This is a genomic window from Shewanella glacialipiscicola, from assembly GCF_023283485.1.
Lineage (GTDB): Bacteria > Pseudomonadota > Gammaproteobacteria > Enterobacterales > Shewanellaceae > Shewanella > Shewanella glacialipiscicola.
In genome coordinates this window covers 173014-230684 of sequence record NZ_JAKILU010000003.1, presented here as the reverse complement: position 1 = coordinate 230684, position 57671 = coordinate 173014, and the positions used below count along the sequence as shown (strand labels likewise).

42 protein-coding genes, 3 tRNA genes and 2 pseudogenes (2 of these 47 only partly in view) are annotated in these 57671 nt (G+C 43.9%); 26 read left to right on the top strand and 21 right to left on the bottom strand.

Features of this window, described 5'->3' with window-relative positions; translation table 11 throughout:
- Positions 1 to 167 carry the 5' end (the start) of a phage shock protein PspA gene (pspA, locus tag L2717_RS04030; protein WP_220772595.1) on the bottom strand. The gene continues 517 nt to the left of window position 1, outside the view, so the window shows 167 of its 684 coding nt (coding positions 1–167); the start codon lies at positions 165 to 167; its stop codon lies off the left edge, out of view.
- 178 nt (positions 168 to 345) lie between these two features.
- Between pspA and pspF the strand changes: the two genes are divergently transcribed.
- The 8 genes from pspF to L2717_RS03990 all read left to right on the top strand — a co-directional run bounded on the left by pspF (position 346) and on the right by L2717_RS03990 (position 8593).
- Complete coding sequence (pspF, locus tag L2717_RS04025) at positions 346 to 1437, top strand: phage shock protein operon transcriptional activator (RefSeq protein WP_220772596.1); 1092 nt, start codon at positions 346 to 348, stop codon at positions 1435 to 1437.
- Positions 1438 to 1506: 69 nt separating this feature from the next.
- Positions 1507 to 3132 (top strand): ABC transporter substrate-binding protein, encoded by a 1626-nt coding sequence (locus L2717_RS04020; protein WP_220772597.1) that lies wholly within the window; start codon positions 1507 to 1509, stop codon positions 3130 to 3132.
- Positions 3132 to 4163, top strand: a complete 1032-nt coding sequence (locus L2717_RS04015; RefSeq protein WP_220772598.1) for an ABC transporter permease — start codon at positions 3132 to 3134, stop codon at positions 4161 to 4163. Before L2717_RS04020 ends, L2717_RS04015 begins: the two co-directional genes overlap by 1 nt.
- Positions 4150 to 5040 (top strand): ABC transporter permease subunit, encoded by an 891-nt coding sequence (locus L2717_RS04010; protein ID WP_220772599.1) that lies wholly within the window; start codon positions 4150 to 4152, stop codon positions 5038 to 5040. Before L2717_RS04015 ends, L2717_RS04010 begins: the two co-directional genes overlap by 14 nt.
- 3 nt (positions 5041 to 5043) lie before the next feature.
- Positions 5044 to 6051: a peptide ABC transporter ATP-binding protein gene (locus tag L2717_RS04005; RefSeq protein WP_220772600.1), complete on the top strand. Its 1008-nt coding sequence runs from the start codon at positions 5044 to 5046 to the stop codon at positions 6049 to 6051.
- Positions 6032 to 6817, top strand: a complete 786-nt coding sequence (locus tag L2717_RS04000; RefSeq protein ID WP_220772601.1) for a peptide ABC transporter ATP-binding protein — start codon at positions 6032 to 6034, stop codon at positions 6815 to 6817. Before L2717_RS04005 ends, L2717_RS04000 begins: the two co-directional genes overlap by 20 nt.
- Before the next feature lie 104 nt (positions 6818 to 6921).
- The gene (gene fabV, locus L2717_RS03995; RefSeq protein WP_076498197.1) at positions 6922 to 8124 is read left to right on the top strand and encodes an enoyl-ACP reductase FabV; all 1203 of its coding nucleotides are present in this window, start codon (positions 6922 to 6924) and stop codon (positions 8122 to 8124) included.
- 256 nt (positions 8125 to 8380) lie between these two features.
- Positions 8381 to 8593, top strand: coding sequence for a TOBE domain-containing protein (locus tag L2717_RS03990; protein WP_006085368.1), 213 nt, complete (start codon positions 8381 to 8383; stop codon positions 8591 to 8593).
- 175 nt (positions 8594 to 8768) lie between these two features.
- Here the strand turns inward: L2717_RS03990 and L2717_RS03985 are convergent, their stop codons facing one another.
- The 9 genes from L2717_RS03985 to L2717_RS03945 form a co-directional block, all read right to left on the bottom strand.
- Positions 8769 to 10634, bottom strand: a complete 1866-nt coding sequence (locus tag L2717_RS03985; RefSeq protein ID WP_220772602.1) for a SurA N-terminal domain-containing protein — start codon at positions 10632 to 10634, stop codon at positions 8769 to 8771.
- A gap of 225 nt (positions 10635 to 10859) precedes the next feature.
- Positions 10860 to 11132, bottom strand: coding sequence for a nucleoid-associated protein HU-beta (gene hupB, locus L2717_RS03980; protein WP_006081127.1), 273 nt, complete (start codon positions 11130 to 11132; stop codon positions 10860 to 10862).
- A gap of 260 nt (positions 11133 to 11392) precedes the next feature.
- Complete coding sequence (gene lon / locus L2717_RS03975; protein ID WP_220772603.1) at positions 11393 to 13750, bottom strand: endopeptidase La; 2358 nt, start codon at positions 13748 to 13750, stop codon at positions 11393 to 11395.
- A gap of 132 nt (positions 13751 to 13882) precedes the next feature.
- Positions 13883 to 15163 (bottom strand): ATP-dependent protease ATP-binding subunit ClpX, encoded by a 1281-nt coding sequence (gene clpX, locus L2717_RS03970; RefSeq protein ID WP_220772604.1) that lies wholly within the window; start codon positions 15161 to 15163, stop codon positions 13883 to 13885.
- An 85-nt stretch (positions 15164 to 15248) separates the two neighbouring features.
- The gene (gene clpP, locus L2717_RS03965; RefSeq protein ID WP_006081124.1) at positions 15249 to 15857 is read right to left on the bottom strand and encodes an ATP-dependent Clp endopeptidase proteolytic subunit ClpP; all 609 of its coding nucleotides are present in this window, start codon (positions 15855 to 15857) and stop codon (positions 15249 to 15251) included.
- Between the two features lie 89 nt (positions 15858 to 15946).
- Positions 15947 to 17251 (bottom strand): trigger factor, encoded by a 1305-nt coding sequence (gene tig / locus L2717_RS03960; protein WP_220772605.1) that lies wholly within the window; start codon positions 17249 to 17251, stop codon positions 15947 to 15949.
- 264 nt (positions 17252 to 17515) lie between these two features.
- Positions 17516 to 17591 (bottom strand) — tRNA-His (locus tag L2717_RS03955).
- A 9-nt stretch (positions 17592 to 17600) separates the two neighbouring features.
- A tRNA-Arg gene (locus L2717_RS03950) sits at positions 17601 to 17677 on the bottom strand.
- 118 nt (positions 17678 to 17795) lie between these two features.
- A tRNA-Pro gene (locus L2717_RS03945) sits at positions 17796 to 17872 on the bottom strand.
- Between the two features lie 267 nt (positions 17873 to 18139).
- On the opposite strand from L2717_RS03945, the gene folD reads away from it, so the two are divergent.
- A complete protein-coding gene (gene folD / locus L2717_RS03940) occupies positions 18140 to 18994 on the top strand; it encodes a bifunctional methylenetetrahydrofolate dehydrogenase/methenyltetrahydrofolate cyclohydrolase FolD (protein ID WP_220772606.1) in 855 nt (284 codons plus the stop codon).
- Positions 18995 to 19086: 92 nt separating this feature from the next.
- On the opposite strand, the gene cysS is transcribed toward folD, so the two are convergent.
- Entirely contained in the window at positions 19087 to 20466 is a 1380-nt protein-coding gene (cysS, locus tag L2717_RS03935) for a cysteine--tRNA ligase (RefSeq protein WP_220772607.1), read from the bottom strand.
- Between the two features lie 140 nt (positions 20467 to 20606).
- On the opposite strand from cysS, the gene L2717_RS03930 reads away from it, so the two are divergent.
- Positions 20607 to 21101: a peptidylprolyl isomerase gene (locus L2717_RS03930; RefSeq protein WP_220772608.1), complete on the top strand. Its 495-nt coding sequence runs from the start codon at positions 20607 to 20609 to the stop codon at positions 21099 to 21101.
- Positions 21102 to 21110: 9 nt separating this feature from the next.
- Positions 21111 to 21833: a UDP-2,3-diacylglucosamine diphosphatase gene (locus L2717_RS03925; protein WP_220772609.1), complete on the top strand. Its 723-nt coding sequence runs from the start codon at positions 21111 to 21113 to the stop codon at positions 21831 to 21833.
- Positions 21834 to 21960: 127 nt separating this feature from the next.
- On the opposite strand, the gene miaE is transcribed toward L2717_RS03925, so the two are convergent.
- Complete coding sequence (gene miaE, locus L2717_RS03920) at positions 21961 to 22731, bottom strand: tRNA isopentenyl-2-thiomethyl-A-37 hydroxylase MiaE (protein ID WP_220772610.1); 771 nt, start codon at positions 22729 to 22731, stop codon at positions 21961 to 21963.
- A 282-nt stretch (positions 22732 to 23013) separates the two neighbouring features.
- On the opposite strand from miaE, the gene L2717_RS03915 reads away from it, so the two are divergent.
- Complete coding sequence (locus tag L2717_RS03915; RefSeq protein WP_105252940.1) at positions 23014 to 23610, top strand: Yip1 family protein; 597 nt, start codon at positions 23014 to 23016, stop codon at positions 23608 to 23610.
- Positions 23611 to 23784: 174 nt separating this feature from the next.
- Here L2717_RS03915 and glnS read toward each other — a convergent pair whose 3' ends face one another.
- The 3 genes from glnS to L2717_RS03900 all read right to left on the bottom strand — a co-directional run bounded on the left by glnS (position 23785) and on the right by L2717_RS03900 (position 28193).
- Positions 23785 to 25455 (bottom strand): glutamine--tRNA ligase, encoded by a 1671-nt coding sequence (gene glnS / locus L2717_RS03910; protein WP_220772611.1) that lies wholly within the window; start codon positions 25453 to 25455, stop codon positions 23785 to 23787.
- Between the two features lie 211 nt (positions 25456 to 25666).
- Positions 25667 to 27961, bottom strand: a complete 2295-nt coding sequence (gene feoB / locus L2717_RS03905) for a Fe(2+) transporter permease subunit FeoB (protein WP_220772612.1) — start codon at positions 27959 to 27961, stop codon at positions 25667 to 25669.
- Positions 27954 to 28193 (bottom strand): FeoA family protein, encoded by a 240-nt coding sequence (locus tag L2717_RS03900; RefSeq protein WP_076498175.1) that lies wholly within the window; start codon positions 28191 to 28193, stop codon positions 27954 to 27956. The genes feoB and L2717_RS03900 overlap by 8 nt, the downstream gene beginning before the upstream one ends.
- A gap of 746 nt (positions 28194 to 28939) precedes the next feature.
- On the opposite strand from L2717_RS03900, the gene L2717_RS03895 reads away from it, so the two are divergent.
- The 12 genes and pseudogenes from L2717_RS03895 (at position 28940) to L2717_RS03840 (ending at position 46262) form a co-directional block, all read left to right on the top strand.
- Positions 28940 to 31132 (top strand): OmcA/MtrC family decaheme c-type cytochrome, encoded by a 2193-nt coding sequence (locus L2717_RS03895; protein WP_220772613.1) that lies wholly within the window; start codon positions 28940 to 28942, stop codon positions 31130 to 31132.
- 352 nt (positions 31133 to 31484) lie between these two features.
- Entirely contained in the window at positions 31485 to 33455 is a 1971-nt protein-coding gene (locus L2717_RS03890; protein WP_220772614.1) for an OmcA/MtrC family decaheme c-type cytochrome, read from the top strand.
- A 68-nt stretch (positions 33456 to 33523) separates the two neighbouring features.
- A complete protein-coding gene (gene mtrA, locus L2717_RS03885) occupies positions 33524 to 34525 on the top strand; it encodes a decaheme c-type cytochrome MtrA (RefSeq protein WP_220772615.1) in 1002 nt (333 codons plus the stop codon).
- A 12-nt stretch (positions 34526 to 34537) separates the two neighbouring features.
- A complete protein-coding gene (locus L2717_RS03880) occupies positions 34538 to 36625 on the top strand; it encodes an MtrB/PioB family decaheme-associated outer membrane protein (protein ID WP_220772616.1) in 2088 nt (695 codons plus the stop codon).
- Positions 36626 to 36850: 225 nt separating this feature from the next.
- Complete coding sequence (locus tag L2717_RS03875) at positions 36851 to 37456, top strand: hypothetical protein (RefSeq protein WP_220772617.1); 606 nt, start codon at positions 36851 to 36853, stop codon at positions 37454 to 37456.
- Positions 37457 to 37510: 54 nt separating this feature from the next.
- On the top strand, positions 37511 to 38164 hold the full coding sequence (locus tag L2717_RS03870; protein ID WP_220772620.1) for a uracil-DNA glycosylase family protein: 654 nt from the start codon (positions 37511 to 37513) through the stop codon (positions 38162 to 38164).
- 19 nt (positions 38165 to 38183) lie between these two features.
- A complete protein-coding gene (locus L2717_RS03865; protein WP_220772618.1) occupies positions 38184 to 39425 on the top strand; it encodes a sugar diacid recognition domain-containing protein in 1242 nt (413 codons plus the stop codon).
- Positions 39426 to 39589: 164 nt separating this feature from the next.
- Positions 39590 to 40582, top strand: coding sequence for a catalase family peroxidase (locus L2717_RS03860; protein ID WP_220772619.1), 993 nt, complete (start codon positions 39590 to 39592; stop codon positions 40580 to 40582).
- 306 nt (positions 40583 to 40888) lie between these two features.
- A complete protein-coding gene (locus L2717_RS03855) occupies positions 40889 to 42247 on the top strand; it encodes a GntP family permease (RefSeq protein WP_220774872.1) in 1359 nt (452 codons plus the stop codon).
- A gap of 252 nt (positions 42248 to 42499) precedes the next feature.
- A complete protein-coding gene (locus L2717_RS03850; protein ID WP_220774873.1) occupies positions 42500 to 43693 on the top strand; it encodes a glycerate kinase in 1194 nt (397 codons plus the stop codon).
- A 287-nt stretch (positions 43694 to 43980) separates the two neighbouring features.
- Positions 43981 to 45633, top strand: coding sequence for a pyridoxal-dependent aspartate 1-decarboxylase PanP (gene panP / locus L2717_RS03845; protein ID WP_220774874.1), 1653 nt, complete (start codon positions 43981 to 43983; stop codon positions 45631 to 45633).
- A 155-nt stretch (positions 45634 to 45788) separates the two neighbouring features.
- Positions 45789 to 46262, top strand: a pseudogene (locus tag L2717_RS03840) (hypothetical protein).
- 395 nt (positions 46263 to 46657) lie between these two features.
- Here L2717_RS03840 and L2717_RS03835 read toward each other — a convergent pair.
- Both L2717_RS03835 and L2717_RS03830 read right to left on the bottom strand, forming a co-directional pair.
- Positions 46658 to 48379, bottom strand: a complete 1722-nt coding sequence (locus L2717_RS03835; protein WP_220775012.1) for a phospho-sugar mutase — start codon at positions 48377 to 48379, stop codon at positions 46658 to 46660.
- A gap of 239 nt (positions 48380 to 48618) precedes the next feature.
- Entirely contained in the window at positions 48619 to 49605 is a 987-nt protein-coding gene (locus tag L2717_RS03830; RefSeq protein WP_220775011.1) for a TerC family protein, read from the bottom strand.
- A 608-nt stretch (positions 49606 to 50213) separates the two neighbouring features.
- On the opposite strand from L2717_RS03830, the gene L2717_RS03825 reads away from it, so the two are divergent.
- Complete coding sequence (locus tag L2717_RS03825; RefSeq protein ID WP_428847840.1) at positions 50214 to 51833, top strand: peptide MFS transporter; 1620 nt, start codon at positions 50214 to 50216, stop codon at positions 51831 to 51833.
- A gap of 31 nt (positions 51834 to 51864) precedes the next feature.
- Here L2717_RS03825 and L2717_RS03820 read toward each other — a convergent pair.
- A pseudogene (locus tag L2717_RS03820) lies at positions 51865 to 52083 on the bottom strand (DUF3624 domain-containing protein); the annotation flags it as partial.
- Positions 52084 to 52461: 378 nt separating this feature from the next.
- Between L2717_RS03820 and L2717_RS03815 the strand changes: the two are divergent.
- Positions 52462 to 54210: a GSCFA domain-containing protein gene (locus tag L2717_RS03815; RefSeq protein ID WP_248937985.1), complete on the top strand. Its 1749-nt coding sequence runs from the start codon at positions 52462 to 52464 to the stop codon at positions 54208 to 54210.
- Positions 54211 to 54251: 41 nt separating this feature from the next.
- Here L2717_RS03815 and oleD read toward each other — a convergent pair whose 3' ends face one another.
- The 3 genes from oleD to L2717_RS03800 all read right to left on the bottom strand — a co-directional run.
- Positions 54252 to 55367, bottom strand: a complete 1116-nt coding sequence (oleD, locus tag L2717_RS03810; protein WP_220774487.1) for a 2-alkyl-3-oxoalkanoate reductase — start codon at positions 55365 to 55367, stop codon at positions 54252 to 54254.
- 153 nt (positions 55368 to 55520) lie between these two features.
- Positions 55521 to 57326 carry an olefin beta-lactone synthetase gene (gene oleC / locus L2717_RS03805; RefSeq protein ID WP_373316159.1) on the bottom strand — a complete coding sequence of 602 codons (1806 nt, stop codon included), beginning with the start codon at positions 57324 to 57326 and terminating at the stop codon, positions 55521 to 55523.
- Positions 57326 to 57671, bottom strand: partial view of an alpha/beta fold hydrolase gene (locus L2717_RS03800; protein ID WP_246611788.1) — the 3' portion only. It continues 602 nt past the right edge of the window; only the last 346 of its 948 coding nucleotides appear in the window; its start codon lies off the right edge, out of view — the gene reads right to left on this strand; its stop codon occupies positions 57326 to 57328. The genes oleC and L2717_RS03800 overlap by 1 nt, the downstream gene beginning before the upstream one ends.

The window sequence follows — 57671 nt, the reverse complement described above, 5'->3', positions numbered from 1 at the left end:
TCTTTCTTCTCTGCTAACACTTTAGCTGAGGTGGAACGCACTTCAACGAGTGTATCTTCCATTTCTTGGATAATCAGTCGAACCATTTTTTCTGGGTCTTCAGCTTTATCCAGCAATGCGCTGATATTAGAGTTAATGATATCGGCGAAACGAGAGAAAATTCCCATAATCCTATCCTCAAATTGATGTTGGTCTCGTATAAGGTAATACACTAACCGTGCCAACTCTTAATTTTATAATAAATACAATTACCTAAACAAAATATTAACTTTTTACTTCCTTTTACGTTCCAAGCCACCTATTATCATTTTCACCAAATTTTAGCGCGAAAGACTAAAAAATATCGTGGATAATAAATTTCAGCAAGACAACCTCATCGGTCAATCTAACGCCCTACTCGAAGTATTAGAACATGTGTCGCAACTTGCACCGCTGTCTAAACCCGTGCTGATTATTGGTGAACGTGGCACAGGTAAAGAGCTTATTGCTGAGCGCTTACATTATTTGTCCAAGCGCTGGGATCAAAGTTTTATCAAGCTAAACTGTTCATCGTTAAGTGAAAACTTACTCGAAAGTGAGTTATTTGGCCACGAATCAGGCGCTTTTACCGGCGCAAAAGGTAAACACGAAGGCCGTTTCGAGCGTGCCGATGGCGGTACGTTATTCCTTGACGAACTCGCCAACACCTCAGGACTTATTCAAGAAAAATTACTGCGCGTGATTGAATATGGTGAATTTGAACGAGTAGGCGGCAGTAAAACCGTGCAGGCTGATGTTCGTTTAATCTGCGCCGCCAACGAAGATTTACCATCACTTGCTGAGGCAGGCGAATTTCGTGCCGACTTGTTAGATAGACTCGCGTTTGATGTCATCACGTTGCCGCCACTGCGTTGTCGTCCCGAAGATATTATGACGCTGGCGGAATACTTCGCTATAGGAATGGCACGGCAATTGAAACTACAACTTTTCAGCGGTTTTAGCCCCAATGCCATCGAGCAGCTAATGACCTACGATTGGCCGGGTAATATCCGCGAGCTTAAAAACGTCGTTGAGCGCAGCGTGTATCGTAATGGCGGTGAAAATTGTCCTATTGAGCATATCACCCTCGATCCCTTTGCTTCGCCTTATCGCCCTAAAATGCGAATGAAAACACGCGAACGTCAAATAGCCTCAGTTACACCCACCACTGTGATAAGTACGCCACAAGCTACACCAATAGCTGAGGTTGAAGTCCAAACCCTCTCAGGTTCGCCAGCCAATAGCTTTAATTTTCCATTGGACTTTAAAGAACAAACCGAGAAATATGAGATGGACCTGATTCAGCAGGCACTATCAAACAGCCAATACAACCAAAAGAAGACCGCTGACATGCTCGGATTAAGTTATCACCAACTACGTGGCATCCTCAAAAAGTACAATTTACTGGATAAAGCATAAGCAGATTGCCCACGGGGGAGATGCACTGCTAAAATGGGCATTCATAGTCGATAAAATAATGATTTATAAATGAGTATGCAAATTAGACGCTGGTGCCTAACAACTGCAGTAATCTGCATGAGTGGGTTGTTGGTCGCATGTAGTCCTCAACAACTCCCTTCTGGTTTGGTGTATTGCTCCGAAGGGAATCCTGAGTCATTTAATCCACAATTGGTGACCTCTGGCACCACAATTGATGCGACTTCACATCAGATTTACAGTCGACTCATCGATTATGATACCCAGTCAGGTACACTCGTCCCTAGTTTGGCAACGAGTTGGACCATGTCAGATGATGGTTTAAGCTATCGATTCACTCTCAGAGAAAATGTACAGTTCCAGCATTCAAGCCGTTTTACCCCAAGTCGAACTTTTAATGCCGACGATGTGTTGTTCTCCTTTAATCGCATTATCGATACTCAGCATCCTTATCATTTTGTCTCTCGCACTGGCTATCCCTTCTTTCAAAGTATTGGCTTTGCAAAGCAAGTTAAAGGGATTGAGAAAGTTAATGGATATGAAGTGGTTTTTTATTTAAACCGTAAAGATGCGTCGTTTCTATCCAATCTAGCAACCGACTTCGCCATTATTTTGTCAGATGAATATGCACAGCAACAGTTAGCGTTAGGCCAGCCAGAAAACGTGGATCACTTTGCTATTGGCACGGGTCCCTTCACCTTAGTTCAGTATGCCAAAAATGAATATATCCGCTATCGACGCAACCCTGACTTTTGGGGAGAGCCTGCGAATGTTGATATGTTAGTCTTTGATATCACGCCAAAAAGCACCACTCGACTCGCGAAACTGATTACCGGTGACTGCAGTGTATCAGCTCTACCTAAAGCCAGTGAGCTAGCCGTTATCAAACAACATGAAGAATTAAATATTGAATCTCAACCCGGGCTTAATGTGGCATTTTGGGCTTTTAATACACAGAAACCACCCTTAGATGATGTCCGTGTGCGTCGCGCCCTAGCCTACGCTGTTGATAAACAAGATATTCTACGGGCGGTTTATCAAAATACGGCCATTGAAGCGACAGGCGTCCTGCCACCCGCTTCTTGGGCCTATGAAAACAATAAAAGAGTTGATGACTATAATCCGCAAAAAGCACGTGATTTATTGCAAGAGGCGGGTATAAAAAACCTCACTATCGATATTTGGGCTATGCCTGTTGCCCGCGCTTATAATCCTAACACCATGAAAACAGCTGAGTTAATCCAATCAGATCTCGCCAATATTGGCGTAAAAGTGAATATTATCAGTTACGATTGGAGCGTGTTTACTCAAAGGCTTAGTCGTGATGAATATGATTCCGTACTCATTGGCTGGAATGCTGATAACAGCGATCCGGATAACTTTTTTACGCCATTACTGAGCTGTTCAGCAATGCAATCGAACAATAATCGATCACGTTGGTGTAACCCTGAGTTTGATGCTCTACTAAACAGCGCGAGGGAAATTGCGGACCAAGCCGAACGTAAAGTGATTTACCAACAGGCAGAGGCCTTTTTAGCCGACCAAGTCCCTCTGCTTAGTTTTGCCCATGCTAAACGCGTTGTTTTAAAACGACATGATATTAGCAATATGCAGTTAACTCCCTTTGGCGGGATCTCCTTTGCGCATACCAGCCAAGTCCAACCGGAGGCGAATTAATGTTTACCTATCTATTACGCCGCCTTAATTTGTTCCTTGCGACCTCATTAGTGATGATAGGGGTATTATTTTATGCCACAGGTTTATTTCCAGTTGAACGTACCTATGCATTAACGGGGATCCATGCGCCAACAACAAGCCAGTTGGTTCAAATCGAACAAGACTATAAGTTAAATCAAAACTCAGGCTGGCAATTTATCGCCTACCTGCAACAGCGGCTTAGCGGTAATTTAGGTATTTCAGTAACGTCACACCAACACGTCGCTGAAGAGCTACGTTCTGTTTTACCGGCCTCTTTTGAGTTAGCCACAATGGCGGCCATTATCGCCATTTGTCTCGGAGTCCCTTTAGGCGTGCTGGCCTCCCAAAGTCAGCATAAACTCACCCAAAATACTATTATGGCCATCACCTTAACCGGCTACTCAGTCCCGGTATTTTGGTTAGGATTGTATCTCTCTCTATGGTTTGGGGTCGATTTGGGTTGGTTACCCATTTCAGGTCAAATCAACCTATTATATGAAATCAAACCTATCACTGGTTTTATGTTGGTTGATACTTTGCTGTCGAAATCTGAATATGGTATGTCAGCGTTTAAAGATGCCCTACTGCATATTATTTTACCCGCGATGACCTTAGCAGTATTACCCTTTACCGTTGTCGTTCGTAGCACCCGCTCAGCCATGATGAATGTGATGGATCAAACCTATATCCGCGCAGCAGAAGCTCGCGGCATGCACACTAGCACCATCATACTGCGCCACGCCTTGCCTAATGCACTCATCCCTGTGCTTAAGCATTTAGGCCTAATGCTTGGCTCATTTGCTAGCTATGCTATTGTCGTTGAAGTGATTTTCTCTTGGCCGGGGGTAGGTTCTTGGCTGGTCTCAGGCATTTATCAACGGGATTATACTGTGATCCAGGGTGGTATTCTGGCTGTTGCCCTACTGATCATCTTCCTAAGTATCTTGATTGAAGTACTGCACACAGTCTTTAATCCATTGAGTAGAAAAGACCTTTATGCAACACGTTAAAATCTTTCAAGAAGATCGAATCGCTTCTCCAGCAAAACGGGTTTGGATGACGTTTTCGGCTAATCCTTTTGCCTTAGCCGGTCTGTGGACGATTTCGTTATTACTTTTACTCACCCTATTTGGCCCAATGATCGCACCCTTTGCGCCGGAAACACAAGATCCTAGAGCCCTACTATTACCTCCCTCTTGGGATCCTTCTGGTACAGTGACGCATTTTTTAGGCACTGACGATCTTGGGCGCGATATTTTTAGTCGATTATTATACGGTGCCCATCTTACCTTTGGTATGGCGTTACTGATTGTGATGACGGCACTGACAATGGGATTTATTATCGGGTCGCTGTCGGGCATGATGCGAGGGTTAAAATCCAGTATTCTTGCCCATTTACTCGATGCGCTTCTATCAATCCCATCGTTATTAATGGCCATTTTAGTCGTCGCCGTGATGGGACCAGGGTTAGAAAATGTTTTTTGGGCTGTTGGTATCGCGTTAACCCCGCAATTTGTTCGCTCAATTCATCATTCAGTGCATGAGGAGTTACAAAAAGAATACGTCACTGCCGCGCGTTTAGATGGCGCGAACTCACTGCAAATTTTTTGGTATGTGATCATGCCAAACGTTTGGGAAGTGGTCATTATTCAGACTACGCTGGCTATTTCTGCGGCAATTTTAGATATTGCGGCCCTCGGTTTTTTAAACTTAGGCGCACAAGCACCAAGTCCTGAATGGGGCGCTATGGTGGCACAAGGCATGGATAATCTATTAACCGCACCATGGGCTGTGACCATTCCGGGTTTAGCGATTCTCTTCAGTGTGCTGGCCATTAACTTGGTTGGTGATGGCTTACGGTCGGCGCTTGCGCCCATCAGAAACTAACTTATGCCTTTACTCGACATACGCAATCTAACGATTGAACTCGATACTCCCCACGGTAGAGTGCGGGCACTTGAAAATGTCAGCTTAACCCTTAATGCCGGTGAAATTCATGGTCTAGTCGGTGAGTCTGGTTCAGGCCGTAGTTTATTAGCAAGGGCGATCTTAGGAATACCGGGACCTAGCTGGACGATTACTGCTGACCGTATGATGTGGGATGGTAGTAACCTGATGGCCATGAGCTCAAAAGAGCGTCGTAACCTGATGGGCTCAGATATTGCGATGATTTTTCAAGACCCCTCGGGTAGTTTAGATCCCACTCAAACCATTGGCCGCCAATTAATGCCGGCGATGCCTAAAAATCCAAATACTTATTTTTGGAAACGGCGCAGACATGCGCGACTTACGGCACAAAAATGGTTACATAAAGTCGGGATTAAAAATCCTCGGCAAGTCATGTCAAGCTATGCATGGCAGCTATCTGAAGGTGAGTGCCAAAAGGTGATGATCGCTATGGCGGTGGCTAACCAACCTCGCCTTTTAATTGCCGACGAACCGACAAGCTCAATGGAGCTCAGTACTCAAGCACAAATTTTCAGGCTATTATCGCAATTAAATCAATTACAAAACGTATCGATTTTATTGATAAGCCACGAGCTGGAAACCTTAGCCCAATGGTGCGATCACTTATCGGTACTCTATTGTGGTCAAGTGATGGAATCAGGACCGACGGACGATGTCATCAAGCAGCCCTATCATCCTTACACCAAAGCACTGCTGGATAATATGCCCGGCTATTCAGGTGTCATTGGACACAAAGCCATCATGGCTACATTACCAGGCTCAGCCCCTGCATTGCAGCATTTACCTATTGGTTGCCGTTTAGGACCGCGTTGTCCTGAAGCACAAAAAAAATGCGTTCATCAGCCAAAGTTGAGTCATATAAAAGACCGCTATTTTGCCTGTCATTTCCCTTATCACGGCGACACTCCAAATGACGACCCCACTGCTTAAAGTTAACGACCTTTATAAAAGGTACGATATTGGTTATAAAGGCTTTTCGCGTCAGTATAAGAATGCGCTAGCCCCGATTTCCTTTGAGTTAAACCGCGGTGAAACCTTAGCTATCGTCGGTGAAACGGGTTCGGGCAAAAGTACACTCGCACGGATTTTAGTTGGCGCAGAGTCTCGCAGCGGCGGTGAAATATTATTTGAGGGGGAAGCATTAGACAGTCGTAATCTTAAGCAAAGATGTCGCTTAATCAGGATGATTTTCCAAGATCCGAATACCTCGCTTAATCCGCGGCTAACAATAGGGCAACTACTCGATGAACCCTTAAAATTCAATACTCAATTATCATCACACTCGCGTCAAACGCAAGTGGTGGATGCGTTGAGAAAAGTAGGCTTATTACCCGAGCATGCAGACTTTTATCCGCATATGATTTCTGAAGGTCAAAAACAACGGGTTGCAGTTGCACGAGCCTTAATGTTAAATCCTAAAATCATTATTGCCGATGAAGCATTAACCGCTTTGGATCTTTCGGTACGCTCGCAAATTTTAAATTTACTACTGAAATTGCAAAAAGAACTCGGTTTATCCTATATATTCGTATCCCATAATCTCAATATTATTCGCCATGTCAGCGATAAAATAATGGTGCTTCACAAAGGCATTATGGTTGAGAAAGCATCGACAGAACAGATGTTTAGCTCACCTCAGCATGAATACACCCAGAGGTTGATTCAAGAGCAAAGTGTGTTTGTCCACAAACGTTAAACTGCTCCAACCACTTAAGTAATCGGATGAATTGGCTAAAAATAGGTGCCATTTACCCGCTTAAATATTTATCCTATTGGCTATTTTGATAGAAGAGCTTAAACATGATTATCAAACCAAAAATTCGTGGATTCATTTGTACCACTACACATCCAGTTGGTTGTGAAGCAAACGTGAAAGAACAAATCACATTTACCAAAGCAAAAGGTAAAATAGCTAATGGCCCTAAAAAGGTATTAGTAGTAGGTTCATCAAGCGGTTATGGCTTGTCTTCTCGTATTGCAGCAGCATTTGGTAGCGATGCTGCCACCATTGGGGTGTTCTTTGAAAAACCGGGGACTGAAACTAAACCGGGTACTGCAGGTTGGTACAACACTGCAGCCTTTGATAAGTTTGCTAAGGCAGAGGGTTTATATTCTAAAAGTGTTAACGGTGATGCATTTAGTCACGAAGCAAAACAAAAAGTTATCGAGCTAATTAAGCAAGATCTTGGTGAAATCGATATGGTCGTTTACTCACTGGCTTCGCCTGTGCGTAAACTACCGGATTCTGGTGAGTTAATTCGTTCAGCCTTAAAACCAATTGGCGAAACTTACACCGCGACTGCCGTTGATACCAATAAAGACTGCATTATTGAAGCCACAGTAGAACCTGCAACTGAACAAGAGATTGCAGATACGGTTACCGTAATGGGCGGCGAAGATTGGGAACTGTGGATCAAAGCTTTATCTGACGCTGGCGTTTTAGCCGATAACTGTAAGACAGTTGCCTATAGCTACATTGGTACTGAGCTCACTTGGCCTATCTACTGGCACGGCGCACTTGGCAAGGCCAAGATGGATCTCGATCGTGCGGCAAAAGCCTTAAATGAGCAACTGTCTCGCACCGGTGGCAGTGCCAATGTTGCAGTGCTTAAAAGCGTAGTAACTCAAGCAAGCTCGGCAATCCCAGTAATGCCATTGTATATTGCTATGGTGTTCAAAAAGATGCGCCAAGAGGGCCTGCATGAGGGTTGTATGGAGCAAATCTATCGTCTATTTACTGAGCGTCTATTCCGCGCTGACGGCGCTAAACCCGAGACGGACAGCGACAACCGCTTGCGCCTCGATGACTGGGAACTGCGGGAAGATATTCAGCAGCACTGCCGTAATTTATGGCCACAAGTCACGACTGAAAACCTATCAGAACTAACTGATTACCGTGAATATAAAGCCGAATTCATTAAGTTATTTGGCTTTGGTATCGAAGGCATTGATTACGATGCTGATGTTAACCCCTATGTTGAGTTTGACGTTATTGAGCTTTAATCAACGCTAATAATTAGTTAGCGCTCACAAAAGCATTAAACGCCACTTTTTAGTGGCGTTTATATTTATAACGCTCTGATTAAAATGGTTATACTAGCTTTGTTAATTTATAAAAAATATTTATCATGTCCAGCACTTTTCAGTCGGTAAGCTCACACATGCTGTATTAGATAAACTGAGCTGTCATCCGTCAGAGAGACGCTGAACTGATTGAATATTAAAACTCTTAGTTTGAAATACTCTATAAGGAAATATAATGAAAATTAGCGCAAGAAACACACTCAGCGGCACAATAAAATCAATCGAAATGGGCGCCGTTAATAATGAAGTCACAATTGAGCTCGCGCCTGGCGTAGTATTAACGTCAGTAGTCACTAAAGCTTCCTGTGAGCGTCTTGGCCTTAAAGTGGGTGATTCTGCCTATGCACTCATCAAAGCCAGTAGCGTGATGATAGGCGTTGACGACTAACCCCCGAATCATTAGTACTGAGTAATGGGTTATTATTGTATTGATAGATAGATAAAACCGTCCTCTTTTTAAAAAAAAGAACTAAAAACAAAAAAGGCCAAGTAAAATTACTTGGCCTTTTTAATTAACATTTATCAGTAGCATGGCAGGTTTACCCCGCCACCTTATACTTGGACTACTCAGCTACAGGGTAAAGCACCTTAGCGTTAGCCTTTAACGAATCAATCAGCCCACGGTAGTCAGCTTCACTGTATTGTGCGTTCAAGCGTTGTTTAAGCGCATTAACGAGCTCATCGCTTACGCCTTCTGCTGCGTTAACTTTATCGAGTGCAACGACGGCATAACCATTGGCTAAAGCAACAATGTCTACAACCGCAGTTGAGCTAGGTGTTGGCATTTGGAACGCCTTACCTACAATTGCAGCGTCTACGTCCTGCGCATCACGAGCGAGCTTAACTTTAGACACGAATGCCAAATCAGTTGCTCCGGCCTTCACTTGTGCCATCAACTCTTGTGCTTTAGCACGCGCAGCATCATTGGCTCGTTCTTGCTTTAAACGTTCCACAATGCTGTCTTTTACTTCAGCTAACGCCATTGTGCCCGAATCACGATGCTCTTTTATACGAATAACCACAACATGGTTAGGCTCAAGCTCAATCACTTCACTGTTTAATCCTTTCAGCATAACCGTGTCAGAGAAAGCGGCTTTGACTAAGTCAGGCTTGTTGAGCGCAGCAGGAACGTTATCGCGAGAAAACAGAGTTGTAGTCTTAACATCGACACCCACAGCTTTTGCCGTTTCAGATAGCGTATCTGGTACTTCATAGCTGGTATCGGCTAATTTACTTTGTAAGCTATAAAACTGATCAACAGCGTGCTTATCTTGCAACTGAGCGACTATTTTAGCTTTAACATCATCAAATGGTACTGTTGCACCGGCTTGCACATCTAATAACTTAATAATGTGGAAACCAAAGTCAGTTTTAACGACTGCTGAATGTTGACCTTTATTTAATGCAAACAATGCAGCATCAAAAGACGGGTCCATTACGCCAGGTTCAAACCAATCCAGCTTGCCGCCCTGCTCAGCACTCAAGGTATCATCTGAATGTGTTTTTGCTAATGCAGCAAAATCGGCGCCATTATCTAATTGCTTAACGATATCTTCTGCTTTGGTTTTTGCCGCAGCTTCATCAGTGCCTGGCATGACCAAAATATGTGCCGCTAAACGTTTTTCATTAGACACGTATTGCACTTTATGTTCTTCGTAATAAGCTCGCGCTTCATCATCTGAAACTGGGCTATTTTTAGCGAAATCGGCAGCATTTAACTCAACATATTCTAAGCTCACCATTTCAGGGCTAATAAACTGCCCTTGGTTAGCGTCGTAATAATTTTTGACTTGTTCATCGCTGACAACTGCGGTCGCGAAAAAAGGCGCGGAGTCGACAAGCAAATAACGCACATCACGTGTTTGGCCTTGAAGTTCTGCCAATTGCTTAGCTTCACCAGGCAAAACAAACTCAGTGCCAATAAGCGCTGCAGTTAACTGACGACGGGTCATATCGACACGCATCATATCTCTGAAAGCTTGAGGCTGATAACCTAACTGGCGCAAAATAGCTTGATAACGATCATTATCAAATCTGCCATCCGTTTGGAATGCCGGTTCAGTTTTAACTGCATTAATAATCTGTTCGTCAGAAACGCGCAGACCCATAGTTTTAGCCGCTTGGTCAATTAATTTATCAGCAACTAAGCGCTCTAATACGCTTTGTTTAATACTTTCTAGGTATCTTTCGTCTGCCGATAATGCGGCAAACATTTCACCGAGTTGTTGCTCCATACGAGAGCGCTCGCTCTGGTAGGCTTGTTCTAATTCTGCTTTAGTGATCATGTCACCATTAACTTCTGCTGCGGGTTCATCAGTGGTTGAGCCTAAGTAGCTACTGACACCTGCGAATGCAAAAGATAAAATCACAAGTACGAGAATGCTTTTAGCAATCACGCCTTGCGAACCGTCGCGGATCTTTTCTAACATCAGATTTCTCGCTTGTTGCGATTAACAAAATAAAAAGGCGCATCAGTTCGAGATGCGCCTTTCTGTAATTTATGGGGATGATTCAGACGCTACCACAGGTAATCTCTAAAACCCCGAGTAATGGTAGAAACTAAGCTTCATATTCCATTACTTTCAATTCGTAAAAAGCACTGATAAACAGTGCTTGTAATTACGAACGCCTTACAAAGGCTACGATATTAATGATTAGTTAACAGCGTCTTTCAGTGCTTTACCGGCTTTGAATGCTGGAATTTTAGCTGCTGCGATTTTGATCTCTTCACCCGTTTGAGGGTTGCGACCAGTACGCTCAGCGCGTTCACGCACTTCAAAAGTACCAAAACCAACAAGAGAAATTTTATCGCCTTCTTTCAGACCTTCAGTCACAGCAGCGATAAAAGAATCCAGTGCGCGGCCAGCAGCGGCTTTAGAAATGTCAGCACCAGATGCGATTTTCTCGATTAGTTCAGATTTGTTCATGTCATCCCCTTGAATGTAATTTTTTTTTGCGCCGCAACCAAATCCATGTCTAGAGCGGTCTGCGGAGGCTTTTATAACAAGCTTGAATTCAAAGTTCAAGCTGAGTTCGAAAACCAAAGAATTAAAACTGGATACAGCTCAAAGCCAGTTGCGCCAAGGGCTTGGAGCAGCTGGCTCTCCACAGACCTAGGCTACCACAGGTCTGCGCTTTGTTAAGCCCTTTTTTCATTTTTTTTAGCGTGATAACGCAATTTCTTGCGTTATGCCAAGTTTTTAACCACTTCGAAGCCTTCAACGGGTCTTTCTAATGCCAGTTTCAGTACTTCATCGACCCAACGCACGGGACGAATTTCTAAATCAGCGATCACATTGGCTGGAATTTCTTCCAAATCACGCTCATTTTCCTTTGGAATCAATACTAACTTTATACCGCCACGGTGAGCGGCCAGCAGCTTCTCTTTTAAACCACCAATAGGTAACACTTCACCACGTAGGGTTATTTCACCTGTCATGGCTACATCGGCACGTACTGGGTTACCCGTTAAGCTTGATACTAAAGCGGTACACATGGCCGCACCGGCCGATGGGCCATCTTTTGGCGTGGCACCTTCTGGTACGTGCACGTGGATATCACGCTTCTCGTAGAAGTCAGCATTAATACCTAATTGTTCCGCACGGGCACGAACGACTGTCATTGCCGCTTGAATTGACTCTTGCATCACATCACCAAGAGAACCGGTATAAGTTAACTTACCTTTGCCTGGTACTGATGTTGCTTCAATCGTCAGCAAATCACCGCCGACTTGAGTCCAGGCTAAACCGGTCACTTGACCGATTTGGTTTTTCGACTCAGCTTTACCGTAATCAAAACGCTGCACGCCAAGGAACGATTTAAGATTATCTTGATTAACCGTCACAGACTTAACTGACTTATCAAGTAAAATCATCTTCACGACTTTACGGCAAATTTTAGACAACTCACGTTCAAGTGAACGTACGCCAGCTTCACGGGTGTAATAACGGATGATGCCGACTATCGCACTATCATCCACATAAATTTCACTCGCTTTTAAGCCATTACGCTCAATTTGCTTATTCAACAAATGTTGTTTGGCGATATTCAGCTTTTCATCTTCGGTGTAACCCGATAAACGGATCACTTCCATACGGTCAAGTAGCGGCCCTGGAATATCCATCGAGTTCGACGTTGCCACGAACATTACATCAGATAAGTCATAATCAACTTCAAGATAATGATCGTTAAACGTTGAGTTTTGCTCAGGATCTAACACTTCCAATAGTGCCGATGCTGGGTCGCCACGCATGTCTGAGCTCATTTTATCGATTTCATCGAGCAGGAATAATGGGTTTTTAACGCCCACTTTAGCCATTTTCTGAATGACTTTACCCGGCATAGAACCGATATAAGTACGGCGATGACCACGGATTTCCGCTTCATCACGCACGCCGCCTAAGGCAACACGCACATATTTACGACCCGTTGCCTTAGCGATAGATTGCCCCAGCGAAGTTTTACCCACACCTGGTGGTCCAACTAAACACAGAATAGGCCCTTTAAGCTGACGAACTCGGCTTTGCACGGCCAAATATTCCAAAATACGTTCTTTAACTTTTTCAAGACCAAAATGATCCGCGTCGAGTACGTCTTTAGCTTTTGCTAAATCGCGCTTGATTTTAGAGCGTTGGCTCCAAGGCACTGCTGTCATCCAATCGACATAGCTGCGCACAACAGTAGCCTCAGCAGACATAGGCGACATCATACGTAACTTGTTCAGCTCGGCGAGGGCTTTTTCTTTCGCATCGCTTGGCATATTGGCGTCTTCAATCTTACGATTTAAGACGTCAAATTCGTCATGGCCTTCGTCTAAATCACCCAGTTCTTTCTGGATGGCTTTCATCTGTTCGTTGAGATAATACTCACGCTGGCTCTTTTCCATCTGTTTTTTAACGCGAGTACGGATACGTTTCTCAACCTGTAATAGGTCGATTTCCGATTCCATCATCGCCATTAAATATTCTAGACGTTCACCGACGTTGACCATCTCAAGCACAGATTGCTTATCTTCAAGCTTAAGCGGCATGTGAGCAGCCATAGTATCTGCCAGACGCGCCGCTTCATCGATTCCCGATAAAGAGGTCAAGACTTCTGGCGGGATCTTTTTGTTCAGCTTGATATAACCTTCAAACTGACCAATAGCACTGCGCACTAACACTTCTTCTTCTTTGTCTTCCAGCGGCTCTGATTCCAGATACTCAGCCTTAGCTACAAAGAACTCTGTTTCTTGGGTATAAGCGGTAATACGGGCACGACGGCCGCCTTCAACCAGCACTTTCACAGTGCCATCTGGCAGCTTGAGTAACTGTAAAATAGAGGCGACGGTACCGACTTCGAAGATGTCATCTTTAGATGGTTCATCGAGTTCAGCATCACGCTGCGCCACTAAAATAATTTGTTTATCCTGTGCCATTGCCGTTTCGAGACATCGAATAGATTTTTCTCGTCCGACAAATAACGGAATTACCATATGGGGATAGACCACCACATCTCGCAGTGGCAGCACGGGGAGTTCGATATGCGCTTCACGCTCTTGGGTCATAGCTCGATTCCGTTTTGGTGAAATGGATTAATACTGGAGTATATTGGGACGCTTTATTGAGTTTCAATGGCTAATACGAAAAAAGGAGCCCATTGGACTCCTTGTTTTTCAGTTTATTAACGATCAGTACAATTATTGTTCGCCAGAGGCAGTTTGGGTCTCATTGGACTCATAAATCAAGATAGGTGCAGATTCACCTTTCACGACTGATTCATCGACAACGGCCTTCACTACACCATCAACTGAAGGAATATCGTACATAGTATCCAGTAGAATACTTTCAACGATTGAGCGTAAACCGCGGGCGCCTGTCTTACGTGACATCGCTTTATGTGCAATCGCTTTGAGTGCATCTTCGCGGAACTCAAGTTCTACACCTTCCATCTCAAATAACGCACTGTATTGCTTAGTGAGCGCGTTTTTAGGTTGAGATAAAATTTGTACTAAGGCTTCTTCATCTAACTCAGTTAACGTTGCGACCACTGGCAAACGGCCAATAAACTCTGGGATCAGGCCATATTTGACTAAGTCGCCCGGCTCAACTTGAGCGAGGGTTTCAGAGATAGATGCCTTCTCCTTCTCGCCTTTCACTTGAGCACCAAAACCGATACCCGAGCCAACGTGTGCACGTTGTTCGATGACCTTTTCAAGCCCCGCAAATGCACCACCACAGATAAACAGGATCTTAGAAGTATCAACCTGTAAGAACTCTTGTTGTGGATGCTTACGGCCACCTTGTGGTGGAACCGCGGCAACAGTACCTTCAATCAGCTTAAGCAGTGCTTGCTGCACGCCTTCACCCGATACGTCACGGGTAATTGATGGATTGTCAGACTTACGACTGATTTTATCAATTTCATCAATATAAACGATACCGCGCTGTGCCTTCTCAACATCGTAGTCGCACTTTTGCAGCAACTTTTGAATGATGTTTTCAACGTCTTCACCCACATATCCCGCTTCGGTCAATGTAGTTGCATCCGCCATAGTGAAAGGCACATTAAGTGAGCGAGCCAATGTTTCGGCCAATAGCGTTTTACCACTACCGGTTGGACCGATCAGCAAAATGTTACTTTTACCGAGCTCAATGCCGTCTTTAGGTGAGGCATTTTTTAAACGCTTATAGTGATTATAAACTGCCACAGCGAGCACTTTTTTTGCTCTGTCTTGGCCAATAACATAATCATCCAAATGCGCACGTAACTCATGCGGTGTCGGCAATTTATCACTATCGCGCTTAGGAGAGATCTCTTTAATCTCTTCACGAATAATGTCATTACATAACTCAACACATTCGTCGCATACATACACTGATGGGCCAGCAATGAGTTTTCTGACTTCATGCTGGCTCTTTCCGCAAAAAGAGCAGTACAGCAGTTTACCACTGTCACCATTATTTTTGTTGTCGCCCATTAATTACCTCATTTTGCAGTCTGCTGTACTGCCTGTCTTAAATTTGCTTAACTTTTACAGAGCATAGCTCAGTCAAAAGCAAAAATCAGCCGCGTTTAGTCATCACCGAGTCAACTAACCCGTATTCAACGGCTTGAGTGGCGCTCATAAAATTATCACGATCTGTGTCGCGCTCAACCACTTCAAGTGGTTGGCCAGTATGTTCGGCTAGCATCTGGTTAAGTTTATTCTTAATGCCTAGGATTTCTTTGGCATGAATAGCAATGTCAGAAGCTTGCCCTTGAAAACCGCCCAGTGGTTGATGGATCATCACGCGAGAATTAGGTAAACAGTGACGTTTGCCCTTCTCACCACCGGCTAACAAGAAAGCACCCATGCTTGCGGCTTGGCCGATACAAACAGTACTCACATTTGGCTTGATAAACTGCATAGTATCATAAATAGCCATACCTGCCGTTACTGAGCCACCAGGAGAGTTTATATATAAGAAAATATCCTTATCTGGGCTTTCTGATTCTAAGAACAATAATTGCGCCACGATAAGGTTTGCCATGTGTTCTTCAACTTGACCAACCAAAAAGATAATCCGCTCTTTCAACAAACGAGAATAAATATCGTATGAGCGTTCACCCTTAGCGGTCTGTTCGATCACCATAGGCACTAAAGCACTTTGTATGTCTGACGCATTATGCATTATTCACTTCCCTAAATAAAAATGGCTCGCATGAGGAGCCTCATACGAGCCATTATAAATGGCGAACAGCTAATCAAGTCAAGCTTAGCTTATGCGCGACCTGTAGCCTTGTTCATAAATTCTTCAAAAGCGACTTCTTTTTCGGTCACTTTGGCAGATTTCAACAGTGCTTCAACTGCTTGCTCTTCTAAAGCAACGTTGCGCATGTTCTGCATCATTTCTTTATTACTGTTGTAATAAGCAACAACTTCACTTGGATCTTCGTAGGCTGAAGCCATAGAAGCGATCAAGCCTTGTACGCGTTCGTCTTCAGCTTTTAGCTCGTTAGTCTTGATAACTTCGCCTAATAGCAGACCGATTTTAACGCGACGAGCAGCTTGTTCAGTGAACAATTCCGCTGGTAATTCTGGCATGTTAGCCGTTTGGCCGCCAAAACGTTGCATGGCTTGCTGACGCAGTACGTTTACTTCAGCATCGATCAATGCTTTTGGTAAAGTGATATCGTTATTCGCTAACAAACCTTCGATCACTTGTTCTTTCACGTTAGCTTTTAACGCTTGCTCAAGTTCACGATTCATGTTTTTACGGATTTCAGCTTTTAGGGCTTCTAAGCCACCTTCGCTAATACCAAACAATGAAGCAAACTCATCGTTAACTTCTGGCAGGTTAGCAGCTTGAACTTCAGTCAAAGTAATCGCGAACTTAGCGGCTTTACCTTTGAGGTTTTCAGCGTGATATTCTTCAGGGAAGTTTACGTCGATAACAAATTCTTCGCCCGCTTTGTGACCTAAGATACCCGCTTCAAAACCCGGGATCATACGGCCACTACCTAATTGCAGTTCGAAATCGTCAGCTTTCCCGCCTTCAAACTCTTCACCGTCAACAGAACCGATAAAGTTCATTTTCACTTTATCGCCATCGGCAGCTGCGCGCTCAACAACGGCAAATGTTGCATGTTGTTTGCGTAAGGTTTCAATCATGGTATCAACGTCAGCGTCTGTTACCGTTGCTTTAGGTTGTTCTACTTCGATTGCATCTAAGCCTTTGAGTTCAACTTCTGGGTAGACTTCAAACGTAGCGATAAATTCAAATTTCTCGCCATCAGTTGAACCTGGTACGAAAGTCGGTGCACCCGCTGGGTTTAACTTCTCAGCAATAATTGCATCGATGAAGTTACGTTGCATTACTTCGCCCATGATATCTTGACGAATAGCAGCACCGTAACGTTTGTTAATGACTGTTACAGGTACTTTACCAGGACGGAAACCTGGAATACGAGCACGCTTAGCTTCACGTTGTAGACTGTCTTTAACCAGCTTTTCAATTTGTTCCGCAGGAACAGAAATGGTCAGGCGACGCTCTAGGCCTTGAGTTGCTTCAACAGAAACTTGCATTGTTTTACCTCGAAATTTGTCTAACGTCCTTTAGTAATAGCCGAGTTATCAACTATTCAGGTATTCGTTTCTTGATCATTAAATTTGACTACAATGCCTACCACCACTGGCTTTAGGCACAAGTCGCTCATAATATTTGATATCTATCAAGACGCGACATTATAGCCACCGTTTTCTGCAGAGTCGAGCCTCTATAGCCGAATCTGAGGTATAAAAAAAGCGACCTAGGTCGCTTTTTTTATTTTGTACTCAAAGTACTAAAAATGGGGTGACTGATGGGGCTCGAACCCACGACAACCGGAATCACAATCCGGGACTCTACCAACTGAGCTACAATCACCATTGAAACTGGTACGCCCGGCAGGATTCGAACCTGCGACCACCCGCTTAGAAGGCGGGTGCTCTATCCAACTGAGCTACGGGCGCATGGTTTTACAGAATGTTCTGTATCCTAACCGATTTGGAAAGCATTTATGCTAACCCTATCATTCGCTTTTTGAGTCCAAAATAGTTTTAACTCAAATTAGTGCAAATGATTTTAAAGTGGTCGGTGATAGAGGATTCGAACCTCTGACCCTCTGGTCCCAAACCAGATGCGCTACCGGGCTGCGCTAATCACCGAAAGTCTTGCTGTATAACAAAAACGAGGTTTACAGACGACATCAACACATGTGCCTGAGAACGGAGCGCATCTTATCGCCTCACTTTGCACCCGTCAACGATTTTTTTAATGATTGACTCTAGGTGCTGAATTATCAGGCTAATATCGTTTTTTAAATCCATTCGATATCAGCTTTAATCATGACACAGTAGCTGTGCCCTGTTAAAATAACGGCGATTGCCAATCTCTGTTTTAACCATCGCCCATATAAAGGATATCCTACACCCATGACAGCCCAAATAATCGACGGCAAGGCGATTGCTCAATCCATCCGCACTCAACTGCGTAAAAAAGTCACCGCCCGCAAAGAGGCTGGACAGCGCATACCGGGTTTAGCCGTAATATTAGTGGGGGCCGATCCGGCATCTCAGGTTTATGTTGGAAGCAAACGTAAGGCGTGTGAAGAAGTTGGCTTTATTTCTCATTCATACGATTTAGAAACCAGTTGCAGTGAACATGAATTATTAAGCCTTATTGATAGCCTTAATGATGATCCGACAATCGATGGCATTTTAGTGCAACTTCCCTTGCCTGCCCATATTGAAGATTCAAAAGTTATCGAGCGTATTCGCCCAGATAAAGATGTCGATGGCTTTCACCCATACAACGTTGGCCGTTTAGCCCAGCGTATTCCTGTGCTGCGCTCATGCACACCGATGGGCATCATGACGCTCATCAAATCCACCGGCGTTGATACCTATGGTTTAGATGCCGTAGTGGTTGGTGCATCTAATATTGTCGGTCGCCCTATGACCTTAGAATTACTGCTGGCGGGTTGCACTACGACCACTTGTCACCGTTTCACTAAAAATCTTGAGCAAAAAATCCGCCTCGCAGATTTAGTCGTCGTTGCGGTGGGTAAACCCGGCTTTATTCCTGGAGAATGGATAAAACCTGGCGCGATTGTCATTGATGTGGGCATTAACCGTTTAGATAACGGTTCCTTAGTCGGCGATGTGCAATATGATGTAGCAGCGCAACATGCCAGTTTTATTACTCCTGTACCTGGCGGCGTTGGCCCAATGACCATAGCAAGCCTTTTAGAAAACACCTTACACGCTGCAGAGCAGTATCACGACTAGGTTCTGGGTTCTGCAAGCATAAAAAAACCTGCATAATGCAGGTTTTTTTATGTCAGGCGATTAACCTATATTGAAGATAACAGCTAATAAGCTTATTTCTTACGCCAAGTAGTGCCACCAGGGCCATCTTCGAGCTCAACCCCTAACTCATTTAAGCGATTACGCGCCACATCGGCAGCAGACCAATCCTTTTCAGTACGAGCACGGTTACGTTCAACAATTAAGGCTTCAATTTCGGCCACTTCATCGTCACTACCACCACCTTGAAAGAAAGTCTCTGGCGGTTGGCTTAATAGGCCTAAAACATCCGCTAACTGCTTTAACGTGACCGCTAACGCAGATGCTTGCGTCATATTGGTTAGCTTTAAACGATTAACCTCACGCACCATATCAAATAGCACTGAATAGGCTTCAGGCGTATTAAAGTCATCGTCCATGGCCGCATTAAATCTTGCGACAAACTCTTCTGCGGGTGCGGCTATAGCAGTTAAATCGACATCTTTTAACGCAGTATATAAACGCTCTAATGCTGAGCGAGCTTGTTTTAAGTTATCTTCTGAATAGTTCAGTTGGCTACGATAATGGCCAGACAACAGGAAATAGCGCACCGTTTCAGCATCATAATGGCCAAGTACATCACGGATAGTGAAGAAGTTGCCTAAAGATTTAGACATTTTTTCACGGTCGACCATCACCATGCCAGTGTGCATCCAATAGTTTACGTAGGGCGTGTCGTGGGCACAGCAGGACTGAGCTATTTCGTTCTCATGGTGTGGGAATTGTAGGTCTGAACCCCCGCCATGAATATCAAAATGCAGACCTAAATGTTTGCTGTTCATGGCAGAACATTCAATATGCCAGCCTGGACGACCCGGTCCCCATGGTGATTCCCAGGTTGGTTCACCTGGCTTAGACATTTTCCACAGCACAAAATCCATCGGATTTTGCTTGGTTTCGTCAACTTCTACCCGAGCACCAGCTTGTAGCTGATCCAAATTCTGCCCCGATAAACGACCATAATCAGGATAAGAGGCCACGCTGAAAAGTACATCACCGTCACTCGCTACATAGGCATGACCACGAGCGAGTAATAACTCGACCATGTCGATAATTTCTTCGATATGCAGTGTTGCGCGTGGTTCAAAGTCGGGGCGCAACATATTTAAAGCATCAAAGTCTTGATGCATTTCACCAATAAGACGTTCGGTTAAGGCTTCACAGCTTTCGTTATTCTCGTTGGCGCGCTTAATAATTTTGTCGTCAACATCGGTAATATTGCGTTGAAAGTTCACTTCATAACCCGCATAACGCAGGTAACGCACTATCATGTCAAAGGAAACAAAAGTACGCCCGTGACCAATATGACAGAGATCGTATATGGTCACACCACATACATACATGCCAATTTTCCCGGGAGTAATTGGCTTAAATTCCTGTTTTTGGCGGGTAATACTGTTGTAAATCTTTAACATCGATATTCTCTTTAATGATACATTCAGGTGTAAAATCAATGAGTCAGTCTACCACGGCAAGTCCGCTTTTGAATACTGCACTTTGCGCGCAATCTTAGATAAGTTAGAATCGCGCCACTATTTACGGAGAGTATGAAAACATGATCACATTACACACCAATTTTGGCGATATTAAACTGCAACTAAATGCTGAAAAAGCACCGTTAACAGTAGCAAACTTCATGAAATATGTTGACGAAGGTTTCTTCGACGGCACTATCTTCCACCGTGTGATTGACGGTTTCATGATCCAAGGTGGTGGCTTTAATGAAGACATGAGCCAAAAGCGTAGCGGCGAGCCCGTGAAAAATGAAGCGAACAATGGCTTATCAAATCGCACTGGTACTGTGGCTATGGCACGTACCTCTGATCCCCATTCAGCCACTGCACAATTTTTTATTAACATTAATGACAACACTTTCTTAGACTTTAAAGCAGAGAACAACCAAGGTTGGGGCTACTGCGTATTTGGTGAAGTCGTTGAAGGTATGGATATTGTTGAAAAAATCAAAGCGGTTAGCACTGGTAATAAAGGCATGCACCAAGATGTACCTTTAGAAGCGGTTGTGATTGAAAAAGTTAGCGTTACGGCATAATAGCGCCTAATGCGAACTCTATTTATAGGCGATCTGCACCTGAGTGCAGATCGCCTTGATATCACCCAAGCGTTCACTCATTTCCTCGATACACAACTCGATGATGCCGACGCCCTCTACATCCTCGGTGATTTGTTTGAAGTCTGGGTTGGCGATGATATCGCCTTGCCTTTTGCCCTCGAACTCGCCAAAAAGCTCAAGCAAGTATCACAAAAGCTGCCGGTGTATTTCATCCACGGCAATCGTGACTTTATGCTAGGTAAGCAATTTGCGCGCGCCGCAGGTATGCAAATCTTACCCGAAGTGACTTGCTTGAATTTATACGGTGTAGAAACAGTCATTTTACACGGTGACAGCTTATGTACGTTAGATAAGGCTTACCAACGCTTTAGAAAGTTGCGCAGTTTTGCACTAGCAAGATGGTTATACGGTTGCTTATCGAGAAAAACTCGCCAAGGTATTGCTAATAAAATTCGTAATAAGAGTAAGAGTAGCAATCAGCAAAAAAGCTATACCATCATGGATGTGGAGCCCAATGCGGTCGAGGCATTATTTGTCCAGACGCATACTCAGCAGATGATCCACGGTCACACCCATAGACCCGCGATTCATCAACTCGATAATGGCTGTAAACGCATTGTGGTGGGTGATTGGTATGAACAAGGAAGTGTACTGAGTGTAAGCGCTGAAGGGATTAGTTTAGAATCGTTACCTTTTGAGCCGACAACTTAAGTTAGGTTACTTTTATTGACATCATTTAAGCTTAACGACGCTTCATATTAACGGTTCGCTCGAACCGTTAATCGTTTCAGTAAGTTCGAGCTAACCCTGCAAGGCTTAAATTTAAAAATCTTTAAAGTCAAATTGATAGTGGCGACCCACTGTGGAAACGAAACTCATCATCCGGCGCCAAAATCAACTCAGCCTCGACCTCACCAAAGTACTTTACTCGCTCACTAATATCCTCTGGTGAAACCAACTGTGCTAGCGCAAGATAGTCTTGATAATGACGCGCTTCAGAGCGCAACAATGACACATAAAATTTACTCAGTTCACTGTCTAAATAAGGCGCCAACTTAGCAAAACGCTCGCACGAACGCGCTTCAATATACGCCCCCACAATCAACTTATCTCGCAGGATATCTTTTTCATGGGTGGTCACATGACTCATCATGCCCTTGGCATAACGGCCCGCGCGAATATTACGGTAATCGATGCCACGTTTATGCATCAACTCCAATACTTGTTCAAAATGATGAAACTCTTCTTTAATCAAGCGGATCAAAGGTGAAACCAAATTCGCGGCAAACGTAAAGTTGGGCTTAGGTATAAGGTCAGTTACCAACTCATTCTTTTTCACATCACGGGCCAGAAAACTCACCACATCGTGATCTTGCGAATAGATAAACTCTTCATAGGGTTTAGCCCATGCCAACAAAGTTCGGCCGCTATCTTTATCTAACGCATATTTTCGTAGCAAAAAAATCGCGGTCTGCGCAGCTTTTAACTCACAGTTACAATGGTCAATCAGCAGCTCATCCAAAGAATCTGATTTTATCGCGATATCAATCCAAGTTTGCGGCGTATCACAGCGAAGAAAGGCGTGGATGGGGGCAAGAAGTTGCTGCATGGAGTCACTCAAGATCATTCTCAGTATTAGGCTATTTTACGCATATTTACCTATAAGCTACAGCACTAGGGCTTAGTAAACTTGACGTACAAGATTTTTTGTTCAATAAATGTTCTACACTTTATAAAACCGAGATATTGATCACGCTGTATTTCAGTTTTGTTTGTGTAACCAATCGATAGTTAAAAAACAAGACACTGTTTTAACCTCGATTGTGGAGCTGTTATCAGCTCGTCTGACGTTTGGCGAGCCATTTATCAATGCTGAACAAGGATAATTATAATGATACTGAATCACTTAATGGGGCTCTACACTCATCCTAAACAAGAATGGCAAACGATTGAAAAAAATCATGAGGCACTGAAAAGTAGTTTAAGTCATGTAGTACTTATCGCCTTAATCCCCGCGGTTTGCAGCTACATAGCTACGGCTTATATTGGCTGGAACCCTGGAGCTGGCGATCCTATTTATCTTACGCCCCAAAGCGCCTTATTTATGTCTGCGGGCATGTACTTAGGCCTTATTGCGGGCGTCTTCGCCCTCGCCTATTTAGCCTATTGGATGGCAAAAACTTTCGATGCTAATCCAACCTATACCCAAGCATTAGAACTCGCATCCTACACTGCAACACCACTGTTTATGGTCGGTTTAGCGGCATTATATCCAGTACTGTGGTTTATCATGATAGTGGGGTTGATTGGTTTGGCTTACTCAGTGTATTTGCTCTACGCAGGGGTGCCAATCATTATGAATATTCCGGAGGAGAAAGGCTTTATTTATGCCAGTTCAATGGTAACTGCTGGTTTAGTGTTATTAGTTGGGTTAATGGCAACCAGCGTAATCCTATGGAGCTTAGGCTTTGGCCCTATGTATCAATAGTCATTAAAATTAACTATAACTTTAACTCATCGCGATTCACGCAAATCCAGCGCAACGTTATCTTAAATCCGTAAAATAAAAAAGAAGGCCTAAAAGGCCTTCTTTTTTAGATTTGATTAAGCAATTCAACAGAGCGATATAACTCACTACGTTAAACTGATTTAATTCAGTAAATTACTCGAAAGAATCACGCAGTGCTACGGTTAAGTTAAACACTAAATTATCCGGTGATGAGTCTTTACTGTCAGCACAGAAATAACCTTCACGCTCAAACTGATAGGCTTTTTCGGCGGGTGCATTGACTAAACTTGCTTCAGCAAAGCCTTGCACAACAATCAGTGACTCTGGGTTTAATACTTCGTCCACAGTCTCAGCAGCTGCTGGATTAGGATCGGTAAATAAACGCTGATAGAGACGGAACTGCGCAGGTTTAGCCGTTGATGCCTCAACCCAATGGATAACGCCTTTAACTTTACGGCCATCAGCGGGGTTTTTACCCAATGTTTCAGGATCATAAGTACAGTAAACGGTAGTGATATTACCATCACTGTCTTTATCACAACGCTCAGCCTTAATCACATAAGCATTACGTAAACGCACTTCTTTACCGGTCACCAGACGCTTGTATTGTTTATTGCCTTCTTCTTTAAAGTCAGCGACATCAATTAATATTTCACGGCCAAAGGCTAATTCACGCGTGCCCATACTTTCATCATTTGGATGAGCAGCCGCTTGAATATACTCAAGTTCACCTTCGGCATAGTTTTCGATGATGACTTTCAATGGACGCAATACGGCCATTGCACGCGGTGCATGTTCGTTCAATTCTTCACGAATACAGGCATCTAACATGCCAACCTCGATCATATTTTCTTGCTTAGTCACGCCAATACGTTGGCAGAACTCGCGAATTGATGCTGGCGTATATCCGCGGCGACGTAAGCCAGCAATCGTTGGCATACGTGGGTCATCCCAACCTGATACGAGTTTACGCGTCACGAGGTCGTTCAGCTTACGCTTAGACATCAAAGTATACTCGAGATTTAAGCGTGAAAATTCGTATTGACGCGTACGATTCGGCGCTTGAAAATCGTTTAAATTATCCAAAACCCAATCGTATAAACGACGGTTGTCTTGGAACTCTAGCGTACATAAAGAGTGGGTAATATGTTCTAACGCATCAGAAATACAGTGGGTAAAGTCGTACATTGGGTAAATGCACCACTTGTCACCCGTTTGATGATGATGGGCAAAACGAATACGGTAGATGATAGGATCGCGCATGCACATGAATGGCGAGGCCATATCAATCTTAGCACGCAGCGCACACTCGCCTTCTTTAAAACCACCGTCGCGCATCTTAGCAAATAAGGCCAAGTTTTCTTCGACTGAGGTATCACGGAAAGGACTGTTTTTACCGGGCTCTTTCAACGTGCCACGGTATTCGCGAGTTTCATCGGCATTTAAAAAACAGACATAGGCCAAACCTTTATTGATCAGTTCAACCGCATATTGATGCAACTGATCAAAGTAGTTTGATGAATAGCGCACATCGCCATCCCATTGGAATCCAAGCCAACGCACATCCGCCTGAATAGAGTTAACATAATCAATGTCTTCTTTTTCAGGATTGGTATCGTCAAAACGTAAATTACACAGACCGTTATAGTCTCGCGCTATGCCAAAATTTAAGCAGATAGATTTAGCATGACCGATATGAAGATAGCCATTGGGTTCTGGCGGAAAACGAGTCTGTACACTCGTGTGCTTACCGGTTTTTAAATCTTCATCGATAATGTTACGAATAAAGTTACTCGGACGTACTTCAGTGTCCACATGACTCATGGAATTCCTCTTTGCGAACAATGGCAATTTTAATAAAGCCAGCATGATCCTACAGATCACGACTAGTTACAATGCCTAGTGATAAAACTATGGGTTATGGCCGAGATAGTAAAACAATAAAAGCAGCCATAAAAGCTGCTTTTATCTTTACTCTTACTGAGCTGACATTTATTGGTCCGTCATGCTGACGCAGTAAATGTTACTCAGTAACCTATTCAGTAATAATGCGGATCCCCGGAATGATCTGCTGTGTTCTTCTGCCCTTTCGTTTTAGCCACAGGTAAAAAGCCGCTAATGCAAACAGGAAGAAACCAATCCATAAACTCGATTGTAGCGGATGCTCATTAAAGGTTGTCGCTTGATACACTACTGTGGCCGAACCATAGGCTAACGAGAACGTCCAAGTCGCCGCAAACGTTGCCCAACGAGAACCAAACTCATGCACTAAAGCGCCCATTGCGGCAACACACGGCGTGTAGAGTAAGATAAACAACAAGTAAGAAAATGCCGCTATCTTAGTTGTAAAACCAGCTTGCAAAGCACTAAATGTTGACGTCGCAACACCTTGAGATTCTGCCGCAGCACTGGTGCTAGAGACATCACCAACAGATAGTTTCAACGGGTCCTCTAAATCTAAACCAAATAAATTAGCGGGGATTGTAGCCAAGGCAGCACTAAAGCTATCGGCCAACGGGGTTAACTCCGCACCATCTGCAGCAGTATTGCTATAAAGGCTGTTTAACGTACCAACTACGGCTTCTTTCGCAAAAATACCGGTGATAATGCCAACCGTTGCAGGCCAATTATCTTGTTCAATTCCCATCGGAGCAAAGATTGGCGTCACTTTTTGGCTCGCAACACTGAGCAATGATGCTTGGCTATCTTCATGACCAAATGTGCCGTCAACACCAATAGCGTTAACAAAATTCAAAAAGGTGACGACTAAAACAATCGTTTTACCCGCACCAAAAATAAAGCTCTTAGTACGTTTACCCGTGCGAACCATTACGGCTTTCAGTTTAGGCATCTCATAGCTTGGCAGCTCCATGACTACCGCACTACTGGTACCGGGTAACAGCGTATTTCTGAGTAATAGACCCGTACCAATTGCTGCAAATATACCAATAACATAAAGCAAAAAGACTAAGTTTTGGCCAGAATCAGGGAAAAACGCCGCGGCAAATAAGGCATATACGGGCAAACGCGCGCCACATGACATAAAGGGCGCCATCATACCGGTAACGATACGCTCACGTTCACTGCCTAAGGTCCGCGTCGCCATGATCGCTGGTACTGAACAACCAAAACCTACAATCATCGGCACGAAGGCTTTACCCGGAAGGCCGATACGACGCATCAAACCATCAACCACAAATGCCGCGCGTGCCATGTAACCCGAACTCTCTAGTACCGACAAGGCAAGGAATAACGCTGCGATAACAGGGATAAAGGTTGAAACAGTTTGAATACCTTGGCCAACACCGCCCGCTAAAATTGTAACTAGCCAGGTTGGTGAACCCATATTGGTTAAAAACGCCCCAAAATGGTCCACCAGTAATGCGCCAGCAAACACATCAAAGAAATCGATAAAGGCACTACCAATATTGATGCTGAACATAAACATCAAATACATTACCAATAAGAACACCGGAATACCCAACACCGGGTGTAATATCAGTTTATCTAGCTTGTCACTTAACGTAAGAAAACCATCAGCTTTGACTGAGCCTTGAAATACCCTTTCAACAAAGTTAAAACGAGTCGTGGCCACCATAATTTCAATATCATGGCCTTGCTGAGAAATATTCTGGGTGCAAGTGTTAATCTCATCCTGCAACTCAGCATTTTGACAACTACCACAACCCGAACCATTGCCTAACATCGCTAAGGCGCGGCCGCGGCTTAATTGCTCATCTTTACCACAGAGTAGCTTAACGCCTGTTTCAATTTGTTCATCGTAATTAAGCATTAATGGCGCTTCAGACACTCGCCCTTGCAGTAAATCTAATACTTGTGCCTGTACTTTTTCTACATCAGCGGGATCGCGCGAACACACGCCAATTACAGGGCAACCAAGCTCTTGGCTCATTTTCTTTAAATCGACTTTTATCCCATGCTTTATCGCGACATCGATTTTGTTTAATACAACGACCATAGGAATAGCAAGTTCGCGTAATTGAACCGTGAGATATAAGTGGCGCTCGATATTGGTCGCATCGACTAAATTGATAATGCCATCGACGCGTTGCTCAGCCAGATACTGCTGCGCGATTTGCTCATCTAAAGAACAGTCACAACTATTACCCGCGGGAAGAAGATCGTAAATACCGGGTAAGTCAGTCAGATAGATATCAGCACCATTTAAGGTAAAATGGCCCGTCTTTTTCTCAACCGTCACACCAGACCAGTTACCGACTTGTTGATTCGCGCCAGTTAGCGCGTTAAAGAGTGTCGATTTACCCGCATTAGGGTTACCAACGGTGACGCAATGAAACTGCTTAGCCATTCGCCTTTTCCACCTCAATGATGTCTGCCAAGTCTTTGCGCATACAAAGTTTACTACCACGAATATCCAACTCTAAACCTGAGCCCATTGGTGCATATCGGATCAATAAAAAACGCGTATTGGGTGTTATCCCCATAGATAACAACTTGCGCTTTACGGTTTGCGGTAGATCTAAGCGCCCGACTTCAGAAATAACACCGCGATCACCGGGGCTGAGTTCGCTTAACTTCATTACGTATCCTACCTCTGCAACAGGTCCAGTTCGAAAAACTGTGCTCATTGTAACTGAGCAATGACCCTAATAACTTTACCTAGATCAAGATTTTTGATTGGTAACGATAATAGTTTTCAATTGTGTTGGCTATTATGTGACAAAAAACCTCATGAATAAACGGTCAACTGAAAATAAAAAATGCCAGAAGGAATCGTTACCTCTTGAATACGACAAATTTGCTAACGATTACTCTTCAAGTCAAAGCGCAGCCCCTTACCTAATGCGCCCTATAAGTGCCCTGTTTGGGCAAGTTTAATGGCGTAAGTGGAAAAAGATTACCACGACAACACCAACCATGATCCGCACACCAGCCATTGCAATATAGCAGCTCATTTAGTGCACCTATTAAGTCACTGCTTTATTAAAAACGGATCAAATAATTAAAGTTAACATCGAGCTTATCAGTCACAAACAAAACTTAATGGTTAACGGCTTAAGCGTTCACCCAATAAACAAATCCTGTAACACAAGCCTAAAAAGCCAATAACAACAGATATAAGAGGCACGTTTACGATGCGGCCAACTACTCCAAAAGAAATAGTCAGATCTTAGTCACATTACCCACCTAAAATGAAGGATTAATAGCAGTGACTTCGTTAGCCTTACAGATGGAAAAATAATTCCACACATCTTATGCGGGTAATGAGATTTATTTCTATTTACCCATTGTTAGATGATGATTACAACTATTGCAGGGAAATATCATGATGAAACGGTTCAATTTCAATAGCGCAACAAAAGCGATGTTGGGTGCCGGTTTACTTTCACTACTGCTCACCGCTTGCGGTGGGAGTGATGGTAAAGATGGTGAAGATGGAAAACCAGGAGTGGTTGGTGTCAATATCGATGCCACTCCAACACTAAAAGCTGATTTCACTAATGCTACTGTTGAAGCCGGTAAGGTTACTGTCAACTTTACATTAGAAAATGCCAATGGCGTAGCCGTTCTAGGCTTAACAAAAGATCACGACATTCGCTTTGGTATTGCGCAGTTAACACATGTCACTGTTGCAACAGACGATCCCGCTAAGCCTGCTGATCGCGGTTTCCAATGGCAAGCCTACATAAATGACAAAAAAGCACCCGGTACTGTCCCTACAGGTGTAAATAATCTTAATCCATCAGATCAATATCAGGCCAACGTGGAAGCAGCAGCTAAGTGTGATAGCTGTTTAGTCGACCATGGTGATGGTAGTTATAGCTACACATACCAAGCCAATATTGCCAATGTTACTGAACCATTAACCATCACTTACAGTGCTGATGCAACTCAACGTGCAACATTAGAACTTGAATTACCTCAAGTCACGGCTAATGCGCACCTAGACTGGCAGCCATCTACCGGTAAAACAGAAGGTATTCAGACACGTAACGTTGTTTCAATTGAGACCTGTTATACCTGTCACCAGCCTGAAAGTTTAGCGCTACACGGCGGTCGCAGAATCGATATTGAAAACTGTGCATCCTGCCATACTGCCACCTCTGGCGACCCAGAATCAGGCAATAGTGTTGATTTTACCTATATGATCCATGCAATTCATAAAGGTGCTGACCGAAATACTGTCGATGCCAATGGTGCACTATTAGCAGCACCGTACAAGATTGTGGGCTATGGCGGTAAAGTCATCGACTACGGAAAAGTCAATTTCCCTCAAAAACCAGCTGCTGATTGTAGTTCCTGCCACGTTGAAGGTGTAAATGCGCCTGCGAATGCAGATCTATTTAAAGCGGACTTAAGCAATACTGCTTGTATCGCTTGTCATACAGAGAAGCCTTCGAGCAACCATAGCAGCACAGATTGTGTCGCTTGCCATAATGCAACCGAACCCTATGGTGGAACAGGCAGTGCGGCTAAACGTCACGGGGATGTATTAAAGGCATACACAGATGCCGAAGCAATGAGCGTTAAATTCACGAATGTAGGCGCTAATAACACGGGCAAAATCACTTTTGATGTCCAAGTTGTTGACAAAGATGGTAATGCCGTCGAGAAAGCCTTCGTCAGTCAAAGCTCACGTGTAGTGGTTGCATGGGATTCAGATAAAGATTACCCAAGTGATGCTAGCGCATCTTATAGCAAACGTCGTATCGCGCTAAGTGAAGGTACCTATAATGAAGTAAGTAAAACTTATTCATTAACAGGCACTAATTTTAATTTACCTGCTGATGCTAATGGCAAGACATTCGAACTATTTTCGACACTAGATGTGTGTTTCAATAATGGTGGCTATGGCGTTGCAGCAGTCGTAATGACTGATTGTTCTGCAGCAAACGTACGTAAGGTCGCAGTTAAAGAAACTCCATACCATTTTGTGTGGAAAGATAATGGAGTAGACAGTTCTGCCACAGCAAAAAATCGACGTGAAATCATTGATGCTGCTAAGTGCCAAGGTTGTCACAATCAAGAAATCCACCATTATGACAACGGTGTAAACTGCCAAACTTGTCATACTTCGGATAAAGGCTTGAAAACTGACACCAATTATCCTGGTGGCAAGATCCCAACCAGCTTCGCTTGGAAAGCCCACGAGCGTGAAGGCCATTACCTGAAATATGCAGGCGTACAATCAGGTACTGTATTAAAAACCGATTGTGCAACTTGCCATACGGTTGATAAGTCAAACGTCATTACTGGTATCACTTTAGGCCGCGCGCCAACACGCACATGGCGTTTTGGTGATATGGCTAATAACGGTGCCGATATTTGGATTTCCTCAGATACGGGTACTTGCTTAAGTTGTCACCAGAAGTACCTTAGTGACACGGCGAAATCTCACATTGAGACTAACGGTGGTATCTTAAATGGCAGCAGTGCAGCGGATGTTCAAACTCGTGCATCTGAAAGCTGTGCAACATGCCACACGCCGACTCAACTGAGTGAAGTACACGGTAATTAGTTAACAATAACACTGCCTCATTTTGTAAATAAAGACGCAGTGTTGAGCTAACAAAAAAAGAGAGAGGTGCAAACCTCTCTCTTTTTATTATCATCTTCAAAAATCTGCTGTTTTTTCATTCTATAATCATTTTTAACTCTCACTTTACATACCACTTTAGAAATAGAAAGATCCAAGTCACACATTAGCAAAGGCCTTGGAGATTTTAAGGTCATGTTAGGTTAGCCTTTCCTTGGGGAATTCTATTTCCAGCATCCACTTAAATGCTTCTACTGGCCAAAAAATACAGACATAGATCTGTTGGTTTTAGAACTATAGTGTTTAAGCAATGCCAAACCTATGCAGGGAAAAAATGATGAACACACATAAAACTAAAATCGCACTGTTGCTCGCAGCAAGTGCAGTGACTATGGCCTTAACAGGTTGTGGTGGCAGCGATGGTAATTCTGGTGAGCCGGGTGAACCAGGTGGCGAGCCAGCAGGCGCCATTAAAACGCTTAATTTCACGTTCGAAAAAGCTATCATCACCGATGGCCTGCCTCATGTGGATTTTCGAGTCACTAACGAAGATGACATGCCGGTTGTCGGCTTACAGTACTTCAAATTTTATGCAGAACAACTGGTACCACAAGGTGCAACAGGGGCGGGTAATGCCTCACAGTGGCAATATCTTGTTGACGAGACCTGTGATTTAACGCCTAAGGTAAACAAATGCGCCGGCAGCTTAGTTGATAACAAAAATGGCAGCTACAGCTATAGCTTCAGCACTAACCTCAACTCAAGCACTCGCGCAGCCTATAACAGTGAATTAGCACAACGTATTGTGCTAAACAACTATATCCGTGGCACAACCCCAGCGCCACTACCAGATGGCACTACGCTACCTGTATTTACCGGTATATTTGATTACGTTGCAGACACAGGCGCAGAAGCGACCTATAGCCGCAAAATCGTCACTACCGCCAGCTGTAATACTTGCCACGAAGATGTTATCAACGCTAAACACTACACCAGTGATGTCAACTTCTGCGCCAGTTGCCATACCGAAGGTAAAGTAAAACCTGGCAATGAGTTTAATGTGCTGGTGCACGCAAAACATAAAGACTTAAAGCTAGGCTCATTAGACAGCTGTCAAAGCTGTCACACAGCCAGTGATGCTGCGCCAGACTGGGATAATTGGTCACGTATTCCAACGGCCGCCACCTGTGGAAGCTGTCATAGCAATATCGACTTCGCTGCGGGTAAAGGTCACTCACAACAGCTAGATAACTCTAATTGCATTGCCTGCCATAACAGTAATTGGACTGCTGAACTCCACACTGGCAAGACTGCTGATAAGAAAGCGGTTATTGCGCAGTTAGGTATATCTGCAGCATTAGCGGCACAAGCTGACGATACTGCGATATTAACTGTCTCTATCTTAGATAAAGACGGTAACGCCATTGATGCAGCCACAGTTCAAGACAAAATCAAACGTTTAGAAACAGCGACTAACGTTGGCCCTAACTTCCCAATCATGGGTTACAACCCAAGTCCTGGTAGTGGAAAAGCCAAAATAGCAAAAGATTTAGTTAAAGATGGCGCACTGCAAGCGGGTGTAACCATAGTTGACGGTAAACTGGTATTCACAACACCTGCCCTACCTTTTGGCGCTGGCGACACTGATACTGCCTTTACCTTTATTGGCTTAGAAATGTGTAACACTGGTACTACCTTGACGGCATGTACCACTGATAGCGCGACTACTAGTATGAAAGCTGAGCTAGCCTTTGGTACTAAGTCAGGTAAAGCACCAAGCATGCGCCATGTTAACTCAGTTGAGTTTGGCACTTGCCAAGGCTGTCACGGTGACACCTTCGAAATTCACAAAGGCCACCATTCAGGTTTTGTGATGACTGAACAAGTATCACATGCAAAAGATGCTAACGGTAAAGCTATCGTCGGGGTTGATGGTTGTGTTGCTTGTCATACACCTGATGGTACTTATGCCTCTGGCGCTAACAAAGGTGCATTGGAGATGAAACTGCACGTGGTTCACGGCAAGCAAGGTGTCATCAAAGAATGTACTCAGTGTCATAACGACTTCAACCTAGATGCATTCAAGGTCAAAGGCGCACTAGCGACATCTGCAGGTAAATACACCACGCCAATCACAGCCACTTGTACGTCATGCCACACGCCAGAGTCCATTGGCCATGGCTTAGAGAATATGGGCGCGATTGTGAACGGCGATTATGTCCAAGCTAACCAAGCGGCGCAGTCAGAAACGTGTTTCTACTGTCACAAACCCACACCAACAGATCACACTCAGGTGAAAATGTAATTTGCCCAAGCAGGGGGAGTTAACTCCCCCTTTCTTGAATCTTGTTGGGACAAATTGGGAAGCCTATTATGAAGAACACCTTAAAAATTAAAAACCTATTGCCGGCACTGGTCATCTCTTTGACTATGTCTGCTGTGATGTCATTGTGCATAACACCGAGCGCTTACGCCTCAAAGTGGGATGAAAAAATGACTCCTGAGCAAGTTGAAGCCACATTGGATAAAAAGTTCGCCGAAGGCAACTATTCCCCCAAAGGTGCTGATTCTTGTTTAATGTGCCATAAAAAATCTGAAAAAGTGATGGACCTTTTCAAAGGTGTCCATGGCGCCATTGATTCATCAAAGAGCCCAATGGCTGGCCTACAATGTGAAGCCTGTCATGGGCCTTTAGGTCAACACAACAAAGGCGGCAATGAGCCGATGATCACTTTTGGTAAGTTATCTACCTTAAGTGCAGACAAGCAAAACAGTGTGTGTATGAGCTGTCACCAAGACGATAAACGTATGTCTTGGAACGCGGGGCACCATGACAATGCCGATGTCGCATGTGCCTCTTGCCACCAAGTACATGTGGCAAAAGATCCTGTGTTATCAAAAAATACTGAAATGGAAGTCTGTACTAGCTGCCACACTAAGCAAAAAGCAGACATGAACAAGCGCTCAAGTCACCCACTGAAATGGGCTCAAATGACCTGTAGCGATTGTCATAATCCCCATGGGAGTATGACGGATTCCGATCTTAACAAGCCTACCATCAACGAAACGTGTTACTCCTGCCACGCCGAAAAACGCGGTCCAAAATTGTGGGAACATGCTCCCGTTACTGAGAATTGTGTTACATGCCACAATCCTCACGGCAGCGTGAATGATGCCATGTTGAAAACCCGCGCACCGCAACTGTGTCAGCAATGTCACGCTAGCGATGGCCACGCCAGCAATGCTTATCTGGGCAATACGGGTTTGGGCTCAAATATCGGTGACAATGCCTTTACGGGTGGAAAGAGCTGTTTAAATTGCCACAGTCAGGTCCATGGTTCAAACCATCCATCTGGCAAGCTATTACAGCGCTAAGGAGACGAGAAAATGAAATTTAAACTCAATTTGATCACTCTGGCGTTACTAGCAAACACAGGTTTTGCGATAGCGGCCGATGGGTATGGTTTGGCCAATGCCAATACTGAAAAAGTCAAAATGTCCGCTTGGAGCTGTAAAGGCTGCCTTGTTGAAACCGGAACATCAGGCACTGTAGGCGTGGGGATTGGTTACAACAACGAAAATGATATTCGCTCAGCGAATGCCTTTGGCACTTCAAACGAAGTCGCGGGTAAGTTTGATGCAGACTTAGCCTTTCGCGGTGAAAAAGGTTATCGCGCCAGTGTTGAAGCTTATCAGCTGGGGATGGATGGCGGCCGCTTAGATGTGAACGCCGGCAAACCGGGCCAATATAATGTCAATGTTAACTATCGCCAGATTGCCACGTACAACAGCAATAGCGCCTTAACGCCCTACTCTGGCATGGGTAGTAACCACTTAACCCTGCCAGACAACTGGATAACGGCGGGTTCAAGCAGCCAAATGCCTTTGTTATTGGATAATCTCAATGCCTTAGAACTGTCGCTTAAGCGTGAACGCACAGGTTTAGGGTTTGATTATCAAGGTGAATCGCTGTGGAGCACACATGTGAACTACATGCGTGAAGAAAAAATCGGTTTGAAAAAAACATCAGGTGGATTCTTTAACCAATCGATGATGCTCGCTGAGCCTGTGGATTACACCACTGACTCCATCGAAGCTGGCATCAAGCTTAAAGGCGATCGTTGGTTTACTGCACTTAACTACAATGGCTCGATTTTTAAAAACGAGTACAACCAGTTAAATTTCGACAGTGCTTTTAATCCTACTTTTGGCGCACAAACTTCAGGGGCTCTCGCCCTTGACCCCGATAATCAGGCACATACAGTGTCATTAATGGGCCAATACAACGACAGTATCCATGTATTGACTGGCCGTATGCTTGCAGGACAAATGAGTCAAGACCAAGCGTTAGTCACCTCAGGCTATGGCTATCAAGTGCCTACAGAAGCTGTTGATGCCAAAGTTGACCTCACAGGGTTGAACTTAAAAGTGGTCAGTAAAGTCACTCAATCACTGCGCTTGAGTGGTAGCTACGACTATAGCGACCGTGATAACAATACGCAGGTTGAAGAGTGGACCCAAGTCAGTATCAACAATGTCAACGGTAAGGTGGCCTATAACACCCCTTACGATAACACCAGCCAACGCGTCAAAGTGGCGGCGGATTATCGTATTACCAACGGCATGAAGCTGGATGGCGGCTACGACTTCAAACGTGACGAACGTAATTATCAAGACCGTGAAACAACGGATGAAAACACTGTTTGGGCACGTTTTCGAGTTAACAGCTTCGAGATGTGGGATATGTGGGTAAAGGGCAGTTACGGTCAACGTGATGGCTCGCAATATCAAGCCTCTGAATGGACATCGTCTGAAACTAACAGCCTGTTACGTAAGTATAATCTGGCTAACCGTGACAGAACTCAAGTCGAAGCTCGTGTGACTCACTCGCCCATAGAAAGCCTGACGATTGATTTAGGTGCTCGCTATGCGCTTGATGACTACAGCGATACTGTGATTGGTTTAACTGAGTCAAAAGACACCAGTTATGATGCTAACATCAGCTACATGATCACCGATGACATACTGGCAACAGCGTTTTACAATTACCAAACGATTGAATCTGAGCAAGCTGGCAGCAGTAATTACAGCACACCAACCTGGACCGGATTAATTGAAGACCAGATTGATGTTGTTGGCGCAGGCCTAAGTTATAACAACCTGCTCGAGAATAAGTTACGTCTGGGACTGGATTATACTTACTCAGACTCCGACAGTAACACTCAAGTCAGACAAGGTATCACCGGTGACTATGGCGATTATTTTGCCAAAGTGCATAACATTAACCTATACGCTCAATATCAAGCCAGCGAGAAAATGGCGCTACGCTTTGATTACAAAATTGAGAATTATGAGGATAATGACGCCGCCAATGATATCGCCGTTGATGGGATTTGGAACGTCGTAGGCTTTGGCAGTAATAGTCATGATTACACGGCACAGATGATCATGCTGAGCATGAGCTACAAAATCTAATCGATAGCTATACTCATATTTAAAATCAGCATCTAAAACCCGCATTTTGCGGGTTTTTTTATCGTAATATTCTCCATTAAAATCAGTAAATCACGGTAGATAACATTAGAATCTTGAATAAGATCAGACTATGGCACTAAAGTTAGCCCATAAAAACCTTATTCCTTGAGTTTTGGTTCACTTTAGCGGATCTTAATTCAATCTTTTGGCTAATCTTCTGAGCTCATGCGTATTTATTCTCCAATCACCCAATATCAATGGCTATCATCAACTCCTGCCTTATTAGGGTTGAGTTTGCTGCCTATGCCCGTTATGGCATTTGACCCATCTGGCGGCACTGCTAGCCTATTTATCATTCTCGGCCTTGGCGGATTTACCTTAATCAACCTGCTTTTGCAGGGCTTATTCTTTTTCGCGGGAAAGTATCGCAATGCCACATTTGCCAAACGTCATGTATTAAGCGCACTGTTCATCCCCTTAATGGCGATTGCATTAGCCATTTATGACCACAGAGGTTGGAGTGATTTAGCCCTTAACTTAGGCATTATTTGTGTAGGTATTGGGTTGATTTTATTACCGCTACAGCTTTGTCAAATTGAAAAAGTGGCTAATCCTAATGCTGACTGGATAATCAGCGTGGGGGCGTTATTTATCTTAGCCCTAAGCTATGTGATTGCCCCATTCGCCTTTTTTACTATTGTGTTAGCCCATATCTGCTTGGCCTCTTCACCCAGTAAAGTGCCTAAGCTATTAAGTTATTTAGGCTTAGTGCTGGGTTACGCACTTTTTGGTTACTGGATATACCAAACGATAATGATGCTGCAATCTTAATCGTCTATGAATACACTAACTAAAACGCGGCCTCACCCACCCTCTTCAGCGTCCATGGATGAGCTATTGATAAAAATTAGAGCCTGCACACTATGTCAGGCCTATTTACCCTTAGCGCCCAAACCGATATTACAGGCCAGTAGCCAAGCGCGGATTTTAATTGCTGGCCAAGCACCGGGCGTTAAAACCCATCATAAAGGTATTCCTTTTGATGATGCCAGCGGCGAGCGTTTGCGTACTTGGTTAGATGTCACGCGGGAACAATTTTACGACCCGACTATTTTTGCTATTGTGCCGATGGGATTTTGTTTTCCCGGTAGTATTGAGAAAAATGGCAAGAAACAGGGCGATAAACCTCCTCGACCCGAATGCGCGGCCACTTGGCATCAACAGTTACTCGCCTTAATGCCACACATTGAGTTAATCGTGATCCTCGGACAGTATGCGATTGATTACCACCTGCCCCGCGAGCCTATTGATCTAATCAGTACGACAGCACAGGCTAGCAAGACGCACTCGAAAAGCATTAAAGTAAAATCAATCACAGTGACGCAAGCAACTGTGCAGTGGCAACAATATTGGCCTAAATACATTGTGTTGCCCCACCCAAGCCCTCGCAATAATCTCTGGCTGAAGCGTAATCCCGAGTTTGAGCGCGATATGCTACCCAAACTCAAAATGCGCATTGCATCGCTATTACACCCTTAACAATATACTGGGCACTTGTATGTATCTGCTTGATTCTGCTATCGCTAAACAAATTGTAAGCCGCACAATGAAAATCATCGGCCACAATATCAATGTGATGAACGGCCAAGGGGTGATTTTAGGCTCAGGCGACCCTAAGCGTATTGGCTCAACCCACGAGGGAGCGCTGCTTGCGATTGCACAAAACCGTAATGTAGAAATCAACCAACAAGTTGCCTCTGGGCTACATGGTGTAAAACCCGGTATTAATTTACCCTTACATTATCAAGGGCAAATCGTCGGTGTGGTGGGGATTACAGGCGAACCATGTGAGTTAACTCATTACGGTGAACTACTCAAAATGACCGCCGAAATGATTGTCGAGCAAGCGAATCTTCAAGATAAATTACAGTGGGAGAACCGCCAACGGGAAGAGTTTATTCTGCAGCTAATCAAAGCAGAAAGCGACGATGATGAACAACTGCACCGCTGGGCTAAACAACTTGAGATAGATATTAATCTGCCACGGGTCGCCGCGATTATTGAAGTCTGTGAGATAGGTTCGCAGCGGCATATATCAAAAAATGATGTACCAGTACCCGCCATAAACTTAACCAAAAAAACCAGTCAGCCCAAAGATGAGCACAATCCCAGAGTCAGTGAAACACTGAAGCAAGTGCTACATTTATTGCAATATCCCGATCGGGGCAATTTAATTGCCATGACCTCAATGTCGCAACTGGTTATCTTAAAACCAGCCTTTTTAGATGGTAAACAATGGGATCCTGAGCTTGAAAATCAACGTATCGACAAACTACTACAACGTTTACCCGCGCAAATGGATTTAAACTTTAAAATTGCCCTTGGGCATTTTTTCCCTGAAAAAGGCGGCATCACACGCTCATATCAAACAGCACAGGAGACCTTAGCCTTAGGTAAGCAACTTAACCCTGAAGCTAACAAATACCTATTCGAAACCTACTCACTACAAGTGCTGCTTGCAGGGCTTAAACATGATTGGCGCGGTCAAGCCCTGGCATCACCTTATCAGCAACTGGCTAAGGCTGATAAAAATGGACAGTTACGTAAAACCTTAGCGGCGTATATCACTCACTTTGGTGATGCGCAGCAATGTGCTAATGCACTGTTTATTCACCGTAATACCTTAAGGTACCGCCTCGATAAAATTCAACAAATTACTCAAGCTGATATTCAATCACTACATGGATTGTTAAGCCTGTATTTAGGACAATTAATCGATACTTCCACCCGTTCGCTTTAATCCGTCGATAAACATAAACGCGGCGGTCAAGCCTGTCTTTTAAACGGCTAAATAATCTTTCTGATTTATTAAAAGATCAATTGAAAGATTTTTACCGTATTGCCTTTCTTATACTGCAATCAATGCTAAACATTATTTGACTCAACCCATTGAAAGGAATTGCAATGAACCCAATAAAACTCACTTTACTCGCTAAAGCATGCCTTATTACTGGCTTTGCACTAACTTCCCCTACATTAATTGCTGCCGAAAAAACGATTCCAGAATTGGTTGATGCCGTTAATGGCACGCCCGATGCGGCAAGTCGAGAAGCGGGTAAAAAAGTCAAACTACGCAATCATACTAAAGGTTTTTGCACCTCTGGTAGTTTTAAACCCAACCCAAAACTACAAGACACGCTAGCGATTCCATTTTTTAACCAAGATGCGATTAAAGTGACGGCTCGTTTTTCACTCGGCGGCGCTAACCCACAGATTTCAGACAAAACCCCAGGACGTTTTATGTCGCTTAAGATTGATGGCGATAAAGAAAACCTAAACTTTGTAACGACGAATATTCCTGTATTTTTTGCCAGCAATCTTGACGAGTTTTTTACCTTTCAAACAAAAAGTAAACAAGGTGCTGAAGGCAAACAATGGCTTATTGACAATCAGCCACACGCTAAAGCCTTCTTCGATTTTGTTAAGCAGTTGCCTCCTAGCCCAAGTTTTGCCAATAGCCCTTATTACGGTGTAAACAGTTTTCTGTTTACGGCTAAAAATGGCGAGATACAACCGGGACGTTGGATTTTTGAACCTGTTGCTGGCACCGCAGCGCTAAGCACAGAAGAGCTGGCCAATCTTAGCGATAATTTTTTACAGGCTGAATTACTCAAGCGTATTCAAACCCAGCCAGCGCAATGGAATCTTTATATTCAACTCGCCGAAAAAGGCGATGTGATTGATGATCCAATGGCTATCTGGCCAGAAACCCGTCAACGCTTATTAGTCGGTCAAGTAATTATTAACGGCGAACGAGACAACGATCCCCAAGTCCAACAGTGTGATAAAGGCATATTCAACCCAGTGTTACTGCCAAAAGGTATTACGCCTTCGGCCGATCCCATCCTCAATGCGCGCACTCCCGCCTACGTGGAATCCCTTATTCGTCGCCTGTAAGCACGAATAAACCTAAATCCCCATATTGAAGGTTGGCAAATAAGAATATTTGCCAACCTTCTGCGACAAAATAAAATCAATTACCTACCTAATTACCATTAATTTCTGTGCATATGCACAAAAATTAATGGTAATAATCCTGCAATTCCGTGGTTTTAGCCAAAGCTATTCAATTAAGCTTGCACAATAATAGAATGACCTTAAAGCAGCCCTTATTGGACTGAACCCCAAATAAAAGCTGCGCCCTACAATATCAGTCAAGAAACTCACTCAAAAACTTCAGCCAAGAACTGAACGGGACATAATATGAACTTAGTGCTTATTCTCATTGGCGTGATTGCATTTATTGTTATCGCGACCTCAAAATTTAAACTACATCCTTTTTTAACCTTAATTTTAGCGGCTTTTATCGCCGCTTTTGCCTATGGTCTACCAAGTGGAGAGATTGCTAAAACCATTACTACCGGTTTTGGCGGAATCTTAGGTTATATTGGCCTAGTGATCGTCTTGGGAACGATTATAGGTATTATTCTAGAAAAAAGTGGCGCCGCCATTACCATGGCAGATGTGGTGATAAAAATATTAGGTAAACGCTTCCCGACATTAACTATGTCGGTCATCGGTTACCTCGTATCCATTCCAGTATTTTGTGACTCGGGTTTTGTTATTTTAAACTCATTGAAACAATCAATGGCGAACCGCATGAAGGTTTCTAGCGTCTCGATGAGCGTAGCCTTAGCCACAGGTCTGTACGCAACTCATACCTTTGTGCCGCCAACGCCAGGCCCTATCGCTGCTGCAGGTAACTTAGGTTTAGAATCTAATTTAGGTTTAGTGATTGGTGTAGGTCTATTTGTGGCCGCGGTAGCCACATTAGCAGGTATGTTATGGGCCAACCGTTTTGCTGGTGTAGAACCCGATGGTGAAGGTGCCGAGGAGCTTAAAGCGCAGGCAAGCGACTATGAAACCCTGAAAAAAAGCTACGGAACACTGCCCAGCCCACTAAAGGCATTTGCACCGATATTTGTACCTATTATATTGATTTGTTTAGGCTCTATCGCTAACTTCCCCTCAGCACCTTTAGGTAAAGAAGGCTTGTTTAATGCGTTAGTGTTCCTCGGTCAGCCAGTTAACGCGCTAATGATTGGTCTATTCTTATCGCTGTCTTTATTAAAAGGCGATAATAAAATCAGTGAATTTAGCGAGCGTATTAGTCAAGGGCTAGTCGTCGCGGCGCCAATTATTTTGATCACAGGTGCGGGCGGTGCGTTTGGCGCGGTATTAAAAGCAACGCCTATTGGTGATTTTTTAGGTACATCACTGTCGGCACTGGGCGTTGGTATCTTTATGCCCTTTATCGTTGCCGCAGCGCTTAAATCAGCCCAAGGTTCGTCGACTGTGGCTTTGGTTGCGACCTCAGCATTAGTCGCACCTATGCTTGGCGATATTGGTCTTGGCAGCGAGATGGGCCGAGTATTAACGGTAATGGCCATTGGCGCAGGCGCCATGACGGTATCCCACGCCAACGACAGCTTCTTTTGGGTTGTAGCCCAGTTTAGCCGCATGAGCGTACAGCAAGCTTACAAAGCGCAAACCATGGCAACCCTTATCCAAGGTGTGACCGCCATGGTGACAGTGTATCTGTTAAGCCTAGTGCTGCTCTAAAATGCTGTATTCTTGATTGAATACAATGTGATATTGATTTAATAGTGTCCCTTGGGCGCATAGCGCGCCCAAGATATCTGTGTGTTACACGCCCTAATCATTGCAACAAATTCATGCGCCAACGCTTTATATAAATCTATTTTATATAAACCCATGTTGGCACAGGGATATTGTTGCCCCAAAAATAAGTGGTATTGGCTTAAGTGTTCAACATTTAGCCCTGCTTTATTCCATTTAGCTGTAGGATTTTTAATGAAAATAGTTATCGCCCCCGACTCATTTAAAGAAAGCTTAAGCGCGCTCGACGTAGCCAATGCTATTGAACAGGGCTTAAGACAAGTAATCCCTGACTGCGATATCATCAAAATTCCCGTTGCCGATGGCGGCGAAGGGACGGTGCAGTCTATGGTTGATGCCACGGGTGGCAGCATTATTAGCCTAGAAGTCATGGGCCCACTAGGGCTAAAGGTACAGGCGCACTATGGCATTCTCGGTGATGCTTTAAATACCGGTTCAGCCTCTAGTGCAAGCTCAATTGACAAGTCGCATCAACATGGCGCGATTGCCGTGATTGAAATGGCCTCAGCGTCTGGCTTACATCATGTGCAAAGGAGTCAACGTAATCCGCTACTGACTACGAGTTATGGGACGGGTGAGCTGATTTGTGATGCGCTTAATCGGGGGATAAAGCACATTATTTTAGGGCTTGGTGGAAGCGCCACCAACGATGGCGGTGCGGGAATGGCCCAAGCGCTGGATATTTTATTGCTCGATAATCAAGGTAAAACCCTGCCTTCTGGCGGTGCAGCATTGGCAAATCTTGCAAAAATAGATACCTCAAACGCACATCCACTACTGCGTGAATGCAGCTTCGAAGTCGCCTGTGATGTTGATAACCCGCTGTGCGGCGCACGTGGTGCTTCGGCGATTTTTGGCCCGCAAAAAGGCGCAACCCCAGAAATGGTTAAACAGCTCGATGCCGCTCTGGCTCATTATGCCGATGTGATTGCCCGCAATGGCATTATCGATCACCGTGAACATGCCGGTGCTGGCGCTGCGGGTGGTATGGGCCTTGGCGTGATGGCTTTTTTAAATGCCGAGCTTAAACCTGGCGTTGAAATTGTGATGCAAACCGTGGGCCTTGCCGATAAAATTCGCGGCGCTGATTTAGTCATCACAGGTGAAGGCCGCATTGATGGCCAAACTGTATTTGGAAAAACGCCGATGGGCGTGTTAAAACAAGCCAAACTGCAGGGCATTCCCACTATTGGTATTGCAGGTTGCCTAGGTGAAAACGCTAATGCCATATTGGATCACGGTATGGCGGCTATCTTCCCTATCATTCCACACTTAAGTCCGCTCGATGATGTGCTGGCCAATGCCAAGCTAAACCTTTGCAATACCGCCCGAAATATCGGCGCGGTACTCATGTTAGGCCAGCGCTAATTTTTAGGGCTAACATGAATTTTAGGGCTAATGCACAGGCTTGATGAGCAGCTCGTCGAGTTAAATATAAAGGCGCCATAACGGCGCCTTTGCTTATTTAGGCCGCAGCGCTTTGGTAACACAAAATTTTAGTGCTTGATGCCTAAAAGGCCTTGCAGTAAAGTGAGCTCCCTTTTTAGTATTCCGCTGATTGAACATTTGAGAGTCACTGGTCGAAAGTCACTGGTCCGTTATACTCTTCGAGCAAATTTGCGGTTTCACTATAAAAATCAATAGACGGCAAGCCCATGACTCAAAAACTCCCTCGCCAAGCCACCGCATCTGAAGCAAGTCTACTACGCATTTTTACTGCACCGGAAGATGCAGGATCAACGCTGAGTATTATCGAGCAGAAGCTCTCCGAGGACTTAGCAGGTTTTTTGGGTGACAGTATCGCCGCGCTCGAAAAACCCTTATCGGAAATCGAAACCGATTTTCAAGCCTTTGAGATCCCAACTCAGCCGCGTTTTGTGTCCGATTACACCGACGAAATTATGCAAAATCTGGTTGCGCATTCAGTGCACACAGCCGCACCAAGCTTTATCGGCCACATGACTTCGGCACTGCCCTACTTTGTATTGCCGCTATCGAAAATGATGGTCGGGCTCAATCAAAATCTGGTCAAAATCGAAACATCTAAGGCATTTACGCCACTTGAGCGCCAAGTGCTCGGCATGATGCACCATTTAATTTACGACCAAGATACGGATTTTTATCAAAGCTGGATGCACAGTGCCAATCATTCCCTCGGCGCATTTTGCTCCGGCGGCACAGTGGCCAACATCACGGCGCTGTGGATTGCCCGTAACCAATTATTAAAAGCCGATGGCGAGTTTAAAGGCGTCAGCCGCGAAGGATCACTCAAGGCACTACGCCACTATGGCTATGATGATTTAGCGATTTTAGTCTCAGAGCGCGGTCACTATTCGCTGGGCAAAGCCGTCGACCTACTTGGCATTGGCCGCGACAATATCATCAGCATTCCCACTGACAATAATAACAAGGTCGATGTCGCCAAAATGCGCCAAGCCGCCCTTGAACTTGCCCGTAAAAACATCAAAGTGCTAGCAATTGTTGGTGTGGCTGGCACCACAGAAACCGGTAATGTTGACCCACTGACAGAATTAGCGGCGCTGGCAAAAGAGTTAAATTGCCATTTCCATGTCGATGCAGCGTGGGGCGGCGCGAGTTTATTATCCAATAAATACCGCCACTTACTCGCAGGTATCGAACTTGCGGATTCAGTTACCATCGATGCCCACAAACAAATGTACGTGCCTATGGGCGCAGGCATGGTGTTATTTAAAGACCCCGAGTTTGCCCACGCCATTGCCCATCATGCTGAATATATTTTGCGCCGTGGTTCAAAGGATCTCGGCAGTCAAACGCTGGAAGGTTCACGCCCTGGCATGGCGATGTTAGTGCACGCTTGCTTACAGATCATCGGCCGCGATGGTTATGAAATCTTAATCAATAACAGCCTTGAAAAAGCCCGTTACTTTGCCGAACAAATCAAAGCCCATGAGGATTTTGAGTTAGTTACTGAGCCAGAACTTTGTCTGCTAACGTATCGTTATGTGCCTGCTCGCGTACAAGCCGCCATGCAGCTAGCCTGTGAGCAAGTAGATACAGTAAAACTCGCCCGCTTTAACGAGCTGCTTGATGGCCTGACCCAGTTTATTCAAAAGCACCAACGCGAACAGGGTAAATCCTTCGTCTCCCGCACCCGCATTCAGCCAGCCCGCTATTTTAGGCAAGCGACCGTAGTGTTTCGCGTGGTGCTCGCTAACCCCCTCACCAGCCATGACATCCTCAATCAAGTGCTGGTCGAACAAAGCGAAATCGCCGCATTAGATAACGAGTTTTTACCCGCACTAATGGCGATGATTGCCTTGAAATAACGATCACTTCTATAGTGGATTGGTTTAGCTTTTAAACCAATTCACTGGTATTTAATATTTTAAAATTTAACCTCCTTTCAAATGCCCTCTCTTTAAGTTTGTATTTTATGCTTAGTCATTGGTGTTATGATTAAGCAACTAACTTGAGGTGCTCTATGGATAGAAAATCTTTAATACTGCTCTCTGTTTTCCTGTCTTATTCGGTTTCGGCTGAGGTCTATAAATGTGCTGATGGCAAGTATCAAGCCGACCCATGCGATGAGAATAGTCAGCCTGTTGATTTAAGTGACATCGGTAGCGTTATTAAAAGCAGTGATAGCGCATCTCAATCAAGCGTAGGTTTAAACTCTTCATTAGATAAGAAAAAATAAATCAGTACCTATATTGATAATAAGCGTATATCACACGAAATTGCCAAGCTAGAAAGTGATAGAAAACGAGTTATTACTGCGCGTGATCAACGGCTGCGTAATCTACGTGAGAGTCGTCAATATGCGAGTAATAACTTAGCCGGTGCAACTTGGCAGCAGAGTTTAGCTCAAGAACAGATTGCTGCAGCCCAAGAGGCTGACACGCTGGTATCCTCTATCGATCGGCAGATTGAACAACTTAAAAAAGAAATCAAATAAAAGTGTAGCTTGGCATTGATTATTTCATCTTAAGTAGCGTTAATTATATTTAGGCAACTGATTTTAATTAAAATTATAAACCATTTCTTTTCGAGCTTATCAGGATAACCATTATTACGAGTGCTGTTTCGTTGTGAAATTGAATAAATTTAGAGGTAATTTCTCGGCTATCCATAGTCCAGAGTTCTGAGGCCCCTAAAACTAACGGTGCAATAGATAACATTTTCACTTTCTCCTTGTTGAAAAATATTAATGATTCAAACCTTATTAGTACAATTCAGGACAGAATCATTAACGGGCGACAACAAGAATAAAACAAGGCTACTGACAGCATGATGTCAGTAGCCTTTTAATAAAAGTGAATTTTGGCGTTTTAACTTAACCAGCAACCAAGATTACTTTGGCAAACTGGCTTGATGAGCCTGAATAAAGCCAGCCATCGTCTTACCTGCCTTCGCTTGGGCAGTGGCTAAGGTATCGGCATCGTCCATTTTTTCTACGACTTCGTAGTAGCACTTAATCTTAGGCTCAGTGCCCGATGGACGCACAATCACCCGAGCGCCACCCGTTAAGCAATAGGTCAATACATCGCTCGGTGGTAAATCGATTTTCTCAACACGGCCATCGGCAAAACGGCGCTCAAGGGCCTTTAAATCATCGGTTGAGAGGACATCTAACTCACCAATTTTCACGGGCGGATGTTCGCGCAAATAAGCGCCAATATTGGGCGTATCAGGTTTTAGTGCAATGCTAACCTGCGCATTAAGATGGAAACCATGCTCGCGGTAAATTTGCTCGAGTCGGTCCCAAATGGTTTGCCCTTTGGCTGCAAGCTCGGCAGTTAATTGGGCAAATGCCACCAGCGCCGACAGGCCATCTTTGTCCCATACCATACTGCCGACTGTGTAGCCAAGTGCTTCCTCATAGGCGAACAGAAATTGGTTCTCGGGCTGAGTTTTCGCAATCCCCACATTCATCAACCACTTAAATCCAGTGAGAGTGGTAAAGCTTTGCGTGCCAAAACCTTGAGCAATCTTAGATAACAGGCTAGATGACACAATTGTGGTGCCCGTAAGTCGCTGATTATCTTTAGCATGAGATAACAAGTAATGCCCAAAGAGCACACCGACTTGATCGCCCGTTAGCATCTGGTATGCGCCATCGTCTTTACGCACGGCTACGGCAAAGCGGTCAGCATCGGGATCGTTAGCGCAGGCGAGCATAGCGCTGTGTTTTTTCGCCTCAGCGATGACTAAATCCATCGCGCCTTTTTCTTCCGGATTAGGGAAGTTCACCGTTGGAAAATCGCCATCTGGCTCGCGCTGGGCTGCAACTGAATACACTTGAGTAAAACCGGCATCTTTTAATACCGTTTCAGCCATATCCGCGCCCACACCGTGCATCGCGGTATAGGCTAAGCTAACTTTTTCGGGTGCTGTATGATTTTGTAGCACATCAACTTGTTTTACACCGTTGCGATAGGCTTGGTAAAAATTATCTTGCAGGAGTGTCAACTTACCTTGTTTTACCGCGTCATCATGTTCTAAAAACGGAATGGCTTGATTGGCAGCACGCTCAATTTGCGCGGCAATGCCAGAGTCGTGGGGCGGAATAATCTGCGCACCATTTTCCCAATAGACTTTATAACCATTGTATTGCGGCGGGTTATGACTCGCGGTCACCACAATCCCAGCAGCCGCATTAAAATGTTTCACCCCAAAAGCTACCAGCGGTGTAGGCGCCACTTTGGACGTTAAGCGCACCTTAATGCCCATGGCGGTGAGCACGCTAGCCGCATCGTGGGCAAAGTTAAATGAATCGTGGCGACCATCATAACCAATCACCACACCACGCTCGGCTGCATCTTTAATCTGATCAAGTAGATAAGCGCCAAGGCCTGCCGAGGTTTGGCGAATAACCAGACGGTTCATCCCCATAGGACCTGCACCAACCACGCCACGTAAGCCTGCGGTACCAAACTCTAAGCGGCCAGCAAAGCGCGCAGCCAGTTCAGCTTCGTTACCGCTATCGATTAACGTTTGTAACTGGGCTTTAGTGCGTGGGTCTGGATCATTTTCAAGCCAATGCTTAACCTGTAACTGCAGATGGGTATTCATAAAGCGCCTCATTGAAAATCATTTGCAATTACCTTAGAAAAAACCGCGCCGAAGAACAAGCTAATTTGTATTAATTTTAAAATCAGCTAAACGTTTGGCAAAAAAATGCACTCTCTAGCAAGTCATGCTAGAGAGTGCGGCTATTTTTATCACGTTGACCTTCAGACCTAAATCACTATGGCACTACAGGTACCAACAATAGGCTCAAGTTCATCAGCTATTAGGCTTTCTAGCGGATGTTATTTTTCAATGTTTTGCTCACGCGTCTTCCAAAGCGAATACAACACCCCAGCGACTAACAGACCAAAAGTGACTCCTAGAGACACTGGGGTTGGGATAGTAAAGTCCACCATGCCCTCGTGATTGAAATACACTAAACCTACTTTTACCCCGATAAACACTAACACCACTGATAACGCATATTTGAGGTATTCAAAACGATGCACCATCGCCGCTAAAGCGAAGTACAAGGCACGTAGACCTAAAATAGCAAAAATATTCGAGGTGTAGACGATAAAGGGATCTTGAGTAATCGCAAAAATAGCTGGAATACTGTCTACCGCAAAAATCAAATCTGCGGTTTCCACTAAAATCAACGCCAAGAATAACGGCGTTGCCCACCATCCTTTTGTTAATTGATGTTTTTCACCACGTACCCAGAATTTCTCTTGATGCAGTGTTGGTGTAAAGCGCATTTTGGTGCGTAACCATTTGTAAAATTTGTTATCTTGAATATCGCTGTGTTCATCATTTGAGAACAGCATTTTTACGCCAGTAAAAATCAAGAATACCCCAAACAATACAAGTACACCCTGATACTGTGCCACCAGCATAGCACCAAGGCCTATCATAATGGCGCGCAGTACAATAACGCCCATGATGCCCCAGAACAGCACCCGATGTTGATAAATACGTGGGATACCTAAGCTACTAAAAATTAAAGCGATAACAAATACGTTATCCATAGACAGTGATTTTTCAATCAAGTAGCCCGTGAGATATTCCATCCCCGCCGTCGACCCTTTGTACCACCATAGCCAAGCCCCAAACAATAAACCCATACAAATATAGAAAGCAGAAAGCTTTAAACTCTCGGCCACAGTAATCTCATGCTGCTCTTTGTGTAATACCCCAAGATCGAAGGCCAAAAGCGCTAGCACAAAACCAAAAAACATTAACCAAACCCACAGCGGGTAACCCACAAATAGGCTAGTAAAAAATTCCATAATTTTCCTTAATTACACATAACGTTCGGCATGTAGATTTTGAATATTGATGTTATAAAACATTACATTGAGTCCGGCAGCTCCTTCTATTAGAACCGGCATACGATTTAAGCTGCGGTCACTTATTGTTACTCCTCTAGCAATATCGCACTTCGGCATTCTTTATTCTGTTTATTCTCAGGAAATAAATCTAGATAAGCATAAAAGGATCATCACGCTAACTGAGCATATTTAGGACTGAACTCCGTCATTAAGAGACTACAAACTTAATCGCACTCATATTTTGGCTGCGGTATTCTGTCCACTATTTAACACTGATTTATTAACTGAAAATGAATAAATTTAAGCATTTAGTATGGTTTATCACCACAAAAACAATGCATTAAATAATGGTCATAATCGATATATAGGTAAAATATTTCTCACTTTCAAGCCCCTTGACTGTTCCATGCCAGCCGAGTGTGATTAACTGCAGCTACAGCGCCGTCTTTCAGCAATCAACAGCACTGCAATAACCATAAATAATGAAAAATAATTAATAAAATTCATTACGATAAAATGAATCAATAACGGCTCGGCGCATAAAGCGCCAGCAATGGGAGTTTTAAGTGTCACTAGAACAAAATCCTTTGCACCTAATACCAAACACATACCATTCGCACCAACCTGAAATGCTGTTTGGGCACCCTAAAGGTTTGTATGTCTGTTTTTTTACCGAAATGTGGGAACGCTTCTCCTTCTATGGCATGAAAGCGTTACTGTTTCTTTATCTCATTAAATATCATCTGTTTACCGATGAGTTTGGCTATAACGTCATTGGTGCCTACGGTGCATTAGTGTATGCCATGCCTGTGGTCGGTGGTTTATTAGCCGACCGTTATATTGGCATGCGCAAAGCGGTCATCTTCGGCGGTGTGTTATTAGTGCTCGGCCACTTGGGTATGGCCTATGAAGGCCACCAAGCGGTGATTATCGCTGGTGAAGTTCAGCGGGATGAACAAGCACTACAGGTTTTTTATCTATCGTTGGCCTTAATCATTGTCGGCGTTGGTTTTTTAAAGCCCAACATTTCTACCATCGTCGGCCAGCTTTATCCAGCGACATCCCCCAAGCGTGATTCTGGCTTTACCATTTTCTATGCAGGTATCAACTTAGGCGCAACCTTAGCCCCATTAATTTGCGCTTATTTAGGTGAAACCTATGGTTGGAAGTATGGTTTTGGTCTAGCGGGTTTAGGCATGTTAGTCGGACTCATCGTATTTATTCGTGGCAAAAAACACCTACAGGGTTACGCAGAACCAAGAGATCCCGCGCAGATTTTAAAGAAAACCGCCGGTATCACTACAGAGCAATGGATTTACTTAAGTGCCATCGGTAGTGTTGTGCTGGTTTGGGGATTAATTCAAACCCATTCTCTTGTGCTTTCTATCAGCAGTTTATTGCCAGCCGTCAGTCCTGTGATCTGGTTCCTGCATTCAGTATCACTACTCCTTACTCTGGGTATTGGCTGGTTTATGGTCAAACACTGTAATCCGATTGAACGTCAACAGATGTCAGCTTTACTGCTATTTATCCTCGCAGGCTTGGTTTTCTTCGCATTATATGAGCAAACCTATGGCTCTTGGGTGGCATTTTCGGACCGTGTAATGGACCGTAATATGCTGGGGCTAGAATGGAGTGCGGGGCAACTAACCTTCCTCGGCGCCTTCTTTGTGATCAGCTTATCGCCCATCTTCGCTTGGCTATGGCCTGCCCTTGCGCGTAAAAACTGCGATCCAAGCAAACCGGTTAAAACGGCACTCGGCATTTTATTCGCGGGGTTATCTTTTATGGTATTAGTGCTTGGGATCCAAATGCCGCTAAGCAGTGGTTTTGTAAGTATTTGGTTTTTAGTTGCAGCGTATTTTATATTAGAAATCGGTGAGTTATTGCTATCACCTATCGGTTTATCTGCCGTAACTCAGCTTTCAGTCAAACGCGTTGTCAGCGTGATGATGGGCGCTTGGTTTCTCGGGACTTCTTATTCTGAAATATTAGCCGCCGAATTAAACAAACTCGCCGCAATTGATACTCAAGGCGGTACGATAAGTGACGTACCGAGTGCCATGGCATTGTATGAGCAACTGTTTATCTTTTCAGCACAAATTGGCGTAGTGATGGCGTGCGTTTTCTTCGCCCTAGCGCCACTCATGAAGAGAATGATGCATGAAAAAACAGCGGTAAGTTAAGTATAAGAATTAAAAAGAAAGAAAACTTGGCTTACTCTCGCCCTCTGAGGCGACGGTAAGCCAAGACAATAAGATGTAAGGCAAGTAACCCAGTAAAAACACTGCAGAAGAACAGTAAGGCAAGTAACCCAGTAAAAACACTGCAGAAGAACAGTAAGGCAATCGAATTCACTTCCCGCGGCGTATCACGATAAAGAAACCACCACAGCGGCCAACTGATTACCGACAAAACCGTTAATTGCCTTATACAAAGCTCATCATGTTTTTACCTAAAAAATCTCCAGATTTAACTTTTATCAGCACAATAGCTACTGCTTCTATAATATCTATTGTAAAGTAAGACAACATAAACGAACTCTATAGTTAGTCTCTTACATCATATATACCTTAAGGACAACGTTGACGTTTAGAATGATAGAATATAAATGTAACAGTAAAACATCATTCCTAAATGCCAAAAACCAACAGATGAGTCAACACTAATTTAATCATTATTCATTTCTGTCATGATTTTTATGATTAAATACCTAAAAAGCTTTCGAGTTAAGTATAAATAATTTCTATTTTTATATAATTCCTGAGTGTTTATAAATTTTATTGATTAAATATTTCAAAATGGAGTTATCTTATGACCACACAGCCCATTACTCCCTATAGTGAAAAAGCAGAAAAATTCTTTTGGAAAACGGGTGTTGCACAAGTTAACTTAGGAGATGAACCATTTAAGTCAATTCATAGCCTACTTATATCAAAAGAAGATAGTAAAATATCATCTATAGGCTCATGTTTTGCTCAACATGTTGGGAAATGGTTACTCGAGAATGATTATTCATTTAACCGTAGTCAACTTGATAAAAAGCAAATATCAAGCTTTGCTTTTGGCAATGTATATACCCCTAGATGTTTACTACAATGGTTGCAATCAAGCCGTTCAAATAATGAATTCGATATTTATTATGATGAAAAAATGGGACGTTACCTTGATTTACTTAGACCGAGTGTTTTCCCTGAAGGCTTTGACTCGGAAGATACATTGCAAGACTCGAGGAATGCAGCAAAAAATGAGCTGTTAGATACGTTAAAAAACACTAACGTGCTTATATTTACTTTAGGTTTAACTGAGGCTTGGAAAGATTTAGATAATATTTTTTACCCGAGTTGCCCTGGGGTTATAGCAGGAGAGTTTAATGAGAATATTTTTTCTTTTCATGAATTTAATTATAATGAAATACAATCTGATTTATTAGAAATAAAAGATATAATTAAACATATCAACCCAAAAATTAAAATAATTTTGACAGTATCTCCCGTCCCTCTTACAGCAACAGCATCAGATAAACATATTCTTGTAGCAAACCAATACTCTAAATCAGTACTACGAGCTGTTGTTGGTTACCTATCTGATAATGATGATTTTTTTGACTATTTCCCATCATTTGAAATTATAACCGTCAATAATGTTGATGATTTTAGATTTAATGCGAATCGAAGAACTGTGTCAAATGATGCGATTGAATATGTTATGAGCCACTTCAAATCAGCATTTTCTAATGGTGAAATACATTCATCACAAAAAAACAAGAAAGAGCAGCACGAAGAAACCGTTTGTGATGAAGAACGTTTAGAGGCATTAAACAAACTACCGAGTAATTTAAATCACACCACAGTAAATAAATTAACATTACTCGGTGATAGCCACATGGGTAAGTTAGCTACAGCACTCATGGAAATGAAGGTTACGTTTACTGGCGGTATGGTAATGAATGGTTCAGGATTTGCTCAAGGCAAATTCTCAATATGCCCAACTGAATATTTTGTACCACTAGAAAACGCCGCCTCACGCCAGCTTTATGCACCTATATTGAAAAATCTACAGGCACATGAGGAATCTCACTTTCAAGAAAAGTCGGTTATTATCTCAAATATTGGTTTACAAACTCATCAAACAGTCGCTAGATTTTTCACATGGCTTCAGAAACAAGAAGATGCAGATATTAAGAATATTACTCTGCAAAATTATGTCGATTTTTTTCATGAAGACCAATCACAACAACTTTCAATATTATTGGCAATGAAGGATAGAGGACATACTGTTATCGTGGTTTCTGATCCACCATTCTCTCGTCACTTTGAAGAATCGCACTCAATGGTAGGACTAATATATTCTTACTTTGACGCAATTGAATACTTGTGGTCACAGTTTGATATTTTATTTTTTAATGCGGCAAAAACATTCGATGATGAAATTGATACTCCAATGATGTACGCCTCAGATATCGGCACTCCAGATGCTCCGCATGATTGGATCCACGGAAATTCATTATATTATAAATGGCTAGCAAATAAGTTATTAAAGATTATCTCTGAAAACACCTAAAACTCATACCAATGAGGACTCATAAAGTCCTCATTGGCTTACTACAATGATGCTTTAAGCCTTGCCATCCCTTCATTGATAGAGACTAGTGCACCATAGCCGAGATCTCGCTTGGCTGCGCTGATATCAAAATAATGGCTGCAGGATAACTGCCGTGCAACGAAGCGCGTCATCATGGGTTCGTCTTGCTTCTTTAGCAGCAAATATACACTTTCTAATACTGCGCCTACCACATAAGCGACTGATTTAGAAACCCGTTTTGTCACAGGAGGTAAACCATCACAGGCCAGAATCAGGTTGAGCATTTTTGCCATAGTGATCGGCTCATCGTTACTCAAAAAATAGGCTTTACCTTGACACTTAGGCTGGGGCTCGCATAACTCAAGCGCCGCCAGTACATGGGCGTAAGCAGCGTTATCAATGTAGATAGTATCGACCAGCTTATCTTCATGCCCAACCAGTTTTAGCTTACCTAAACGGCCACGCGCTAGTACTCGAGGCACCAAATGAGGATCGCCAGCGCCCCAGATCAAATGTGGTCGTAGTGCGACGGTTTTCAGCGCATAAGGCATTTGAGCTATATCAGTATTCGCAGTCGCGGTATCACTCACTTGATTAGCATCCAGTATCATCTTTTCGGCGATAGCTTTGGAATGGGCATAATAATTAAGGAATGATGTTGCATAGGGCGTAGATTCATCAATACCGGATTCATCTTGTCCCGCAAAGGTCACGCTCGGCGTACTTGTGTAGACTAACTTATTTATTTTTAATGCCTTACAAACAGCAAGCACATTAGCAGCGCCCTTGACGTTAGGGCAAAAATAACTATCTCTATCGCCCCAAACACCTGCTTTAGAAGCAACATGAAACACCATATCGCAGCCTTGCATCGCCTGTTGCAGTGCCTCTTTATTGACTAAATCTCCTTGATGCATAATCACGCCTAGCGCTTCAAGTTCGGGGTAATGGCCGCGTGCAAAGCCAGTAACCTTAATACCCGCAGCTAATAAGCGTACACAAATAGCTTTACCTAAAAATCCCCCCGCGCCTGTTACAAAGGCGTGCGACACCTTAAGGGCGAGCTGCTTAAGTGCGGTTTGCTCAAGTGCATGATACTGCGTTAGCGCCGTACTATTAATTGGGTCTATCGTCATTTAGATATCCATTTCTGCTCATTAATATGAGACTTAAAAGTCTGTGTAAGCATTTACAAAATAAGCATAAAGGCTAAGAAGTTAAGCAAGCTTAGTTAACATGGGCACAGACTATAGCGTAAAAAGGCAGGCAGAAGATCGCTGAGGTTAACATTAACCCTTTGTTTGTGATTGCGCCCAAACGGCTAATTTTTCTCTAAAAATTTTGGCGTTATGCCGTATATCAACAGGAAAATCAGGATGAATAAGAAAGCGTCTTATACCCTGAGTTTGAGCAAATTGCTCGGCAATAGTGACGAGATCTTGATATAGCTGCTGGCTTTTATTGCATACCAGTGACCTATCAAGCTCGATACAGATTAATGGTTCTATCTCGTTCGCTACCGTTACCGCCACTAATGCCGAACGTTTTACATTAGGGTGCGTATTAAAAATGCGCTCGCAAGGAATAGAATAATAGCGTTTCGCAAACTGTCCTTTACGAGTGGCATCGACTCTGTGGGTCTTACGACCACACATCCATAATCGGCCTTGATCATCCAGATAACCCAAGTCGCCCATGCGATGCCTTACGCTGTTATTTTCGGTGTCCCAAATTTTAGCTATCGCTGTCGCGCCATCGAGCTGATAGTAGGCATGGCTCACCATAGGCCCTTGCACAACAATCTCGCCGATTTCGCCGCAATTAAGCAGCAATGCCTCATTCCATAGAGGGATGACATCTTCACTTATGCCAATAATACCAATCGTCACGCCGTCAATCGCGCGCCCAACACAAATGCCGCCGCCGTTATCTGTGATATCTGTGGTGGTAAATAAATCATTACTGGCAATCATGCTAATGGGCAGCGATTCAGTTGCACCGTAAGAGTTGAGAATCAGCACATCTGGGTTAAGCATTTGCTTAAAGCGGGCAATAGAGGCGATAGTCGCAGGTGCACCGGCTGAAATAACCCGCTGTACGCTGGGTAGCTTATGTTGTTTTTGTTGGCCTGCACGGCCTAAACGCTCTAATAAAGCAGGATTTACAAAAATATTACTGCATTGATATTTTTCAATCGCTGCAAACAGGAATTCGGGATTAGCGGTAATCGGTTTACTGGCATCCATATGCGGCACGATAGATGCCATTCCAAGCGCCGGGCCAAACAGCGAAAATAACGGAAACGTGGCTAAGTCGCGCTCACCGTGGGTAATACCATAATCATTTTTAAGCGCTTGAATTTGCGCTTCAAACATCCCATGACTGTACACAACGCCCTTTGGCGTACCTGTGCTGCCACTGGTGAATAAAATCGCCGCCATTTCATTAGGCTTTAGCATCACCATTGGATATTCAATGTGTTGCGTTGAGGTGTTTTTCGTTGAGGTGTATTGCAGCAAGGTCGATAAACTTATCGAGCCAGTCAGTATCTTCATCAGCTTAGCGGCTAGGTCAACTTTACCGCCATCCACATTGAGTAATGATCGAATACTGCCCTTACCCCAACCAAATAATCGTCTGGCAACATGGGCCTTAGGAATACCAATAAAGGCATCGGGCGACGCTTTTTCAAAACACTGTTTAAGATTATTAATGCCCATACCCGGGTCCACCAGAATGGGGATGATACCGGCTTTAAACAGTGCAAAGGTTAAGGCAAAAAAATCGAGGCTTGGAGTCACCATCAGCACAGCCTTCATGCCGCGTTCAATACCATGGGCATTAAGCGCAAAAGCGATGGTATCGCTCTGCTTATCTAGATTAAGGAAATCTAACTCGCTATAACGTAAATTCGCCACCGATGCGCCATGCGCCTGTTGCACTGCCACCGCAAGATGATGGGGTATTGCATGGGCCGCTTGTTTAAGGTGGCGGCAAATATTGGCATGACTCTCGACTAAAACGGGTGATGCCATGCTCGGTAAGGATATGGATTGAGCCAAAACCGCAGCATCAGTCGCAAACAACGTCGACATTAACCGTTGACCTGTTCAGTCGCTGCCGTTTTAGAATTTGAACTGTCTACATCTGCCGTTTCTATCACAGCCCCATCTTCAGACATAAAGCCTTTGATGTGGTGAATGACTTCATCACTGGCATCTTCCAAAATGTAGTGACCGCAATCGGCAAATTCATGCACAGTTGCCTGCGGCATGTGCTGGCGCCATTGGGCCAAAAAATGCTTATCAAATACAAAGTCTTTCAGGCCCCAACAAATCAACGTTGGGACTTTGGCAAATTGCGGCAAACTCGCTGCAATATCAGAGACTAATTGATAGTTTCTGTCCCCTTCACGCAGCGGAATATCCTGTACAAAACGC

Coding starts and splice junctions, on each gene's coding strand:
- L2717_RS03860 (WP_220772619.1), top strand. CDS start 39,590: ATGAACCCAATAAAACTCACTTTACTCGCTAAAGCATGCCTTATTACT.
- L2717_RS04000 (WP_220772601.1), top strand. CDS start 6,032: ATGACGACCCCACTGCTTAAAGTTAACGACCTTTATAAAAGGTACGAT.
- L2717_RS03915 (WP_105252940.1), top strand. CDS start 23,014: ATGATACTGAATCACTTAATGGGGCTCTACACTCATCCTAAACAAGAA.
- L2717_RS04010 (WP_220772599.1), top strand. CDS start 4,150: ATGCAACACGTTAAAATCTTTCAAGAAGATCGAATCGCTTCTCCAGCA.
- L2717_RS03875 (WP_220772617.1), top strand. CDS start 36,851: ATGCGTATTTATTCTCCAATCACCCAATATCAATGGCTATCATCAACT.
- oleC (WP_373316159.1), bottom strand. CDS start 57,326: ATGTCGACGTTGTTTGCGACTGATGCTGCGGTTTTGGCTCAATCCATA.
- L2717_RS03855 (WP_220774872.1), top strand. CDS start 40,889: ATGAACTTAGTGCTTATTCTCATTGGCGTGATTGCATTTATTGTTATC.
- L2717_RS04005 (WP_220772600.1), top strand. CDS start 5,044: ATGCCTTTACTCGACATACGCAATCTAACGATTGAACTCGATACTCCC.
- L2717_RS03985 (WP_220772602.1), bottom strand. CDS start 10,634: ATGTTAGAAAAGATCCGCGACGGTTCGCAAGGCGTGATTGCTAAAAGC.
- L2717_RS03925 (WP_220772609.1), top strand. CDS start 21,111: ATGCGAACTCTATTTATAGGCGATCTGCACCTGAGTGCAGATCGCCTT.
- L2717_RS04015 (WP_220772598.1), top strand. CDS start 3,132: ATGTTTACCTATCTATTACGCCGCCTTAATTTGTTCCTTGCGACCTCA.
- L2717_RS03890 (WP_220772614.1), top strand. CDS start 31,485: ATGATGAACACACATAAAACTAAAATCGCACTGTTGCTCGCAGCAAGT.
- L2717_RS03850 (WP_220774873.1), top strand. CDS start 42,500: ATGAAAATAGTTATCGCCCCCGACTCATTTAAAGAAAGCTTAAGCGCG.
- oleD (WP_220774487.1), bottom strand. CDS start 55,367: ATGACGATAGACCCAATTAATAGTACGGCGCTAACGCAGTATCATGCA.
- fabV (WP_076498197.1), top strand. CDS start 6,922: ATGATTATCAAACCAAAAATTCGTGGATTCATTTGTACCACTACACAT.
- L2717_RS03870 (WP_220772620.1), top strand. CDS start 37,511: ATGGATGAGCTATTGATAAAAATTAGAGCCTGCACACTATGTCAGGCC.
- clpP (WP_006081124.1), bottom strand. CDS start 15,857: ATGCATAATGCGTCAGACATACAAAGTGCTTTAGTGCCTATGGTGATC.
- feoB (WP_220772612.1), bottom strand. CDS start 27,961: ATGGCTAAGCAGTTTCATTGCGTCACCGTTGGTAACCCTAATGCGGGT.
- cysS (WP_220772607.1), bottom strand. CDS start 20,466: ATGTTAAAGATTTACAACAGTATTACCCGCCAAAAACAGGAATTTAAG.
- L2717_RS03930 (WP_220772608.1), top strand. CDS start 20,607: ATGATCACATTACACACCAATTTTGGCGATATTAAACTGCAACTAAAT.
- L2717_RS03880 (WP_220772616.1), top strand. CDS start 34,538: ATGAAATTTAAACTCAATTTGATCACTCTGGCGTTACTAGCAAACACA.
- hupB (WP_006081127.1), bottom strand. CDS start 11,132: ATGAACAAATCTGAACTAATCGAGAAAATCGCATCTGGTGCTGACATT.
- L2717_RS03895 (WP_220772613.1), top strand. CDS start 28,940: ATGATGAAACGGTTCAATTTCAATAGCGCAACAAAAGCGATGTTGGGT.
- L2717_RS03835 (WP_220775012.1), bottom strand. CDS start 48,379: ATGAATACCCATCTGCAGTTACAGGTTAAGCATTGGCTTGAAAATGAT.
- L2717_RS03815 (WP_248937985.1), top strand. CDS start 52,462: ATGACCACACAGCCCATTACTCCCTATAGTGAAAAAGCAGAAAAATTC.
- panP (WP_220774874.1), top strand. CDS start 43,981: ATGACTCAAAAACTCCCTCGCCAAGCCACCGCATCTGAAGCAAGTCTA.
- tig (WP_220772605.1), bottom strand. CDS start 17,251: ATGCAAGTTTCTGTTGAAGCAACTCAAGGCCTAGAGCGTCGCCTGACC.
- folD (WP_220772606.1), top strand. CDS start 18,140: ATGACAGCCCAAATAATCGACGGCAAGGCGATTGCTCAATCCATCCGC.
- L2717_RS04020 (WP_220772597.1), top strand. CDS start 1,507: ATGAGTATGCAAATTAGACGCTGGTGCCTAACAACTGCAGTAATCTGC.
- lon (WP_220772603.1), bottom strand. CDS start 13,750: ATGACCCAAGAGCGTGAAGCGCATATCGAACTCCCCGTGCTGCCACTG.
- mtrA (WP_220772615.1), top strand. CDS start 33,524: ATGAAGAACACCTTAAAAATTAAAAACCTATTGCCGGCACTGGTCATC.
- miaE (WP_220772610.1), bottom strand. CDS start 22,731: ATGCAGCAACTTCTTGCCCCCATCCACGCCTTTCTTCGCTGTGATACG.
- clpX (WP_220772604.1), bottom strand. CDS start 15,163: ATGGGCGACAACAAAAATAATGGTGACAGTGGTAAACTGCTGTACTGC.
- L2717_RS03830 (WP_220775011.1), bottom strand. CDS start 49,605: ATGGAATTTTTTACTAGCCTATTTGTGGGTTACCCGCTGTGGGTTTGG.
- L2717_RS03865 (WP_220772618.1), top strand. CDS start 38,184: ATGTATCTGCTTGATTCTGCTATCGCTAAACAAATTGTAAGCCGCACA.
- L2717_RS03900 (WP_076498175.1), bottom strand. CDS start 28,193: ATGAAGTTAAGCGAACTCAGCCCCGGTGATCGCGGTGTTATTTCTGAA.
- L2717_RS03990 (WP_006085368.1), top strand. CDS start 8,381: ATGAAAATTAGCGCAAGAAACACACTCAGCGGCACAATAAAATCAATC.
- glnS (WP_220772611.1), bottom strand. CDS start 25,455: ATGAGTCATGTGGACACTGAAGTACGTCCGAGTAACTTTATTCGTAAC.